This is a genomic window from Nocardia sp. NPDC050378 (assembly GCF_040655675.1).
Taxonomy (GTDB): domain Bacteria; phylum Actinomycetota; class Actinomycetes; order Mycobacteriales; family Mycobacteriaceae; genus Nocardia; species Nocardia coubleae.
The window spans coordinates 1-51,648 of the sequence record NZ_JBFAKI010000027.1; the positions used below are offsets into that span (position 1 = coordinate 1).

Genomic DNA, 51,648 nt, shown 5'->3' on the forward strand with positions numbered 1-51,648 from the left:
GCGTTGCCGCTGAGGTCGGTGTGGTTCACGGATTCATCCTTTCGCACCTTCCCCCTCATTCGGAACAGCCCCAACGGCGGTCAGCGATCCGGTCGTGGCCCGGGTACGAAGAGCGGGCCGCCGCAGAGTGTGAGCGTTACGGAGAGCGACCTGCGACGACCCGTACCAGGAGTTCGCGGCCACCTGAGCCCTGGATGGCCCCGCTGTGGATCGCGTCAGCCCGTCGCCGGGCGTCTACTTCGCTGGCGAAACCGCCGGGGACTGACGAGGATCAGGTCGCCGAGTCGATTGGGTCGGGCTCCCGAACAGGTGAGGGAAGGTCGTGCGCGAAGTCGGGGCTGACGTACTCCGCTCGTTGCAGACTCTGCAGCGCCTTGCTCTTGGCTCGATCGTAGCGGTGCTGCACGGCCTTCGGAGTCACGCCGAGCTCTTTGGCGATCACCGCGTTGGGGTAGCCGATTGCTCCGCCGCCTGGCGGTCGAGGCGGTTGGCCTTGTGTTGTCATAAACCAGCACCATCACCTATGAAACATCGCCCAAGGGTTGGGCACCCCGCGCGGAGCACACCGTTCACCGTTCCAGGCGGGCGCAGTCGCGCGAGGTCCTCGGGCACGAACAGATTCGCGGCCGGGCCGCTGAGGCGCGGTGCGAACTCGGCGAGTACGCGGGCGATCTCACCGCGGGCGTGGCCGCGCAGGATCAGCAGCGCCTCGGTTTCGGCGCGGGTTCGCACGAAATCCGGTGGCATTCCGGTGTCGCGGATCAGGATGTCGCGCTCGCGGTCGAGGTTGGCCGGGCTCGGGTCGGTGGCGAGCAGGAAGGCCAGCTCGCGGTGCGCGGTGTCGGCATCGGTGCGCACGGAGCGGGCGAGTTCGTCGAACAGCTCGCTGTAGTCGGCGCGGCGATACAGAGCTTGGGTGTCGAGGATCCGGGAGCGCGTCGCGGGGCTGTCGGGGGGATGGCGAGGATCGTCGCCGGGATAGACCGGTTCGGCGTGTGGCGGGACAAGCACCGCGGCGAGGGTGCAGCACGGTCGAAGGCGCCTCTGCGCGACCATGTCCCAGCGTGACGGCGGCCGCGGTGAGCAGGTCTTCCTGGCGGTCCAGGGCAGTAGTTCGTAGGGCTGCCAGATGCGTATCCCGGCGCGTGGGGTCAGCTCGGCGGCCTACCACACCTGGGTGAGGATACGCGCTGATGCTCTGCTCAGGCCGGTGGTGGACAGGCTCAGTTCGTCGATCAAGGTGCGCAGCAGCCGGAACCACACCGCAGCGTGCACGCGGCGGCCCGGCAGCCTGACCGCGCCAGTGGTCAGCCCCTGGTGGGTGTAGTTCTCCAGGTGGCAACCGGTTCGGTGATCGGGGCGCCGACGATCTCGGTTCCGGGGGATTCCGGAAGTAGCCAGCGAAAAACAACGAATATGGCGTAGGGGCGGCTGATTTCCGGCGCAGACCCGCGACAGCCTCGCCGCCGCCAGGCCGTAAGGGGGGCGTCGACCGGTGGGACTGGATCTGCACCGAGTCCAACTTCGAGCTGCCGACCTGCCACGCCATCGACGCGGTCCTGGTCGGTGCGGAGCTGCGCCTGGTCGACGAAGAGGACACGCCCGAGCTTTCGAGCTGCGCCGAGCACGCGGCCGACTCAACTGATCACTGCGGGATGTGCAGAAATCGCATCGCGACCGGTTCTCCCGTCTCGGAGGCGAGTTCATCGCAGACTGTGGCCGCGCATTTCCCGCATGTCGGGGTCAGGTCCTCGGCCGCAGGTCGACCAGTGGGCCTCTCGATGCCAGCGCCGAGTGCCCAGTACTGCTTGTGATCACACGGCATCCATACCCCCACGAACTTGGTGCTGCATCAGGCGGTTTCGTGGGTCTGTGCCCGTCGTGCCCGGACCTCGACGGCCCAGTCGTTCCAGTCGGTGATCGTCCTCCAATGGTCCTCGTCCAGCCCGACCTCGGTGCAGGCTTCCACGACCAGCTGCCGGGCGGGCTCGGCCTCGACGAAGTGCACCGCCTGCGCCCACTCGATCAACCGCACCGGGTCGAGCAGGTCGCGAGCGGTCTCCCGAATGACAGGATTTTCGATGACATCGGCGTGGACCTCGACCTCCGGCTCAGGACCGGCGTCGTCGGCACCGGACCTGTAGGTGAACACCACCTGGGCGACCGTCACGTACAGGGTCTCGCCCCGGGGGCCGTCGAAATTGAGGGTGTCTCCTACCCGAGGCAGCCATCGGGTAGTGAGCACCAAATTGATCTCCAGATCGCCATCTCCTCCGGGGTCAGCGGAGATGCTGAGGTGGTACCGGCTCAATGCGTCGTTCGCTGTCAGCGTCACGCGGTAAGTATCAACCGCTCCCCGCACCGGCGAAGACCGAATCCGGGCCTCTTCCCTCGGAACTCCGGGGAAGATGAACGAATGACCGCCGCCGCGAACCCTGTACCGCCCCTGCCGTTTTCGCCCACCGCTCACCTGGCGCTGCGTGAGCTGGCCACCCGCGCGGGCACCGGTGTCACCGTGGTCTGCGGATTCCCTGCCGCGGGCAAGACCACCGCGACCCGGCTGCTGGCCGAGCTCATCGACCCGGTCGTGCTCGACAAGGACACCTTCGCCCCGCAGCTCGAGGAGTCGGTGATGACCGAGCTGACCGGGCACCCACACGACCGCGACAGCGACCTCTACCGCCGCGTCGTCGCCCCGCACCTCTACGCCGCGCTGGTCCAGCAAGCCGTCACCATCGCCCGCCGCTGCCCCGTCGTGGTCGACGCCCCGTTCCTCGGCTACATCAACACCGCCGGCGAGCAAGGGCAGCGGCTCAGCGACTACATCCGCACGATCACCGGCGGCGACGTCGCGATCCGCACAGTCTGGGTCGGCACCGACACCACCCGGATCCGGGAGCGCATGGCCCACCGCAGCGCTGAGCGCGACCGGCCCAAGCTGGCCGAATGGGAGACCTACCGCTCCAGCGTGCTGGACTCGGGCCTGGCCCACACCGGGCCCGCCGTCACCGACCACCTCGTCGTGAACTGACTCAGCTCTAGTGCTTCGCGCACGGGCTGCGGCCGCCGGTCGGGATCGCACACCGCTTCCCGTAGGACTTGACCGCACCGCACTGCAGGTCCGCCGCGTGCACGTGGCACTGGTTGCGGCCGGCGAGGGGCTCGATACTGCATGGTCGACCGGACTTCGTCGGAGCCGTGCAGCGGGTGCTGGTCTGGTCGATGACGTCGATCCGGGTGGCGATACGCCGGTTGGTCTGGGTGGCGACGGCACGGTTGTGCCGAGCCTGTTCCCGGCGGCCACGTTCGGCGTCCTTGAGATCGGCCGGGCTCATCCCGGCATACGGTTCTTCGCTGGTGATCCAACATTTCGCGGCGTAGGCGGCGATCCCGTCGCGGCTCTGCGCGTGCAACCAGACGATCTTGCCGAGCCCCCGAAACGCCAGATCGTAGGGTTCTTGATCCGGCTCTCGATCGGCGTGGTGCGCGATGTACTCAACGGCCGCGCGAGCGAACTGCGCCCGCTCCGGGATGGTGGGTTTACGACGGGCCATAGCCCGAACCGTACTGGGGAGAGTCAGCAAACCCTTTTTGAATCGCTGATCGCGACCTCTGCGATCGGGCCCGCACGTCAGTGATGCCGAAGGCCCCGGTTGTCGGTGCCCTGTGTCACGCTTGTGGGCATCGTGTTTGGAGGTGAGGGGCATGGCCGGAACCGGCGACCGTCCAGAGGTCAGACTCGTCGCGCATTGCCGCCGCTGCAACGGGTGGCTCGTCTCGGCGGAATCGGTGCGAGCAGGCATCGGCCCGCGGTGCGCGATCCGCGAGGCTGACGAGCAGCGCGCCGCGACCGCGCTCCAACCCACCGCGTTGACGCTGTTCGACGTGGCCGCCTAGACCACGGGTGCGGGTGCCGCGCGCAGCCTGAGAACATGACTGGTCCTCACCCGAATTCCGCTCGGGTGAGGGGCCCCAGTCATGTTCTGTGGCTACAGGATGGCGGTCCCAGCTCCTCGATGTAGGTGTCGCCTCGGCGAAGTACCGCACCGCCCCCGAGGCAGTAGCGCGTTTGCGCCACTCCCCAATCCGGGCGTACCCGGCCACGCTAACGCCTGATCCAGTGCGTGCTGTTGCGCCCAGCCGATCGCGCTCGTGTTGTCGTCGGTGGCTGCCGAATCCCACACCAGCCGGATTGGATCGATGTCGCGGCTGTAACGCAGCACCCGCAGATCGGTCGCAACCGCGAACATCGCATCGATCCAGACTGCAGGTGTCCGCTGTTCGGCAGATGCGTCATCGTCGGCGCAGATCTTACGGTTTCCTCACGAGACTCTGGTCGCTGTCACCGTGACGCCGGTTTGGGTCGTCCGGAACCCACCGAAATATGCCCAAAACGTCTGTTAGAGTAGAGCTTTGGTGCAAATCACGGTCTGGTTACTTCCCGTCGGTTCCCGCGTGCGATGACGCCGCTGGTGGATGGTCGCGCACACAGAGGGGGAGGGTTGCTGCGTGAGTTTTCATCGGGCACCTTTTCTGCCCGATCAGTGGCTCTTCCAGTCTCTAGAAACACGAATTTCGCAGAGTTCGCCACCAATTTCTCGCTGTCACGGCGAAATTGATGGTGATTAGCTAGAGTTTTCGGCTCATCGCCTTGGTGGGTCTCACAATGGCCGGCCGACGCGAGCTGGGTAGGTGACCGCTGCGCCGATCGGATGTTGCTGGTGTTCAGTCGCGTACGAGCCCGGAATAGGGCTCTGGTGTGGCCGTGATCAGTTGGATGTGTTTGGAGACGATGCTGTCGGTCAGTGACAGCTGGTAGGAGATTCTGCAGCGGTTGGTGCCATATGCGTGCAACAGGCGCCTCGCGTCGCGGCCGAGGGAGACGGTGACGCTCGCTGCCCACAGTCCTTGAGCTTCACTGTTCGGTGCCAGCGCGGCAATGAGTTCTTTGGCCTGTACTGAGGTTCGATGCCGGCCGAGTGCGGCTTTCAATTTCGCGATCATCCAGGAACGTTCCCCATCGGGATGGACGAGGACGGTCTTGGCGTGCTCGCTGAACATCCACACTGGGACCGATCCTATGTCGTCGATGCCGACCAAGACGTGGGCGAACAAGTCGTTGCGCGACAACACGTTCGACATGGGGTCGATGTATGCGGCCAAGATGCCTCGGGTTTGGAAGCGTTCGAGGTTGACAGCCAATGCGGGCTCGGCCTGGACGTAGGTGCGCAGGTGGTGGGTTGGGGCCAGCGGGATGTCGGCGATGGCGAGGTCGTGCAGGTGTGCCGACATCGCCTGGTCGAGTCGGTAGCCTCGAACGATCCCTTCAAGGGTGTTCAGCGAGGGCTCGCGCTCGCCGCGTTCGATGCGCCCGAGGTGGACCGCGCTGAACCCGACCGCATCAGCCGCCTGCTCGCGAGTAAGACCCAGATCGTCCCGGATCCAGCGGCACGTCGTGCCGAGGTCCGGAGTGGACACAGTGGGTCGGGTCGGATCGCGTCGGCGCCGCCGTCGTGGCTGATCCGGCAACTGCCGAGGAGTACTTTCTCTTCTCATACTCCCCCCCGGGAGCTAGTGGTGAAATTCACAGGCTGAGATGTTTGAAGTGGAAGCTACCTGCTGGTGACGGAACCTTGTCTACCAGAAGGGGTTTCACGCGGCAACTTTGCCCATCGCTTCGTAATTGTAGACAGCGACGTTCGTGATTATGCGGCGGCAGTGGGAGTTTCGACGTGGCCGTCCGCATCACGGGAGTTCAAGACAGCCGCATCGGCAATGGGCAGAACGGGTCCATGTGGATGCCCCGAGCGTGGAGTTTCCTTAACTGATCCTTTTGGATACATCCAAACTGGATCAGTTAATGCTCTAGCGGCTCCGTCGGTTTCATGGCTTGGATGGAAAGAGAAAGAAACTCCTTCTGAGAAAGGAAATCCTGTGGATCCGATTGTGATCGCGAGCTATCTCAATGCCGGGCTGTCGTTGTTGGCCAACGGTGCAGCGTTGGCCAATCAGGTGCTGTACCTCGCGCTGAACTTCCTCTGACGCGCTCGCCGAGCGGCGCCGCCGAGCCGGTTCGAGCACCGGCTCGGCGGGCAAGTGGACACGACTGATCCTACTGCCACGCGCCTCGTGAATCCTGCTGCGGCACAGCAATCCTGCTTCACCCCCTATCGGAAAGGGTCGACCTGTCATGCCCGAATCCCCTTTGACCACTCGCCTGAGAACCGTCCACGATCGCAACGCAATTCCCCGCCGAGGCAACACTGTGCTGCTTGCGGCGGCGATTCCCGTCGCGATAGCTGTCGGGATGGCCGCTCCTGCCACCGCGAACAGTTCGGTGGCCGTGGTGGCCTATCAGGGTGGTGTCCCCAGTCCCGCCCAGCCGGGCACCGAAACACCCGAGCCACCACCGGCTCCCGAACCTGAACCCGAGCCTGAGCCCCAACCTGATGCGCTGGTCTACTACGAGCAGCCCGCCGCCGTGCGTAATGGTCCGACTCGGCCCGCTCCGAGCGTGTCGGAGCCGGTGGAGCCGGTGCGGATCGAGGAACTGCATCTGCCCGAACCTGTTGAGCCGGTAGCGCCGATTGTGCCACCGAAGAACACGATTCGTATCGGAGAGTGGCAGACACCGAGTCCGGACTGGGTGCCGGTCGAGGTCCGCGACGCGATCAATAACAGCGCGGCGGGTGCAGAAGCCCAGGTCGCTACCGCGTTGGACTCGGTTGGTATCCCGGCGGGCCGCTCGGATCGTGTCAGTGGCGCGACCCTGGGTGGTGCCGCGCTCGGCGGTGCCGCGGGCGCGACGGTGCTCGGCACACCCGCTGCTGCGGTGGGCGCCACGGTCGGCGGACTGATCGGCGGCACAGTCGGTGGAATCGCCGGTGCCGCAGTGGGAATCGTGATTCCCGTCCCGATCGTCGGGCAGGTCACCAGCGGCGTCGCGGGCACCGCGCTCGGCGCTGCCGCCGGCGCCGCGGCGGGTGCGGCGATCGCCGGGGTGCCGGTCGGTGCGGTCGGCGCAGCGGTCGGCGGCACGATCGGCGCCGGTTTCGGGACTGGCGTGGGGGTCGGTCAGTGACCACGAGTACGTCAGTGACGACGAGCACCACGAGTCGCGCGGTCGTGGTGACCGCCGCGCTGCTAGGTGCGGCGCTCCTGAGTGCCGCCGCACCGGCCGGACCGGCGGACGCCGTTTCGCTCAACGGATGTCCAGCTTTGTTCATCCTCGGTGTTCAGGGCACGGGTCAGTCGTCACCGACCGCGGACCCGTTGGCTGATACCGGTGTTGTGGGGTCGTTGATCGGACCTGTCGTCTCGACGCTGCCTGGACTGGTGCAGCGCGCCTACATCGGCTACGAGGCCGGCTTCGGTGGCATCGTCCCTGGTGGCGGAGCGAACCCCTATGTGACGTCGGTATCGGGCGCGCGTTTGGGCCTGGACGCCGCAGCCGTTGAGGTTGTCGACTCGTGTCCGGACACCATGCTCGCGGTCGTCGGTTACAGCCAGGGCGCCCAAGCGGTGGCGGGGTTCGCCCGTGACGTCGGCGCCGGAGAAGGACCGGTGCCCGCCGATCGGGTCGCGGGGATCGCGTTGTACGCCAACCCCGATCGTGGCGAGCTCGAACCCGTCTTCCCGGGTCGCCCAGGGCAGATCGTGCCCGATGCCGCGCCCGGGACATCGGGTGCGGCGGTCTCGACGGTGCAGGTTCTCTCGGCCCCGGCCGGCGGTGCGGGCATCGCGACCACCGGTACCGGATTCGGTGATCTCACCGGTCGGGTCGCCGACATTTGCAGCGACGGTGACCTGGCCTGCTCGACGCCGGGCCAGGCAACCGTATTGCGGCTCGGCGCACAAAACTTCGCCCAAGCGGATCTGACCAACCCGCTGGCGCCACTGTCGACGCTCAGCGCCGCGCTGTCGGAGGCCCTCGGACAGGCATGGGACAGCGTGCTGGCCAACGACTTCCAGCTCACCGCTGGCAGTGTCGACCACGTGCCGCTCGCGGACCTCGGGCAGCGGTTGGTCGATGCCGCTGACCCGCGTGTGCCCGCCGCGGATCCGGCAGCCGCCGCTTCCCGGTGGAACGAGATCACCGCGACGGTGACGGCGAACCCGTTGTTGTTGCCGAAATTGCTCGCCCAATTGGGCGGGGCGTGGGGTCAACTCGCGGCCGAGAACGCGGAGTTGGTCAACCCGGGGACGTGGTTGCGGTTCGCCGACACAGGCCGTCACAACGGATACGCCCTGACCGGACAGCTGAACTCGGGTATCGCGTGGATGATCGCGTTGGCGCACGACATCGCGGGAGCCCGCTCATGACCGGCACCGATGAGTTTCGTGCGAACACCGCGATCGGATCGGCAGCACCGGGCCGGATTCTGCGGACCCGCGAGGTGATGGTGCCTCACATCGCCGGCCTCGCGCGGGCCTGGCAGCTGATCTACACCACGCGCACCAGTCGCGGCATCGCGGTCCCTGCTTCGGGCATCGTGCTGCAACCATCTGCGCCGACCGACAATGCGGTCACCGACACCCCGCTGGTGATCTACTGCCCGACATTTCATGGCCTGGGCGGTCGGTGTGCACCCTCGCAGTGGCTGGTCGACGGGAACGAACCCGATGCGAGCAGCATCGCTGCTGCCCTGGTGCAGGGATGGGTTGTCGCGGTACCCGACGGCATCGGCCTAGGCATCACCGGCGCCGAACCGCTGCATTTCCTGGCGGCCAAGGCAGGCGCATACGCGGTACTGGATCTGGCGCGCGCGGTCGTCTCACGGCGCGAGCAGGGTCGATTGCAGGCGCCGGTCGCGGTATGGGGGTATGCCGACGGCGGACGGACGGCCGCCTCCGCGGCAGAGTATCAGCCCTCCTACGCACCGGATCTGGACTTTCGAACGGTCGCGGCGGGCGCGGTGATCGCTGATCCCGGTGCCTTGATCACCAGGATCGATGGTGGCCCGTGGTCGGGGGTGGCGTTCGCCGGGATGGTCGGGTTGTTGCGCGCGGGGGCGCATCTGCCGCTCGATCATCTGCTCACCGACGCTGGCGTGCGGGCGGTTCGGATGGCTTCCGAGCTCGATGTCGCGGCTCTGTTGGTGGAGTTCTTGTCGCCGCTATCGGCGTGGTGCGAGCGACCCGATCCGTGGGATGACCGGTCTGGCGTTACGTCTTGTCCGAGGAAGTCCTCGGCCGCGAAACACCGTTGGTGTCGCACCTGCACCTGTACCACGGCGCGTTCGACGCGCTGGTCCCGATCGAGTCCGGTCGCGCATTGTTCGCCGAGTACACCTCGCGTGGTGTCTCGGTGTCGTGGTCGGAATTCGACACCACTCACCTCAGGGCGGCCGACTTCGGCGTCCCCGGCGTCTTAACCACCCTGCGAACGGGATTCGCCCGTCTGCCCCGCCACCAAGGTCCCAACCCCACCAACTGACAGGTGTGCCCGCGTCGTCCCCCTTCCGGCGACGAACAACCCCCATCCTCCCGCGATAGCGAAAGGAAAGCAAATCCGATGAACCGCAACAGAACTCGGCAACGTGTCATGGCGACCACGGTTGCCTGGCTGACGATGACGGTCATCGGGACAGCCCCCACCCTGGCCGAAACCACCACCACGAACACATCCGACGCTCCGCCCTCGATCTCCCGCGCACCCGAAGAATCGCGGTGCCCGGCCCTGTATGTCCTCGGCGTCCAGAGCAGCGAAGAGGGGGCGGCCACGAGCGTGGACACCGGAGACTCCGGAATGCTCGGTCAGGCGTTGGGGAAGATGATGAGCACCGCCGACGGTGCGATCGACCGGGCCTACGTCGTCTTCGGCTCCGGCACCGACCCCACAAACTATGCCGCCGGAGTAGCTGAGGCCGCCGACCGCATCGAACAGGCGGCGGCGCAGTTGATCGACCGGTGCGCCTCGACCCGCATCGCGGTCGCCGGTTACGCGCAAGGTGCTTCTGCCGCAGCATCTTTCGCCGAGAAGGTGGGTGCCGGGCGATCGCAGGTCCCGGGCGACTCGGTCGCCGGGATCGCGCTGCTGGCCAACCCGACCCGGCGGGCTGCGGCTGGAGCGCTGCCGGGCACCGACAACGCGAGCACCCCGTCCCCGGCGCCGGGGACCGGCGGTGCGAACGTCGCAGCGATCACCCTGTCCAACACCGGCCTGTCCGGGGCGGGGATCGCAGCCAGCGCGGCCCCGATCAGTTTCGGGGCCTTGGCGGGTCGGGTGGCGGGCCTGTGTGTAGCAGGGGACGCGACCTGCGATGTGCAATCCGGTAGCCCCCTGTTGACTGCAGTCGCCAATATCACCGGGCAGGCCGAGGGCAAGGACCCGGTCGCCGCGATCGGCACGGTCGCCCAAGCATTGGCCTCGACTGTGTTCAGTACCGCAGTCGGTGTGGTCAACGACGACTTCTCCGGCACCAGCCTCGACCAGCCCGCCTACGCGCCGACCGAAACACTGGGGGAGCGGATCGCGCGCGCGTCATCTCCGACCGCGGAACCTGTGACCGAGTCCGACGCGCTGTCAGCGTTGTTCAAGATCGGCACGATCGGGCTGAATGCAGTGGTGTCGGTGGCACAGAAGGTGTTCACCGCCACCACGATTGCCGAGCTCGCCGCAGTTGGGTTGTCCAACCCGGCCGCGGCGGTCGCGGTGCTCGGCACCAAGGTCGCCGATGCCGTCGTGGATCTGGTTCCTCCGCAGTCGCTGAGCACGTGGGTCAACGACGCTTTCGATGCGATCACTACGACGATCACCGACACCCAAGATTTGTACACGGCCCAGGCCACCGCCCAATTCAGCGACACCACCGGCCGATCCAGCACCTACAGCACCGTCACCGCGACTGCCACCGGTCACGCCCCGGTGACCGCGACCGCGAACTGGTTCACCGCCCTGGCCCGCGACATCGCCGCCAGCCAACCAATCACGGCACCGACACCTGCGGCCGACGCCACGACCACCGGGACGGTTCCGCCGTCGTCGGCGCCGAGTCTCAGTCCTACGCCCCTTGTCCCGCCCTCGCCGAGGGCACCCACCCCGCCGGTGAGTACATCACCGCACCCCTAGACCCCTTCGGAGCACGAGGCAGTCCACGCCGATCCCCCTGGTCAGTGGCCCTTCCAGCGGCGTGCTCCGAAGGGCCCAACTTCCACCCGAAACCCCTTGCGAGGAGGTGAATCACATGCCCAGCCGCGACCTGCTTCCCGGCCATGGCGCCGGATGGCTCGACCCCATCCAAGACCCTGCCGCCGAACCCGAAGAAGTTTCGACACCACCGCACCGTGGCCGGCGCTGGGCCGACGAGAAGACCAAGCGAGCCGAAAGGCCGAGCCGCGGGAGGGAACTCGTGGCCGCAACAGCCGCTGCGGCGGCCGGGGCGACCATCGGGGCCGGGCTCGTCCTTCTGTCGGACACCGCCGCCCCGCCGGCAACTGCGGCCCGGTAGCGAAAGCCTGTGCCGGGGTCAATGCCCAGATCGTCACCGACGGACCGGGTGACACCACGACCGTCGCCGGGGTGATCGCACGGTTTCAATACGCCTACTACGCCCGCCGTGACCCTGACGCCACGCTCGCGGTGGTGGATGCGCACGCCGGACTCACCCGCGACGCGCTCACCGCCGCGATCACAGCCCTGCCCGCGGGCGTCACCCACTGCGTCGGTATCGACGTTGTCGCCGACAACACCGCCGAGGTGCACCTGGTCGAACTACGCGCCGAGGGCCGCCGCTTGGACTACCTGCAGCTGGTCAACGTCGCCACCACCGGTGCGGGCCTGATGATCACCAACATTCAGAAGCGAGGCACCTGATGGTCGCCCTCGCCGCCCACCACCCCGACCCCCCAACCGGCAGCCGCCGCCTCGAGCCCACCACCGTGCACAACTCCGGTCCCCCCGCCACACACCGGTACGAACCGTTACCCATCACCGGTGCGCATCCACCGCTGGCCGCGATCGTCGGCGCCCACGGCGGCGCGGGCACCTCGACACTGGCCCGCTGGTGGGCACCGGCCGCCGACTGCGGCCGAAGTTGGCCCGCCTCGCCAGAGACCACCCAGCTGGTCGTGGTCGCGGCCCGACTGTGCTTGCCCGGGCTGATCGCCTGCGCCGACCGGCTGCGGGAATGGCACGCCGGAACCACTCCCGACGGTGTCGACATCGTCGAAGTAGTCCTGTCCGCCACCCGTTCAGGCCGTGTCCCGGCCCCGGTGCGCCGCTACCGCGATGTCATCGACGGCCTCACCGAGAGGGTCTGGGAGATCGGGTGGCACGACGAACTCGTCGAACGCGAACTCAGCGAACTCGCCCAGTTCACCCCCGCCGACCCCGCACCACCGCGCAAATCCGCGCTGACCGACGCCGTACCGACCGACGTTCACCACGTCGGAAACGAACTCGTCATCGTTGTCGCACGCTCGGTGAAAAGAGCTGTCCGGCAAGTGATTCGGAGCACACGCCATGACCACACTCGTGGCCAGTACCGACAGCCTGTCGGTACTGGCCCAGCAGATCAACATCAGCCCCACCAGGCCGCCCGGCGGGGACAAACTGACCAACCTGGTCGGCTATTTGTCCTGGCTGGTGATGCTGGCCGGAGTCGCGGCCCTGATCTATGCCGGTGGGAAATTCGGGTGGGAGCGATGGCACGGCGGGGCTGTCGAATCACCGAAAATCGTGTTCGCCGCCCTGGTCGGCGGCATCATCGCTACCTCCGCGGGAGCCATCATGAACGCCGCCGTGAGTGGAGGTTCCTGACTATGACCGCCCCACGAACCGGCTCCGAAACCCGCACCCCTGGTACAAATTCCTTTACGATCCACGCCGCCGACGGCGCACCACTGGCGGCGACCCGCCACGGGCAACCAGCCGCCTCGGCGACCGTGTTGTACTTGCACGCCCCTTTGAGCGACCAGCTCTACTTCGACCCGCTGATCGCCGAACTCCACTCGAGCCAGGGCCGCAGCCTCGCGCATCTGACGTTCGATCAGCGCGGGCACGGCAGTACCCTCCCTTCGTCGCAGGCCAGGCGAGGGTGTCGCAACTGGTCAACGACCTGGACTCGGTGCTCGCTCATACCACCGGTCCTGTTGTGCTGGTGGTGCATTCGCTGGCTGCCGTCGTGGTCCAGGAATGGCTTTATCGCCACCGTCGCGACGAGCACCTCGTCGACGCGATCGTGGCGGTCGCACCGATCCCTGAACTGCCTGACCACATCGGTGCGTTCGACGAGGACCGCAGCACGTTGGCCAGGCAGGCCGGACGCCGATGGATTCACGATCTCGCGAATGCCCTCGGTTCCAGTGACCGTGTTCGTGGTGACGTGGGGGTCGAATCGGCTCGCCGGACGTTGCGGTGCTACCGCCGATGCGGCGCCGATCTCGCGGTTGTCGAGGACCTCCTGCGCGCCACACCGACCTGGATAGTCACCGGTACCGGCGATCAGCTTGCCAATCCGACTCGCGTCGATGAACTGGCGAGCACGGTGTGGGCCGAACTGCATATGGTCACCGACGCCGGACATGGCCTTGTCGGCACGCACCCTCAGGCGGTAGCTCGCGTGGTCACCGACGCGCTCGATGCCGTTTTCGAGTACACCATCTACGGCGGTGACCGATGATCGCCAAACATCTTCCACTGCAAGTGCTTTCACCACTGACCCGGCTGGTGAACTGGCTGGCTTGGTTCGTTTTGCTGGCGTGCATCGCGCGCTTGACCTGGGCCGGTGGCCAGTTGGTGGTCCGGCTCTACCGCGACGAAGCCATCGAACGCGCCATCGGCTCGCTCGCCGCCGCCGCGCTCCTCGGATCGGCCAGCGCGCTGGCGATCGCGCTCCTACCCGCCTGACACCACAGGAAGCCGTTATGTCACATTCGAATTCGCTCACCGACCTCCGCAGCGCCGTGGTTTTGGTAATCCTCGCAGGATTTGTCGTCGGTTGTGGTCGCGGCGCAACCGACCAGGTTGTCGCCAGTACCGCGGCACCGGCACCGCTCATCCCCAGCGGAGTGAGCTGGCGGTCCTGGCAGGGAGTCGAGTTACCCGTCGCCCACCAAGGACCACGCCAGTTCGACGGCGCGGCCGTCGCGGACTTCGACCGGACCCCGGCCGGGGCGGCGCTCGCCGCGATTCACGCGACGATCCGCATGTCGATCGCGCCGGACGGCCAATGGGCGCGCGTCGGGGAACGCATGCTCGCCCCCGGGCCCGGCCGCGACGCCTGGGCGGTCCTGCGTACACAGATCTCGATCACCGAGCCGGCCGGCGCCACCGTACCCACCATCCTCGGTTGCGTCGTGGGCATCTACACCCAGACCGAGGCCCAGATCGATGTCTACGCGCGCCACTCCGACCACTCGATCACACGCAATGCGACCACCGTGGTCTGGGCCGACGACGGTTGGCGTCTGCCCTACTTACGAGCTTCTGTGGGCTGGCCTCCGATGAGTTGTTCGCGCTCCCAGCGCACCCACACGACACCGGTCTTCGGCAGAGCTCGAGGCTCACGTAATGCGAGGTGTTCGTCTCGTGTGGGCTCGGACCACGAGCAATGAAACGCCCGAAAGTGGCTGAGCAACAGCGGAACCGGTTGCTCAGCCACCACATTGCTGCCGGGCGCTCACGGTCTTCGATAAGGCCTTACGGGCCGGATGGGAACAGGAAATCACCTGGCGGCAAAACTGGACTGGTTCGGACAAGGCGGGATACGCGATTCCTACGGTGAGGGCTGGTGCTCCCAGGGACACCCGAAGCGTTATCCAACCCGGCCGAACCACGCAACGATCAGCACCCGGCACAGCTCGCGCACGGCCTTGCATGAGACCTCGACGGTCTGGATCGAAACAGGCGTCTAGCGGTGCGGAATCCGATCGTTACCCGCTAAGTAGATGGGAACGCGCGCGACCTGGGGTTTTGCTCAGGCCAGTTGGTGATCGAAGCGGAATTCGGTCTGGACTGAGCGAGACGGGTCTGCGTTCCCGGGTTGGTGTGCACTCTACTTGCCTGTTCTTACTCGGCAACAGTGGGCACGGGCGCACATGAGATGTTGTGCGCTGGTGTCATGAGGTGCGGGTAGGGTGCCGCCCGTGTGGTCGCGGGCGAACGAAGCTGAAAGGTTACGGCAGTCGTTGGCGGGATGGCTGGCGTTGGTGGACGCAAATGGACTGACCTCGAAGCAGACGACGAAGCTGCTCACCGATTCCATTTCAGAGTGGGCAATGCGTAGGCGTTGGCGGGTCGAGCTTGAGGCTCCTGCCCTGGTGGAGCGGATGTCGGTCAACGGACCCATGCGGGGGCGGCTCGATCTGCTGTGCACCCGCCGGTGGCGCAAGTCGGCGGTGGCGATCGAGATCGACCGCGCCAACAAGCGGTGGTCGTTGGACAAGTTAGTCGCCGAGGCAGACGCCGGAAACATCGCGCTGTGGGTGCGGTGGGGCGGTGCGAGCGTCATTGACGTTCCGCCGAACGTCGGGCTGATTGACATCCGGGCTACGATCGCTGCCGCCCATTCGCCACATACGACGACGTGATTGGCGCTGCTCTGCAATAGCGTTCGTTATGCCAATGAGTTCCGCTGCATCTCGACTGGCGACGAGGGGCTTGGTTGGCGTCATGGACGCGGGCGAGGGCTGGCGATTCGCCGCGACGCGGTTGGGTTGGTCGACTGATGGTGGTGGCAACGCTTGGCGATGTGGCGTCCGCGGAGAGGTGCGTGTCCTCGGATACACTGACCTCGCCCGTGCTCAGGTACACAACGGAGAGCCTTGAAGAGCAAGCCATTTCCGCCCGGCCGCCCCGATTCCCTCGATGACGCTGGTGAGATCCGGCGCAACGATTGGGCGGCGTTCTCATCCCTATCGCGGATGGAAAACCATTGGGAGATAAAGCCGTGGCCGTCCGGCGCGTCGAATCTCTACTGGTACCTGACATTCGGGCACGACGATTTTCTGGCGTCTACCGCTAGAGCGTGTCAGGACGCGCTCGGATCGTTCCCGCTGCGCCCGGTCGCGGTCGAAACCCTGCATATGACGCTGCTGAAGGTGGGAGGCGTCGATGCGGTCGAGGGTGCCGGGCTGGAGCGAGTCGTCGAGAAGGCCGGCATAGCGTTGGAGTCGGTGAGCCGGTTCGAACTCGCGGTTGGACCTCTGGCGGGCTCGGCGGGTGCGATTCGGTTCTCTGTCTCGCCGTGGTCGCCTGTTCTCGAGCTGGTGGAGCGTCTCGGTGCTGCGCAGGAATCCGAGCCTGGTCTCGGCCCGGTCGGGTCGGTCGAGAACATGCGACCGCACGTCGGGATCGCCTACAGCGCGGCCCGGCAACCAGTAGCCCCGATCCTTGACAGGATTACTGACCTTCGGGAATTGGCCCCGGTGACGACGATGGTCAAGGACGTCAAGCTGGTGCGGCTGTGGCGCACGGATTCCGCGTACGAGTGGGAAGAGATGGCCACTATTTCCCTGGTGTGAGCTTGTCCTGTACGGAGGCTACGGTGGCTGTGGACCATGAACGCAATTCGCCCATGTAGTCGGCGACAGCTGGCGTATCGACTGATGACACGGTCTCGGCGAGGTCGTTGGCGCGCTGCCAGACCGAGCGGATCGGCTGGTCTCGGGACGTGGTGAGGGCTTGGACGCCCAGATGCATCGCCTGTTCGATGTCTCGGTTCGATTGGGTGGCCAGGGCTGTTGCGACATCGAGCCGGACCAGGGCCTGACTCCATACCGAATCCGAGGTGTCGACCAGCTCGGAGACGAGCTGCCCGTAGTCGAGCGTGTCCGCGAAGTCACCGGCGGACAGGTGCGCGGTGGTGGCATTGGCCATCACCCGCGCCGCACTATAGGGTTCGAACGACAACGCCGGGGTGAGCCCGGACGGAGCATGATTGACGTCACCGAGTTCGACTGCCTGCTCGACGGCGCGTTTCACCCCTTCGGAGTCGCCGAGCTTTCCCAGCGCCCGTGCGAGCCCGTTCGAATAGAGTCTGATGGCTTGCTGATTTCCTGCCGCCGTGCGAATACCTTCTCGTGCTGCGTCGGCGGCTTGTGGGTATTTGCCTTGATAGTAGTAGGAGAAGCTTTCTGTTCCCCGAATCCAGGCCATCAGTTCGGGGTCGCGTGCGAAGTGGGCGAGTGCGAGAGTTTCTTGAATGTAGATCTCGGAATGCTGGAATCGTCCGAGATTGACCGCCATGTAAGCCAGTGCTCCCGAGATTTGGCCCGCGAGCCGATACAGACGTGCCAAGTGGTGGGGCTGGCGGCAGCCTTCGGTGAGGCTGTCCACTTCACGTCGCAGGGCGAGGGCTTCAGGAACGAGCCGAAGCGGTCCCTCGAGTTCGTACCGGTCGAGGATGTCGCGGAGCGCGATTTCCAGTGCGGTGAGAACTGGCTCCTCAACCGTGTTGCCGTGGAGCTTGCGCATCCGCTGAACGATCTCGGTGGCGTTTTCGAAACCGTGGAGGCGTGTGGGCGCTGTCGAGACGACGGGCTCGGTTGTGGGTGTCGAGCGGCGGTTGCGCGAGGCTCGCCATGCTGCTTCGCCAGCTGCGACGATCGCGTCGAATCGGTCGCGATCATGCTGGTCGGCGTGCATGCGCAGCGTGGTGTCGAGGATCTGCTGTGTCTTGTTCCGCAGCCTGACCGTGCCGAGCCCGGTGCGCCAGTTGTTGATCGTGGTGGTGTCGATGCCGAGCTTTTCGGCGAACTGCCGCACCGAAAGTCGCATGGCCTCCTGCAGGGCGACCGCTTCGAATCCGGTCCACCCCGTGCTTGCACCATTGTGCCCCGCCTCAGCACCGTCCCCGATCAGGGAAACCTAGATAGTCTGCCCACACTACCCTGATGCCGGGCAGTTCCTGGCCGCAACCTGGTTCGGCCGCAGTGGATTTCGAGATGCGAACATGTCGGTGCGAAATCTGCCCGCGAGGCGCTACCAATATGGCTACGGTAGCGCTCGCTGGGTGGTTGATCATTGTGGCCAGGGGCGGACCGCTGGCCACTGGTGTGCGTAGCCGTGGCGGCCGAGGTAGCGGCTGGTGAGGTGGTGGTGGATGTCGGCGTAGAGCTGGAGTCGGCCCAGGTCGCAGTGGGCGTTGGGGATTCGGGTTGTCTCGCTGTTGTAGCGGTCGAGCGCGTTCTCGATGAGGGTGCGTGGCAAGTGCCCGTGGGTCATTGCGGTGACGACGAGTTTGGCGAGGTCGTAGCCGAAGGGTGCCAGGGTCAAGTCATCGAAGTCGATGATGCCGACGTGATCGTCGGTGAGGATGAAGTTGCGGATATTGCTGTCTTTGTAGAGCGCGCACGGTAGGCCATCGATCTCCAAGTCCTGGGGGAGGACGGATGCGCGGGACGAGGTGAAGTCGGCGATCGTCAGCATCGGTGTGGCCTCGAAGGGTTGGTCGAGCCGTCCCGCATGCAGGTATCGGAGGTTCGCGACCGTGTGGAGACCGCCCAGGGCTGCGGCCACCATGGGGAGGTCACCGGGGCGCGGATGGCGTCCCTCCAGATGTTCGAGAGTCATTCGTGTACCGGTGAGGTCGCGTACCTGTGGGACGCGGACCGGGGCGTCGAGGTGAAGCAGCCAATCCTGATGTGCGTGAGCAGTTTCCGCCGGAAGTGGCGATGCGTAGTTCTTGACGTACGCTGTCGTGCTCATGTCCGGCGGCTTCCTGTCAGGTAGGTGACGGTCGAGGTGGCCGTCAGTGCCCGATCACGAGTGCGACGCCGAAGCTCGGCGGCCAGTTCGCGCGGATTGATCGCCAAACGCTGGGGGAGTTGGTATTTGGGGACGGTGATGGCGTAGGCGGCGAGGTGGTCGAAGTCGGTGAACCGGAAGGTGTGTTCGCGGTGGATGACCTCGGTGAGTTGGGTTCCGGTGGAGACGATGTCGGCGGCGTTGGTGCTGTGGAAGGTTCCGTACAGACTCGGCCGGCTGGTCGCGGCGGGGTCTAGGCCGGTGTCGGCCATGAGCTGGTCGATCTCGTGGTAGCTGTCGGCTGATTTGGTGGCCAGTACCACCCGCCCGCCCGGGGTGAGGCACCGGGCGATCTCGGCGACAACATCGGCGGGGCTTGTGGAGTGGTAGAGACAGAACGCCGCCACGAGCACGTCGAACGTGGCATCGGGCAGCGGTAGGTGGTGGAAGTCGCCGTGCACCGTTTCCACGGCGAATCCGGCGGCGGTTGCGCGTTCGTTCACGGTGGTCAGGAATGCCGGGGAGATGTCGACAACGGTGTGGTGGGCGGGTGCGAGTGCTTCGGCGAGAGCGAGGGTGACTGTTCCTCTGCCACAACCGATTTCGCACGCCTTTGGTTGTTTCGGTGCGTGGCCTGTGGCGAGGTCGACGATGGTGGTGGTCGCGTTCTCGCCGCTGATCTTGGCGGCGAGCAGCGCGCTGGTGCGTCGCTGGGTGCGCCCGGCGTCGGCGTAGAGACCCACGACGGTATCGGGGTCGGTGAAGGGGGTGGAGGTCATGGACGGTTCGCCTCCGAACAGTTTCGGTGTCAGCTGGTAGTGGAAGATTGCGCGCGCAGGCGGGCGAGGTAGCGGGTGGCTTGGCGGCGGCTGGTCAGCGTGACCAGCTCGACCTGGTTGCCGTGTTCGGCGATCAGCTCACGCACGCGGGGGCGCATCTGGGCGCGGTAGCCCCAGATGTAGCGCAGGAATCCCCAGGTGATGCGGTCGTAGACGCCGTCGCGGTGTTGACCGCCCCGATAGCGCCAGCGTCGTTGCAGAACGCCGGTGATGCAGGTGATCGCGGGCAGGTCCAGAAATATGACGGTGTCGGCCGCGGCGAGTCGGATCGGCAAGGTGCCCGCGTAGTTGCCTTCGATCAGCCAACGCGGTCCGGCGACGAGGCGCTGTTGGATGGCCTGGAACTCCTCGGCGGGCAGCGGGTTCCAGTCGGCGTCGTAGTAGACGGCGTCGAGGTGGGTCAGTGGAAGCCCGTGCAGGGCGGCGAGCTGGTTGGCGAGGTGAGTCTTGCCGCTGCCGCCGCAACCGATGATCACGATTCGCTGGTCCACGCCCGGCGACGATACCTGCCCCGACTCGGTTGGTTCGGGAGGCCGGTCGCTCATGAGCGCACTCCGATCCGGGAAAGGACTCGATCGAGGGTGTCGAGCTGGCGGGAGAGCCGGAAGATGTCCAGCTTGGCCAGACACTGTGCCACGAGATCGGCATGTGCCGGGGTTCCGGCGATACGTCGCAGGGCGGCCAGCTCGGCGGTGATGTGGGCTGCGCTGGTGATGTGTAGACGGTCGGGCGTGAACTGGGGTGCGCTGCGGATGTAGGCCGGGGTGAGCGGAAGGCATCCGGCGAGGACGGCTTCTGGCAGGCGCTGGGTCATCTGCCCGACTGCGGCGTAGCGGTCGGGCAGCAGCGACACCGTGGCCAGCGCGTCGCCGTGGATTTGGGCGACCTGGGCGAATGGGACTCGGCCGATGAACCTCACGTATGGCCATCGTCGAGTGTCGGGCCATTTGCCCGCCACGAGGCAGTCGCGGCGCCACTCGCCGGGGTGGCGAAGTAGGTGTCGAAGATGTCGTCGCGGTCGTATTGGTTGCCGACGTAGGCCAGGCTCAACGGTCGAGGCCGTCGCGCGAGCGCCTCGGGGTCGGCGCTGTCGAGCGCGGAGTCGGCGACGGGGAACAGCAGGCTGGTCGCGCCGTCGCTGGGGTGCAGCGCCGCCTCGCACACCGTCACCTGGGGTGTGTGCCGGAGCGGATGCCCGGCGGGGAGCTGCAGATCCTTGTCCCACACGATCGTGGGCAGCCCGTGTCGCAGGGTGTAGTGCTCGAGCAGTTGGTGCTGACGGTGCAGGTCGCAGGTGTGACCTCGGGTGCCGCACGGTGTGGTGTTGCGGCCGGGGATCGGCCAGCGCCATTCCAGGAACAACGCGTCGATCTCGGGAAGCCCGCCGTCCCAGATGTAGGTGTGGGTGAGGTCGGTCCCGGCCTCGACCCTATCGCGGTCGGCCTGGAGGAACACGATCTCGTGGCCGAGTGCGCGCAGGCCGTCGATGAGGGTTCGGCGGTGGCTGCGGCCTCCGTCGGGGGTGTCGGTGATGCCGGGGCCGAGGAAACCCCAGAAGCTGTAGCCGATCCTCATTTGCTCACCCACCAGTCTTCGATCATCACCGCGTCCAGACCGCTGGCGAGCAGGCAATCCAACGCCATCTCCGGGGTGCCGCAGATCGGTTTGCCCTTGATGTTGAGCGAGGTGTTGATCAGGACCGGGACGCCGGTGATCTTGGCGTACTCGGTGATGACCTCGGCCAGGAACGGGTTCTGCCCCTCGGTGAGGGTTTGCACGCGGGCGGTGCCGTTGGCGTGCACGATCGCCGGGATCTGTTCGCGCGCCAGTTCGGTCACCGGGGACGCGATCGACATGTACGGGGCGGGTTGGGGCAGCGTGAAGTAGTCCGACGCGGCGGCGGTAAGCGTGACCGGTGCGAACGGCCGGAACGGTTCCCGGAACTTCACCGTGTCGTTGAGTTGCTTGACGACCTCGGGATTAGCGGGGGAGGCCAGGATCGACCGGTTACCCAGAGCACGAGGGCCTGCCTCGAGCGGTCCACGGAAGACTCCGACGACGGCACCGGCGGCCAGGGCCCCGGCCAAATATTGGGCCGGGTGCGTGGGTTTGGTCGCGGTCAACCCGGGGCGAGGATTTTTCGGCAGCGCGACATCGGTGAAGGCGGGCCCGAGGTAGCAGCGGTCCTGGATTCCGGTGGCCAGTTTTCCGGTGTGGTCCAGATACGCTGCCGTTGCGGCACCGATCGCCGTGCCTGAGTCGCCAGGGGCCGGTGGCACGTGCACTTCATCGAACAACCCGGATTCGACGATCTTGCCGATCGCCACGCAGTTGGCCGCGACACCGCCCGAGACACACAGCAACCGTGCGCCGGTCAGCCAGCGAGCCCGCACGGCCAAGTGCACCATGACCTGTTCGGTGCGCTCTTGCAGTGCCGCGGCGAGGTCGCGATGAACCTGGGCGACCGGTCCGTCGCCGCGAGGTGGGCAAGTGCGGGCGATGAACTCGGCACTGACACGGGCGAAGCGCCGCGAGAGGACCCGCAGTGGGAACAGGCAGGGGTTGAGGGTGAATCCGGTGTCGGTGATCGGGATCGCTTCCTTCATCAGCTCGCGGAATCGGTCCGGGTCACCGAGGGCGGCCAAGGCCATGACGGTGCCTTCCTCGTCACCGCGACGCCACCCGAGGTGTTCGGTGACCGCTCCGTAGGCGTAGCCGAGGGAGGCCGGATCATCGATCGCGTCGATGAAGTCGTAGCGGCATCCGCCGCCGGGAGCGCGGCGGGCGTGCGCGATGGTCGTAGTTTGCACCTCGCCGAGAGAATCGATCACCAACACGGCCGCGTCGTCGTAGCCCGAGGATGCGAAGGCGTACAGCCCGTGGGCTCGGTGATGCAGGATCGAGGTGCTCGTAGCGTGTGGGAACAGTCGTCCTAATCGCCTTGTGCGGGCACGTGTTCGGGCCACGACCCGCGCGAAGCTAGCGGCACGCGAAAGCGCCCTTCCTCTCGTCTCCGAGTCGATGAGTTGCTCGCCGGCCTGCCGAGTGGCAGCGAGGTAGCCGGGGGCGCGGAAGTTGTAGGCGACGGTATCGATCAGTTCGGGGACGAGGTCGCTGTCGCTGAGCAGCCAGTCCACGGCGTGGGCGGGGTAGTCCTTGGTGTGTTTGGTGTTGTTGAGGCGTTCTTCTTCGGCGAACCCGACGAGTTCGCCGTCGAGGATCAGCGCTGCGGCGGAATCATGTGTCCAGGAGCAGAACCCGAGGACCGCACGGGGGTTGGAGGTCATGATGCGGGGGCTCCTTGCTTGGCGGGGGCGGGGGCGAGGTGGTCGTACCAGCGCTCCAGGGCGCGCACGAGGTCGCCGTCGGTGTCGGCGAGCAGGGTTCGGGCGTGGTCGCGGTCGCCGGTGCCCCACGCCCGGTAGCTGGCCAGCATCTGCGCGAATCCCGACCAGATACCGGTCAGATCGTGGGTGGGAGGCTCGGTGACCGTGTTACGCAGGACCTGGTCGGCGACGTTCCACGGCAGAGCGACCTCGGGCATGACCGGGGAGGGCTCGGGATCGTGGGCGAGTTGTTCAGCGGCGCTGACGTTTTCGGCGTACAGGTGCAGCGAATCGATGTGGTGGTGATACTCGCCCAGCTCGGCACCGACCCACCCCGCCAGCAGCTCCTGGATCAAGGTGTTGGTGAAGATGTCGTAGGGAAAGCCGAGCCAGATGTCTTGGCTGCGCATGGTGGTGTGCATGTGCAGGCGGCCTCGCCGCAGATAGAACCGGTAGCCCAGCGTGCAGGGGACATCGCGGTGACCGCGAGTATCGCGTTGCGGGTCGTAGAGCTGGATGACCGCTTGGCGGGTGTCGGGGTCGCGTTGGAGCAACTGCCGGACGCGGTCGAGCTGGTCGATGGCGTCGTTCCACCGCCGCATTCGCGGCCCGTACGCGCCTTGCAGGACACCGTCGTCGGCGTAGCGGGTCAACGCCCGGTTGTACTGGAAGATCCAGTCGTCGTCGGAACCGGACAGAATCCACACCGCCTCGGCGACGGCGAAGGCCGGGTTGAGTAGCCGCAGCGGTGGCACGTCGACGAATCGTCGTCGCGGCTGGGTCAGCCGCAGATGCGCGCCGAGGATCTCGGTGGTGGCCATGCCGCGCGGGCTGACCGGCTCGCCGAAATCGGTGAGGGCACGGCACGCGGAGGTGAACAGTATGTTGGCGTTGTCCGCGGTGAGCACGATCATCGCGACACCGCTTCCTCGATAGCGGGCCTGGGCCTCGGTTTCGGGGAGGTCTGTTTGACCATCCAGTCCAGATGCCGGGCGATCCCTTCGCGCAGCTCGACGCTCGGCGCGTAGTCGAGGAGCTGGCGCGCCAAGGTGAGGTCGGCGCGGGTGGCCTCGACATCACCGGCCCGGGGTGCCTCCATCGCGAGCGGTACCTTGCGCCCGGTGATCTGGCCGATGATCGAGATCAGTTCGAGCATCGACACACTGGAACCGCCACCAACGTTGATGACCTCGGCATCGACAGCGTTCGGCATGTCCGCCGCGGCGAGGGTCGCGGTGACGATGTCATCGACGTAGGTGAATTCCCGTGACTGGTGCCCATCGCCGTAGAGCGCAACCGGAACTCCTGACAGCACTGCCGCCAGCACCCGCGAGATCGCCATATCGTCGCGCTGACGAGGCCCGTAGACGGTGAAGTAACGCAACGCGATCACGCTCGTGGTGGTGTCGGACCGCGCCGCGTGCGCCAAGCACAGGTGCTCGGCGGCAAGTTTGGTCGCACCGTAGGGCGACATCGGATACGTCGCGTCGGTTTCGGCGCTCGGACCAGCAGTCTGACCGTAGACACTCGAGGACGAGGCCAGCACCAGCCGCGAAATCCGAGCACGCTCACACGCCGAAAGCAGGCGTTGGGTAGCAACGACATTCGAGGCGGCGTAGTCGGGAAACCGCTCGGCCCACGAGTCCCGCACCCCCGGCACCGCAGCCAGGTGAAACACCGTGTGCGCGCGGGATATCAGCTCGTCGAGTTCGTCGGTGGCCAGATCAGCTTGGTGCAGAATCAGATTGGGATCGGTGAGTGCGGCGGCAAGATTGCGGGCAGCGACCGGTTCGTCTACCGACCGGCGGTCGATTGCGATCACCTCGTGCCCCCGAGCGAGCAACGCGTCGGTCAGGTGTGAGCCGATGAATCCGGCCGCGCCGGTCACGACGACGGGGCCCAGGCCGGGCAATGCGGTTGTCATGTGGTGCCTCAATTTCGATTGCGATTTCTAATGCGCTGATGCGCGGCGAGTCCGTGGTCGGTCGGGGTGCAGACCGCTTCCGCGCGCGGATTGTCTGCATCGACTCCTATCCCGGGAGATGACCCACAGCGGCGTAGCCGCTCAGCTCCCGATCGACGGGGTGAAATCCCCGACCGACGCGGCTGTCGAATTCGGGCCGCCACCGATGGGGTGCGACGAGGCCGGGTGGCAGCAGCAGGTACGGGGCGAGCATGTCGGCCAGGGCGGCGCGGTCGCGTGGCTGGTAGGTGATGGCGTGACCCTCGAGTTCAGTGGCGGACCTGCGGATGTCCTCGCCGAACACGTCATCGGTGATGTGGCTGAAAATGATCCAGCAGCCCGGTGGTAGCGCTGTGGTCAGTTCCGCGAGCATCCTGGGGGCCTCGGCCAGCAGTTCGGCGGTGCCGGACAAGCAGACCGCGAGCGGTGCACCGAGATCGAGAAACCCAGTCATCTGGTCGAGGACGGTGGCGGTGTCGGTGATGTCGACCAGTGCGAAGCGTCGGTCCGGGCTGTTAGCGAGCATGGCCTGGGCATGAGTGGCGGCCAAGATGTCGTGGTCGAGGTAGAGAACGCGAGCTGACTCGCCGCGGTCTGTGGCGGCATCACCGATGTCAGGAGGAAGTGCAATGCCGCATCCGAGCTCGACGTACTGGTGCACAGCGTGTTCGCTGGTGAGGTAGTCCACGGCGCGCAGCAGGAACCGTCGCCCCTCGCGCAGGGCGACGACGAACCGTTTGCTCACCTTCGCTGCGACGAGCCGATCGACCTCGTAGTTGTCCTTGCCGCCGAGCAGCGTGTTGCCGACTCGGGCAGTGCTGGGTATATCGGATCGCAGCGCGACAACGTGATTCGACATGTCGACCAACTCCGGTCTCGAGGGGGCTGCCGGGCCCCGACCGTCCCTTGGCCGTGACGAGGGATACGGCCTAGTGGTGGAGGGTCGGGGCCCGGCAGCGGGTCAGGTGGTTCAGATGCCGGGGCCGGTGTGCTCGGCCAGCGCGCGGTCGAGCAGGGCACGCGCGTGCTCGTCGTAGTGGGCTTGATCGACGAGCAGGTCGAAGGTGCGCAGCGCGAGGGCGATCTCGTCGGCGCCGCTGCTCTCGACCGACCCGGTGACGGTCTCGATCGCGACACCGGATTCGTCGTGGATGACGAAATTGTCGGCCTGGCCGATGAATTCGGCGTCGAGGGGGATGATGCCGATGTCGACGTTGTCGCGGCTGGTGAGGATGTCGCCGAGCTGGCGGATCTGGGCGGCCATGATCGCGTGGCTGCCGACGGCGCGCCGCAGCGCGGCCTCGCCGATGAGCATATGGAAGCGGTGCCCGGGTGCGTCGAGCACGGCCTGGCGCTGCATCCGCGCCTGCGCGGTCGCCTCGCTGTCGTCGGGCAACCCGAGGACAGTCGTGCATGTGGCCAGGATGGTGCGGGCGTAATCGAGGGTCTGGACGAGGCCGGGCAGGATCTCGGGGTTGTGACTGCGCTGGTATTTGGTGTCTGCCTCGATGTCGATCAGGCTGCGCTGCAACGTTTCCAGGCCCGCGTTGTCGGTCGCGTCGTACCAGCTGGAGTAGGGCATGATCTAACCCTTCATATATCATTCGATGGTTGAGGTATTTGGTGTGAGTCCACCGGGCGTTGTCGATGGTTGTGGGGGAGCGCCCCCGGAGGCGCTGAGGTCCGGGGCGGCCTCCGGGGGCGGTTTCCCCACCCTCGGGGCTCACCGGCCAGGTGGCCGAGCCGTTGTGAGAACCCGAGGTATTCGGGTGGTCGAGTCGGGTGTCAGGCGCGGGCGATGGAGCTGATCAGCGTCGCGTCGCCGACGGTGCGGGTGCTCGGGTTCCTTGGTTCGAGTGGGTTCGGGGTGGCCCCGGAGTTACCGGGAAACAACTCCGGGGCCGCCTCGGCACGGGCCACGACCGGGGAGACGTCGCGGATATCTGCCCGGGTCACGCGCGGAGGCCATTCAGTTGGTCAGGGGGCCGTGACGGCGTGAGTCAGGGCTGGAGGTAGAGGCGTTCGTTCGGGAGGCGGGGCAAGCCGGTGCACCGGCCGGGATAGACGGCCACTGTTCCGGGGCGGTGGGCAGCCACGTCGCAGACGAACACCAGCGCGGCGGTTACACAGGCGGCGAAATCCATTCGGACGCTGGATATCAGGACCGAGAGTCGGACGTCGGGTTCATCGGGACGCGGCGACGGTTTGCTGTCGGGCGTCATGGCCGAGCCTTGGGTAGGAGTGCTCGGGCGCATTCGATCACCACTTCGCCGGAAGGCCGGAAGGTGCCGGTTGCCGGCGAGATCCATGTGCGGATTACTTGTGAGTCCGGGACCGGCGAGGGCAAGGCGATATGTCCGTCACGGATAACCACCACCCGGGCGTGCCACAACTGGGCGACGACACCGGGGTCGTCGATGGGCTGCATGTCGGCTCGCACCAGGAACGTCCACATCCCTGCGCGGGGGTGGCCGATGATCGACAGCGGCGTGACCCCGCGCGTTTCGAGGCTGTTCTTGACCTGCTGCGCCAGTCCGGTCGGCATCATCACCGCCGCGACAAGAGATCCGGCCGTCATCGTGATCCGCCCTGTCTGCGGGTCGACCACGGTCGGCAACGAACAGATGCGGCGGTAGAACTCGGACCGGCTGCGGGGAGACTCGGTGAATGGCTGCACCCTCGTGTTGGTCGGTGTCATCGGAACTCCCCGAACGGTTCGGTCACGCCGGTCAACCATCCGGCAGCTGTCATCGCGTCGAGCTGCCGGGTAAGGGTCGGCAGTGAGCGGTCGAATCCGCGAGGGACCGCGGTCCCGGCAAGGGCGCCGGCCGACTCGCGCAGCTCGGCCTGCCTCGCCGCGGACTGGGGTGAGTTCGGCTCGTTGCTATCGTTCATGCGCGGCCTCCCTGATGGTTGTCTTCAACGGTGAGGGAAGTCAGATCGGGCGGTGGTGCTTCGACTTCCCTGGGAACGGGCTCCTGGTGAAAATCGTGGCCCGCCAGCGGTGTTGGGAGGAACCGCACAGTGTTGGCGTAGTGTTGGCGTACCGTAGGCATTTCCCAGTTCAGGAGCGGGAAAATAGGGGGCCGCATGATACGAGCGCGGGCATGGACCGGCTTCGAAGCTGCCGTGTTGCAAGAGGCGATGCGACAACCGATCCGGCAGTTCGCCACAATGCTCGGCGTCGAAACCACCACGGTCAGCAATTGGAAGTCGGGACTTAGCGCAGTCAAGCTCCGTGCGCAGACCCAAGCGATCCTGGACACCACCTACGCCCAACGCGCCACGCCGGAAGACCGGGAACGGTTCGAGCAGACCGTGGCCGAAGGCGAAGCCGCCTGGCGAGCACGTCACCCGAAAGCTGCACGTAGAAGCCAGAATGATTCGAACACCGGTGTGTCCATCGCTGACCCGGGCACGCCCCTCGAATCAGCATTGGTGAGATCGGAACTCCCGCCAGCCGCGGAAAAGGACTATTCCACGCCGATAATCGACTTCACACCGACCAGCAGCTCAGTGCTGAGCGGGACCGATCACCCAGCAATCGATGCGTTCGACGCGGACGAGTCTTCAGCACTGATGCGAACGCGGGCTGCACCGGGTTGTCTCAGCAGTTTCGCGACCGTGACCGATCTGCTGGCCGGTCAGCGCCAAAGTTTGGCACCCGATGCGCTCATCGGCCCGATCGAGGCTCACCGAGATGCCGTCGCATCGTTGTTTCGAGCTGCGACTGACGATGTGATCAAACGGCGAGCGGGGGCGCTGCTGGGCGAGACATCCGTTGTAGCGAGCCGGGTCTGGAGCGCCATCGGAGACCGGTCGATGGCCCTCACACATGCCGCGTTCGCCCGCAAGCTCGCCGACCAGCTCCAAGACAAGACGTTGGGCGGGATCGCGCGAATCTTCGAGAGCAACCTCCGTTCGGATGCCGCGACGCTGATCAGTTCGGACGGCGACGTGGTCATCGGCCTCCGGGTACTCAATGAGGCAGCCGGCCTCGCCGCCTTCCTGCCACCTGCGGCGCGAGCACGAATCGGAGCCGAGCAGGCGCAGGCATACGCGGTGCTCGACCTGCGGGATGAATGCGAGGAAGCGTTGGTTCGCGCGCAGCGCGCCGCGGAAAGCATCGATGAAGACAACCGCTCCGGCCTGTTCAGCGACTGGAACAGCACCCGAATTCAGGTCTACGTCGGCACCTGCCAGCTCCTCCTCGGCCAACCGAAACGCGCTGTCACCGCTCTTGCCGCCGCGCTGGAATCGCCCGAGATGGACAGCCCCAACGTTGCCCTGGCAGCACGCGTCGACCTCGCTAGCGCGTACGCGCTAGCAGGAGAATTGGACGAGGGATGCCGGGTACTCGGCGATACCTACGAGGACCTGGCCACGATGGGCAATCGCCGTGGACTCGAACGTGCACAACGCGCACTCGAGAGGATGGCTCCCTGGCAGAACGAGAAGCCGGTCCTCGCGTTGATGGAGCGCGTGGGCGAGGTTTCCGCCTAACGATCGAGCTTTGCAACTGATCGGATCGTCTGTGCCGAACGGATAGCCTCGAGAACCTCGTCGGGATCCAGCCGGTCCACGACCGCGTCCGGCGAGTGCTCCCGCAGCTCCTCGGAGGTAATCCGGTGGGCCACCGCGACAACTCCGAATCCGGCGTGCCGCGCGGTAGCGATGTCATTCGGCGCGTCGCCGATGATGACAGTTCGCGCAGGCTCGATGGGTTGTCGGTACTTCGCCTGATAGCGGTCGGAGACGAACCCTGGCAAATCGAACCGGTCGCGCGCGTCGGAACCGAAGGCGCCGACATCGAGGTCGAGGTGCGAGTCCAGGCCCGCCACAGTCAGTTTGAACTCAGCCGAAACACGCAGGTTCCCGGTGAGCGCAGTCTGGATGTACCCGTGCTCGGCCAACGCAGCGATCGTTTCCACGGCACCTGGATACGCTGCCTGGTCTCGGGCGAGCTCAGCCTCTCCCTGCCTCATCACCTGCATCAGCACCTCGGCGTACCGGCTGAATCCTTCTTCGGCGGTCTCACTAGCAACGCCCGAAGCGACGGCCGTGTCTACGACGATGGATTCGTCGGTGTAGCCGTGGATCCGCGCCCCAGGGAATACGACGGCCGACTCTTCGATGTCGTAGGTGCGAGCTACTGCTCGCCGCAGCCAGCGCAGATCGGCCGGAATCAGCGTGCCGTCCACATCCCAGATGATCAGCCCTGCCCGTGTCTCAGCCATGTTCACCGATTCTGGCAGACGGTAGCGGACCCTGCAGCGGCCAGCGGTTCACCCAGCATGCTCAGCGCATTCGTCCAGGGAAACGGGCCGGTTTCACCATCGCCGGAAATGCGGACGAATCGCACACCCCAGCTCGCCAGTCGCTCGTGCGCCTCACGCACTGCCGGGTAGTTCATCAGCGCCTGTTTTGCGTGTGGGATCGCTACGACGGGCAGCCCTCCTCCGACGGCTTCTACCAACAGAGTCAGCGGCAGCGTGTCACCGATACCGGCTGCCCATTTCGCCATCGAATTCGCCGTCAGCGGTGCTGCGATGATCGCGTCAGCAGGAGGCAGCACGTCCTCGGTTCCCGGCTGTTTGAATTCCCAGCGCACCGGATGACCGGTCTGCGCCTCCAAGGCGTCGGTATCGAGGAAGCGGACACCGTTAGGCGAGGCGACGACGCGTACGTCCCAGCCGTCAGCCTGGGCAAGGCTGACCAGCTCATTTACCGTGCCAGCTGGCGGTGCGCCGGTCACGATGGCATACAGCACCTGAGTTCGGTCAGTCATGGAGCCCATCATGGCAGTCCCCGGAGCACACTGCTGGCCTACACCATCACTACGCCTACATCTCCGGGCGGCGTCGCCAAAGTCGCCCGGAGTGGACCATGCGGCAGTAGAAACCCGACCGGGAGCTAGCGTGAATGCCGTTCGAAGCGACGTCCGGGTGGTCGCCGGTTAGGGCTGCATTTCGTCCCTGCAGCCCAGCCGCTGCCCACAGCGACTGAGAACTCCATCTGCGCGGTTCGCGCGACCAACGGCTGTAATCGACGCACATGGAGATCGAAGCCAGATCGCATGAAATACTGCGCGATATGACGACCATCGGCCATCCCGTGCCTGCCAACGACGCCGATGACATCGAGTTCATCACGTTTGCCCTCACGGTCACCTCCTGCCCTGCGTTCAACGAAGACCACGGCGAGCGCAGCGAAATCCGCGACCGAATGTGGCTTCGGTGGGAACAGGCCGACGTGTTGACCAGCGACCTGCACGAGCTGCGCACCTGCCTATTCGTGGAGGCTCGGCGCCACTATCACGGCAGCAACGGCGAACTCTTCAAGGACGAGAAAATAGTCCGTGCGCTCGTCGACAAGATCAGAGATATCGCAGGTGGCACCGTGTCATCTCCTGCGGCTGGTTCCGAGATCGTGTGCGATTGTTGGAGGATCACGAGCGCCCCACGGTGACTCGGCCCTGTAAGTTCGGGCCAAGGCGCATATTGCCGGGCCAGGATGCGCGGTTGCGGGTCATGCGTCTGGCGGGGGTGAGCAAGGAGTAGCTGGCGTTCGTATGGATATAGCCGACATTCGGATCCCACGTTGCGTGGTCAGCGGCCGAGGCCAGTTTCTGGACTCGGCTTGTTCCCGTCGGGGTAGGTGTACTCGTCTGGGGTGAAATCCTCCGCTGTTGTGTTCAGTTCGGCCCGTGCGCGTTCCTCGTGTTGTCGTTGTGGGTGTGGCAGTCGTTGTCGTCTCTGTTGTTCTGCCCGGTGGTCGGCGAGTTCGGCGCCCAGGCCGTTCTGTAGTGCCGCGGTTGCTTGTTCTCGTTCGTTGGCGGCGGTGTCGGCTGCGTGGTTTTGGTCTGCGAGCCGGCGGCTTTCGTCCTCGGCGGCGGTGCGTTCGGCGCGGGCGAGTAGTTCGTTGGCGTGACGGTTTGCTGCCCGCGCGGCGTTTCGGATCTGCTCGTGCGTTTCGCTGTGCTCGCGGTGTTCGCGGACCAAGGTGTTGATGTGTTCCTGCAGGGTCTTGCGCTGGCGGCGGCGCGTCATTGGCAGGGCGTCGAGTTCTTCTCGCGCGCTGCCGAGTGCGCCCGCGGTGGCGTGGAGCGCTCGGATAGCGGTGTCGAGCTCATGGGCGTGCTTGCGTGCGGCCAGTTGCGCGTTCTCGGCGGTTTGCCGGTGTTCGGCCACGGCGGGGTCGGGCATAGTGGCGAAGTCGTCATGCCGAATCGGGGCGAAGAATTCGGCTTCGGTCGCGATGTTGGTGAGCCGTTGGGTAAGTCCGTCGATCGCCTCGGCGAGCTCGCGATCGGAGAGACGTTGCAGCGGGGCGAGGACCGGGATCGGTTGTTGAGTGAGCGGGTTGTCGGTGAGCCATTGCTCGATGAGGCTGCGCCCGGCTGGATCGAGTGTGCGCCAGTCGCGGCGCAGCATCGCCATTGCCGCTGGGGCGGGGTGGGTTTGGGTGATGTGGGTGCATCGTGCGGTGAGGTGTTCTGCGGGGTTGTGTTCGGGGATGCCGGGGCGTTCGTTGTCGCGGCAGTTGTGGCACAGGCCGTCGTCGGAGATTCTTGGGTGCACGGGAGCGGTCGCGTTGCCGGGACGTTCGATGCTGCAATCGACACACGGGAGGCCAACGATGGCGGGTATGGCGGCCAGGTCGTAGTCGATCGAATATTCACCCGCTGCTGCTCGGGTGCTGCTCGTCGGCGTCGGATCGCGGCTGTCGAGTGTTTCGGGGTCGGCTAGGTAGGTGTCGACGATGTCGTTGCCTGCGGCGTGGATCGGGTCGAAATCAGTCGGTGTGATGGTGGGGTCGAAGCGTTCGCGGTGGTTGTAGACGGGTTGGGGTCGGTCGTGGTCGGGTTCGGTGTCACGGCGGAAGGTTCGTGGATCTGTCGTGGGTGTGCAGGCCTGGATCAGCGCCTGGTGTTGTGGGAACTGTTGGGCGGCCCAGCGGAGTCGGGCTCGCGCGACGGGGAAGCTGTACTGGTAGAGGGTTTCCGAGACGGCGGTGAGAATTGCCCGTTCATCGTCGGACAGCCCGGTGTTGAAGGTTCGGAACGCAGCGACAGCGTCGGCGACCCGCCCGTTCGCGAACAATGTGGCGATGCGGTCGATATCGGTGGGGAGCTTGTCCGTGCGGGGTTCGCTGATAGCGGCGGTGCCGAAAGCGGCTTCGGCTTCGGGCTTGGGCGGCGCGATGGTTGGGGCGCTGGTAGGGGGCTCGCTGTCGAGATCCGGTGTGATCGGTTCAGCCGCTGTCGTTTCTGGGCGCCGGTCCGGTGGTGTCGGTGTCGGGGTCGGGGTGTGGAGGTGCAGTGCGTCAATGCGCCAGGCCAGTGCGGCGGCGAGTTGATCGGGGCGCAGCGGTGCGGCGTCGTCGGGTTGGGCGCCTTGAAGTAGTTCGTGAGCGGTGAAGAGTAGATCGCGGGGGGACCAGGTACGGGTGGCGCGTTCGACGGCGGCGACGACCCGGGGCCATGCGGGTTCGGTGGTGAGTTGTTCGGCCATGTCGGTGCCCAGGACGGCTTCGAGGTCGGGCAGCCAGTCGGGTCGCAGGGGGTCGGTGCCGGCGGTGTCGAGGGCTGAGGGTTCCAGTTCCAGGCGCGCCCACAGTGCCGCGGCGGGCATCTCATCGGGCAAGGGTCGCTGTGCGGCGGCGTCGGTGAGCAGGGTGGTGACGTCGAGTCCGGCGCGGTCGGCGAGGTCGATTTTGTCGGCAACGACCGGCCACAAGGTGTCGGTGCTGATTCGGGAGTCGATGGTGTCGACGACGTCGGCCCACCGGTTGTGTGGCTGCGCGGGGTCACCGTAGGCGGCGATGACGCGTTGTTGCAGACGCTTCTGGTGCAGGCGTTCGAGGGCGGTGTAGCGGTCCGCTCCGGTGGGCCGGATGTCGGTGTCGGGGACACCGAGCCCGGCCCGCCACACCGCGAGCTCACCCAACAACGCGGGATCGGTTCCCAGCAGGGGACGCGCCCACGCGGGTGCGGTGCCCGGCGTCCAACCTCGTACGGTGTCACGGATTTGGTCGGCAAGCGCGGCCACGATCCGTTCACGGGCCCGAACAGGTTCGGCGAGGCCCTGATCGGTGACACCGTCGGGTAGTCCAGGCGTCCAGGCCAATGGTCCGGTGCCGGCGGAATGGGCACCGGACGGGTCCAGTCGCCAGTCCAGCACCGCGGCCGGGTCATCGGCGGTGTCGAGTTCCCGTTCGCTCGCGGCGGCGCGGAGCGCGGCGACGGGGTCGGCGCCGGTGAGGGCGATCAGGGCCAGGTGTTGACGCAGGACCGGGTAGGCGGGGCTGTCGGTCAGGTCGGGGTGGATGGTGTCGGCGGCGTGGTCTAGTTCGGTGAGACGGTCGCTGCCGAGGGCGTGTTCGGCGGCCAGGCCGAGGGTGTCGAGGTAGATATCGACCGCCCGCCCGATGCGCAACGCGGGGTCGAGGGCGTCACGAAGTTGTGTGTGCGCGGATTTCTGTGCCCCGTCGCGCGCCAGGACGCGTTGCAGAACTTCCACCGCGGTGCGTGGGTAGACGGCGGGTTCGGTGTAGATCGAGCCTTCGGCGCCATCGAGCGCGGTGACGACGTAGGCGTGGTTGGCGTGGATCCCGCGGGTCATCGCGACGTAGAACTGTTGGCGGGATTCGCGCCCGGACAACGCGACATGGCAGGCATCGGCGGTGATTCCCTGCGCGGAATCGATCGTCGCGGCGTACCCGAGATGCACGTGGACGCGCACGTACTCGGCCGGAAGCCGGACAGTTGTGTGGGTGTCGGTGCCGCCGCGTCGATGCGACACCGTCAGCGAACCGTCCTCGTGGACGCCGGTGATGGTCCAGGAGTAGCCGTTGCGAACCCAATCCGTCTGGCCGAAACGGAGCTTCGGGTTGTTGCGTCGGGTGCGCACGGTGTCACCGACCGAGCCGCAAAGACCGTCGGCGAGGACCACTTCCGCCTCCGGTTTCGTGCCGCTCCTGCGGAGTCTGTCGGCGCGGGCGCGTGCGTTGAGCGCGGTCACGACCTCGTGGGTCGGTGCCAACATGACCGCGTCGCGACCGGCGAGGTTGTCAGCGGCCCACGCGGTGTAGGTGTCCTCGTAGACCGATCCGGTGTGCCCGGCGTGGATACGGCCGTTGTCCAGATACCACGCCAACGCGGCCGGGTCGCCCTCACGCAGCCCGATCGACGCCGTTGCTTCCCCGGTGGAGGCGAACCGGACGACGTGCGACAGCGTCACGGTTTGTTCGGGGGAGGCGGCGCTCATGTCGACGTCGGCGCCACCGGCATCGATCGCGGGCAATTGCCGGTCGTCGCCGATGCAGCGCACGGTGGCCCCGCGTCGGGACAGGAACCGCAGCAGCTGCAGGCGTTTGGTGTTGCCGAGTTTGACGTGTTCGTCGACGATCACCAACGTCGCGTCGTCGATATCGAGGACCCATTGCGGCAACGACGGCGGATGATCCCGCACGATCGTGGGCGAATCCGGGTGGACGGTGTGGCGGTTGATGACGTCGAGGAGCTTGTCGACGGTCTCGGCGCGGGTGCCGATCGACTCCCCGAGCACCGCGGCCGCCGCGGCGGTGGGCGCCATCCCGAGGACGGTGCCGCCGCTGGAATGCCATGCGCTGGTGAGGACTTGCATCGCGGTGGTCTTGCCGGTCCCGGCCGGAGCGTTGGCCGTATGCACCCGCAACCCGGACGTGGCGAAGGACGAGATGACACCGACTTGGCCGGCGTTGAGCGGCCGATCGGGATGGGTGGTGTTGTAGTCGGTGACCGCGCGGCCCAGCAACTCGGGGTCCAGGGTGCGGGCGCCGGGCTCGATCGAGAGTTCGATGAGCGCGGCTTCGACGTCGAGAGTGGTTTCGGTGGTGTAGATCTGGGAGTTCGGACGAACGTGAACCGGGGTGCCGTCACGGCGGCGCAACCAGGCCGGCACCGCCCGCAGCACCGGTTCCTCGGTGAGGTCGGGATCACCACGCGCGACCGTAGACCGCGGCGAGAGCGCGGCGACGACGACGTCGTCGGGAACCCAGCCCCAGTCGACCGGGCTGATCCGCCCGCGAAGCTGGCGTTCGACCTCGGCCCGCAGATTGAACGGCCGCCACGTCGAACGCCTCTCCGATACAGCGGCCAGCGCCCGCTCGGCTGTCGCGGCGATAAATGCCGTGTCCGGGTCCGGGCGCGGTATCGGCGGCACCGACACCGCGTGCATCACCACCGTCTCCACCGGCTCACGGCCACCGAGCACCGCGGTGGCCTGGGCCAGCCAGTTTTTCCGTTGCTGGGTATGCGATTGCGGAAGGTGTTTGGCCGGACGGGTATCCAAGGTCGCCCGATCGGCCAGACCGTAGACCTCTTCCGGGGTGGGTTCGCGGCCGAAGATCGCCTGGAAATCGGCGGTGAGTTGGTCCAGGCGCGCAGTGATCGCGGTACCTCGCTGCGACCAGGCATGGATCAGTTCCACCGGGACACCGATGACTTCGCGGATCGGGACATGATGGACCTCGCGATCGGGACGGGTTTCGAACTGCAGACCGAGGGCGAGTTCGAGGTAGTGCTCGAGGCGGGAGTCATAGATCTCTGAGACCGTGACGGCCGCTTCATGCAACAGCCGGGAGTCGATCGTGCGCCATTTCCCGTCCACGGTGCGGACCTTGTTGGCGACCAGGACGTGAGTGTGCAGGTCGGGATCGCCTGCGCGGCTGTCACGATGGGTAAAGCAAGCGGCGACGATCCCCTCGACCTCGACGTGGCGGACGCCGTTGCGGCCGAGTCGGGTGAACACGGCGTTGCGCTCCAACCACGCCAACGCATCACGGATCGCGCGCTGGTGGGCAGCCTCTAACCGCCGCGCCATATCCGGTGGTGCCAACGCCCACAGCACCGACACACTCTTCACCGGGGAGAAAGTGATCTCGAGACCTGCTAGCGCGGCCTGGTTGACGCGCGAGTTCTTGGCGACCCACCCCGACAACTCTCGTGCGTTCAAAGGTGCACGACCGTACTCGTCGGTGAACATTTCGGTCGCCACGTGTGTGCGAATGCGTGCACGTTCGTCGTCGGGAATCGCGGCAGTGGGCTCGATATTCCGTTCTGTATTGTGCGCACGGTAGGCTGAGGAACAGCGCGTTCGATACTCCGAACGAACCTTGTAAACGGAGAATTTGTTGCCTAATTTGGTTGCTTTCTCGGCCGCGCGGGTGGCGTCGCGGTCGTTGGCGCCCAGCGCGATCTGGCGTGCGTAGACCTCGGTCTTGATCTGCTCGGCGTTCGGATGAACGCCCTGCCCGAACAGCGACTTCATCTGCTCTTCGGTCACTTCCGCACCAGCGACGAGGCCGAGGGCGGTCAGTCCGGTGCCGTGCCAACGTCCGGGTGCTTCACCATGATCGGAGTAGTACTGCGACAGCGACGACCGCCCGCGAGCAGTTCTGTCGTTGGCGGCGGTTTGACGCAGATAATATTGGTAGCCGTTTCCTGCGGCGACTCGATGAATAGTCGCAACCATGCCTCAATGAAGCACCGACGAATTCCCCTGCCGCAAGCGGTAATTAAATCGGTTCGACAACTGAAGGCAACGATGGACAACTATCGACAACTTGTCGGCACGGGCGTTATCGGATCGGTATCCGAGATGCCAGATGTCTGCTCGTTCAAAAGCGGAGAAAGGGAGGTAAAGGGGAGGGAAGGTGGAAAGTAGCTGCTTGGGGTGTGAGTTGCACGTAGGGGTGGCCACATGGGCGGTGGGTGAGGCGGAAAGCGAGCATTGAAGCGATGTGGCGGTCGCGCACAGTGCGACATAGATCGCCACTCTGCGCGACCGCTGCAATCCCGCGCGCAGCACGCACACCGACGTGCCAGGAGCGGGACCGGTCCACGGGCGGCAGCGGTTGTTGCTCGAGCGCGGCTGGCGGATGCTCTTGGGTGTGTTCAGCATGGTGCCAGTACTCAGCGTGGTGGGGGACACGACGCCACCCGATCGCGGCACAGGCGTAGTCGCGATCTTCGACGGCGACGACGTCGCCGACTGATAACGACCGGTTGCCTCGTCGATACCAGCGGCGGCTGTGCTGGGCATCGGCGGGGTGGGGATGATCGTTGAGCGCGTCGAAGATCCGCTCGAGAAGCGCGTCGTCGCCAGCGCGGGGCTCGGATTTGTGGAGCAAAAACCGGTCGGCCAGGACCATGGTGTCGCCGGGGCGGTAGCCATGGAGCATCGAGTGGGGGTGGGTGGACAGGTAGACCGTGACCGTCACCGGCGCGGCACGATGGCGTGAGAGATGTCGGATGAACGAGCAACGCACCCAGGCGTGGCGGGAACGATGGAACATCGGTGAGCTCCTCGATTCGGTGAGGACCGGTTGGGAGCACCGGAATGACCAATGCCCCAACCGGTTGCGGAAGCCGCAGGATTCGTCAGGCGGGGACGAGGTGACGCTTGTCGGGTTGGTGCAGGCCGAGGTGGACTCGGCATTCGGTGCAGAATCCGTCGTCGTGGACGGGCACGTACCGTGTGCACGCCTCGCACCGGCCGGGGTGTTGCCCGGGCGGCAGCTTGGGACGAGTCCGTCGGCGCGGGGAATCGACGGAGGTCGCCGCGGCAGTGGGCTCGTTGGTCACGAGGTTGCCGTCGTCGTCGTAGGCGGGGGCACCCGGCAGGTCGGGATGCGACATCAAGAACTGGTCGAGGACCCGGACGAGCCATTCCGGTGCGCGGCGGCGGACCTCGAGGATGAGTGCCGATGCCGCGGAACGGTAGTGGGTGACGAAGTAGTCGCAGTAGGTGCGGGCGAGGCCTTCGACGGTGAACTCGTCGGCGAGTGCGGGCAGGCCGGTGGCGTTGTCGGCACGGCAGTGAGCGCACAGCCCGTCATCGGAGCGCAGGACTCCGTCGCGGGCGTGGATGGGACGTTGGTCGGTGTGGCAGCGTTCGATGAAGCAGGACACACACCGCCACCCGCGCACGTTCTCCATCGCGGTCTCGAAGTCGTCGAGTCCGTTGCCCTGGAACAGGAAACCCTCGCGTCGGTCTGAGCGGGCACCCAATCGGGTGCGTCGCTCGGCCCATACCAGCGAGTCGTCGTGCGACTTGACCCGTTCACCGGCCAGAGCGCGGTCGTAGTCGTGTTGGGCGGCGACGAAGGCGCAGTAGTCGTGGTCCCACATCGCCTTGGCGAGTTCAGCAGATTTGGAGGTACCGGCGTGGCGACGCCGCGCGGGGGACGCGTCTGCGGTGGTGCCGGTGAACTGGACGCCGCGGGCGACGAGTTCGGCGATGCGCCGAGCGTGGCGTGTGTGTGGGTCGATCTCGGTGTCGACGAACAACGCTTCGGTGATGTAGTCGGTGACCACGTCGGGTTCCGGTTGCGCGTGGCGGCGCTTACCGCGCGCGGCGACGCGCGCCCGGATCTGGTGCGGGGTGAGACGGGAGGCGTCGACACGGCGTGAGGCGGGTATCGTCAAGCGCGGCAGCGGGTTACGCCAGACCCGGATCGACTGACGCGGCATCTCTGCTGCGGCGAGCTGGGCGTGGAGCTTGGCGAATTCGTCACCGACCGAGGTCTGGTTGGCTTTGGCGCGGGTCTCGAGGAGGTGGGCCATGGCGTCGTCGGCGTGCGAATGCAAGCACGGGTCGGTGTCGGGCACGAGCCGAACCAGGCGTTCGCGCTCGAGGTCGTCACCGGCGGACCATCGTGCCCGCAACCGCAGCAGCGCGGACTCGCGCGGGTAGAGGGTGAAGCATTCGACCATGAAGTCGAGCAGGTCCCAGTCGGCGTCGGTCGCCAGCTCGAGTGCGGGCCGGAACGCGGCGGTCGCGGCGCGCCGGTCGGTGGTGAACAGGACCTCGACTGCGGCAATCGCATCGAGGAACGCGCGGGTGCCTGGGACGGGGACGTCCACCGTCGCTTCGGTGGCGGTGTCGGAGCCCGATCCGAACTCCGGTACGGCAATGCGGTGGGAGGACGGGGCGAGCTCGTGGAACTCGAGTCCCGGTACACAGGTACGGATGGTTTCGGTGATTTCGGTCCTGGGGGAGGAGTCTGTGACGGGAACGGACATGACGGAGCTCCTGACTAGGGGTGAGAAGGGGACGGCCCCCGGGCGCGCTGGAACAGCAACGCCTTTCGCGAAATAGGGGTGCCGGGCCGGGGTGGGCCCAGCCGAGGGCGTCCCACCAGGACAGCGGGCGACGCGGCAGCGGGAACACACCGGGGCGTGCGCGGGCGAATTTTCCGCGCGCACCTGCCAAACCGGTGGGGCCGGCTGGGAAGGGCGCGGGGAATTCGTTTGCGCCGGGCGTGGGCACGTTGCCGCGGCGAACGCTGGCCTGGTAGCCCTCGAGCGGCTGGGTCCGCCCCGGACTGGGGCCCCGACCTACCAACTCCTCGCCTCGACATGAAGCTCGCGATCGCGGTCCGTCAGAGCGGCGGTGCCTGGAAGCCACCCGCGTCGACACCCGCACCGGCCAGCGCCGGTTCGCTCCACCCCCCGCTGTCACGCGCTGGCGTAGCCGAAGCCCACGGGTCGGACCCCTCCGTGGTCGCGGCAGCGACAGCATCGGTGGAGGTGGTTCGGGCAGCGGTATCTCGGTGCCCGAACCCGTTATCCGCGCCGCCGTCGGCGCGCCGCCCGGTGCGAACGACTGTCGCCGTGGCATAACGCAACGACGGCCCGACCTCGTCCACCTCGAGTTCGACCACCTGACGCTTCTCACCCTCGCGTGTGGTGTACGAATGCTGCTTGAGTCGCCCGCTGACGATCACGCGGGACCCTCTGGTCAGGCTCTCGGTCGTGTTCTCGGCGAGGTCACGCCAGGCGACGCAGCGCAGGAACAGCGCTTCGCCGTCCTTCCATTCGTTGACGTTCGGGTCGAACTTCCGCGGTGTGGAGGCTACGGTGAAGTTCGCGACGGGCGTTCCGGCAGGGGTGTACCGCAATTCCGGTGGCGCGGTGAGGTTTCCGATAACAGTGAGAGTTGTGTCTGCGGCCATGGTTGATCTCCTCGGGTGCTGAGCTCGGCCCCGGCTGGGCCATGAGACTGTTTGCGGGCAAGTGGGCAGTTGCAGGCGAGGGTGGATCGGCGCCGGACGATGGTTACGAGAGCTTGGTGTCGAGTCCGAGTTCTGTGGCGATTTCGCAACCAAGAACGGCGAGCTCGCGGATTCGGTCCGGGGGGATTCCGTTGCGTACTGCGGTGTCCAGCAGCACTGCCATCGGATGTGACGCGTCGGCGTTGAGGGCGGCGTCGAGGAAGATCGCGGCGGTGACGGTGTCGCCGCGGTAGTAGGCGCTGTAGCCGCACAAGACAGCCGTGTTGGCGCGATCGCTGCCGCGGCTCGCGCGGGCCACCCGCACCCACAACCGTTCCGCGGCAGCGGCGTACGGGGTCGCCGCGAGTCCGAACGCGATGTCGCGGACGAACACGTCACGCAGAACTACCACCAGGGATGCCAAATCGGCTGCAGCCAGAATGCTTTCGGTGGACCGGTCGATCTGGGTGAGCACCCAGTTGACCAGGGTTCGGCGATGGGCCAGAACATCGTCGGTCCGGACCGCGTCATCGAGGCACTGTCGATAGAACTCGGCCGCAGCGCTGAGGCGCGCACCCACGTGGTCGGCCAGGTCGGAATCGGGAGAGATCAGTCCTGCCAGTTCCTCGCGGGAGCCGTAGATCTGAGTTCCGTGTAGGACCTGCGCGAAAGTCACAGGCGATGTGCGTGGATCGGGCACCGCTCCCCGTCTGGTCATGTTCAGCAGGTCGCGGTATCGGGCCTCGGCGGTGATCGAAGGAACCAGCCACGCATGCGTCAGGTCGATAGCAGCTGCGCGAAGCAACCGCACCGCGTGCTGCGCGGTTTCGGTCGCGGTCGACCGGTCGTCGACGACCACGATCATCGTGGAGGTGATGTCTTCGCTCTGGTGCACCGATTTCAGAAGTTCTACCGACTCCTGAACGGACGCGGATTCGGTGATCGCATCGATGTCGAATCGCACGACCGCTCGAATCATCCGCTGGACCTCGCCGCCGGGCGAGTTCTCGTTCGAGACCAGTGCCGCTACGAGGGAACGGTGCGGCACGAAGCCGAGCAACGCCGGTAGCGCCGCGATCAAACTTCCGGCGCTGTCGACCCGCACACCGACAGGGTCGCGGCCGATATCCTCCACACCGGTGACGGCGTCGTCGGGCGGTGGATCGGTTCCCATGGTGAATTTCCTTTCGACGGTTCACGAGACGATGCGGTGGGCAGGCAGCGCGGTAGCCTCGCGGAGGATGGGTTCGTGGTGATGGTTGGGCCGATGCCGCACGGTGCACCGCGCCATGACGCACGCCGTCGAGCAAGGGGCGAGGATGGGTTCGCACGGCACGGTGCTGCTGATGATCGATATGCAGAACGCGTATTTGCGCAACGATGTCCGCGATGTGCTGGGCTGGCCGCCGATCTGGCGACTCTCTCAGGTGGTCGAGGAATGCGCGCAGTTGCTCGCGGCCGCACGAACAGTCGGGATTCCGGTGATCTACTCACGGTCGGTGCCCAGCTCGGCGGGACTGCTGGCGGCGAACCCACGTGCCGGCGAACATTTCCGACGCCGTGCGATTAATCTGCCCGAGCTCGCTGCTGAGGACAGCAGGTGGCGAACCGAGATCATGGACGAAGTCGCTCCGCAGGCGGGGGATCTGGTGCTGGACAAAACCCGCCCCAGCTTCTTCACCTACACCGAACTCGCCCCGCTGTTACGAAATATGCGGGCCGAGCGGCTGATCGTGGCGGGGTTGCAGACCAACGTGTGCGTGGAAGCCACCGTTCGGTCTGCCCTCGAACACAACTTCGCCGTGGCGGTCGCAGAGGACGCGGTCAGCACTGACGGTCCGGCGCTCCACCACGGTTCGCTGAACTCGATGAGGGTGATGTATGTGGAGGTCGACACCTGGCGGGAGTTGATCGCACCGGATGCAGTGTGGGAGAAAGCGTTCACCACACCGAACTACGGACGTGACACCGGCTACTGGTCCGAACCGCCGCTCTGATTCGGGCTCTCACGCGGCCTCGGATTCGGTGTTGGGAGTGTCGATGTCGATGTGTTCGGAGTCGAGTTCGCCGATGGTGGCGAGTTCGACGGGAACGAGTTCGTGGCCGACCTGCTGGAGGAAACGCAAGTAGCGTCCCAGGCTGGGGTCGGTGTGGCGCCAGGAGTCCTTACCGACTCGCTTCTCGTGGGCGCCGAGGACGAGCCCCAGCACGATGACCTGGCAGCGGGCCGGTTTGGCAGCCTCGACCACCTGCAGCAGGTCACGCCGCCAGGTCCCCTTGCCGCCGAGCAGCTCAGCCGCGGTTTCGAAGGCGTTGTATTCATCGAGCAGAGTCGGCTCGGCGACCAGCGCTTCGGCGACGAACTTGGCCGCTTCTGGCGGTGGGGTCTTTCGGGCGAGCAGGCGGGTGAGGAACTCGCGACGGACTTCCATCGCGGCCACACCTTGTTTGTTCAGTTCGCGCACCCGGCGGGTCGCCTGGCGTTCCTGCTCGCGACGCACAGCAGCGTCGGCCTCTGCTTCGGCTCGTCGCGCCGCGAGTTCCTCGCGGGCTGCGACGTCGTCGGTCTCTTGATCTGCTCCGTCGTAGAGGGGATCGCTGTCGACGGGGAGGTGGCTGCGCAGACGCAGACCGGCGTCGTCGAGCCTGTCCGTCGGCAGGAAGTAGTCGGCCTCCCAACCGCTGTGGCGGGTGACCTCGCGTGCATGGCGCAAACCCGGAGCGGGTTCGCGGTCGGGATCGTTTTCGGTGTCCCAATCGACGGTGGTCTCGTCGACGACGGCGCCGGTGTCATGTTCGACGATCACCGGTGCGCTCGTGGGCTCGATCCACACGATCCAGCCGTGCTCGGCGCCAAGTCGATCGACGTCGACCTGATCGCCATTCGCGTCGACCAGGTCGTTCACATGGACGAGGAGGGACTCGGGCCCGGTGTCGTCGGGGTAGTCGACGAGCACCTCGAACCCGGCTTCGGCCCATGGTAGAGCGGCTTCGAAGTAGGCGCGGCGGTCGGCGCGGTCGTTGGCGATCAAATGTGCTTGATAGGTGAACTGTCCGCGGCGCGTTTCGAGCAATTGATTCACCGCCTCGGTGTCGCCGAGGTTCTCGTACTCGGCCAGGACGGCGGCTTGCTCGATGTCGAGTTGGCCGTCGTCGAGGACTTTGCGGGCGGTGGCCGAGGAACCGACCTTCCCGGCCTGCTTGATCTGCTCGCGTTTGGTCTGCAACGCTTTTCCTACCCTGGTGACCGAGGCGCCGAGGTCCAGGGCCAGCGCGATCCCCGCAGCACGGTCGCCGTCGGTGAGCGCGATCCGCCGGTCGTTGACGGTGATCTGTTCCAGGATCCGCGAGATCTCGACATCCTTGTCGCCGACGTTGTCATCGGGTGGGATCAACCAGACCGGGACCTGCGCGATACCGAGCTCGATCGCGGTGAGCGTTCGCAACTGCCCGTCACGGACCTGGACCGTCGGCGAATCCGGGTAGCCGTAGGCGATGATCGGCGTGAGCACACCGTGTTCGGCGATCGAGTCGGCCAGCTCGGGGAAGTCATCGAGCTTGAATGTCTCTCGCACGTTTTTGTCGATGACGAGGTCGTGCGGATCCCTGAACACAGCCACGGCACCGCCCGGAATACCACCGTTGGGTGCGGGCGCGGCGACGTCGATGACGCCCTGCTCCACACCGGCGGGTGACCCGTCAGCGGGAGTGGCATCGGTTGGAGCATCGTCGGAGTGGAGGGGTTCGACATCAGTCGTCATAGAAGTGTCACCTGTCCTCGGGAAAGGGCGGCACCTGACAAGCTCGAGCCATCGGTGCCGGCGTGTGATGGGTGTAGGGGAGTGGCCGTCAATCGGTGGATTTGGTGCGAGGGGAGATGTTGATCGGGTGCAGTCGGTGGGCGCCCCGGTCGTCCGGCTCGGTGTAAGCCCAGTGCTTGCCCTTCCAGCTCGGGTCGTTCGCACGCCAAGCCTCGATGGTCGAGGATTTCAGCGCGCCCACAGACCCGGCGGTCCCGAGATGAACCGCCAGGTCGAACTCGGAACGGGTCAACGAATCGGCCATGTGGATGGTCCTCCTGAGAATTGTTGCGGGCATGGGCAACTGACGGACCGTGCCCGCGTGCGGGTACGAAAGGTTCGTCGATCTGTCGCTAGACGAGGGTCATCGCCTGCAGAGCGAGGTCGTCGAGAGTGTCGGCTCGGTCGGCGTCGGGGATCGTCTGCGAGAAACTGGTGACCGCGTTGGCGATGCCTGCGGCGGTGAGCTGACCGGCGGCGACGAAATGCGCCAAGATCCCCGCCCGTTCACCCTCACTGAATCCCAAGCGCTTCGCGACGACCTCGATGGTCTTGTCCGGTTGACGCACCGGCGTGGCCGCGTGGTTTTCGAGCTCGTCGACCCGTGCGGCGAGGAACTCCGGAGACAACCACTCGGCGACCTTGTCGCGAGTTTCGGCGGTGATGACCGCCAACCGTTTGCGGTAGGTGTCCTGTGACCACGCACCCACGGTCCCGATGTCGAGCTTGTCGCCCAGATGGCGCTTGGTGTAGGAGAACAGTGGAAGTGTGAGCCCGTTCCCGCACACCTGCACCACGATCTCGGGCTTCAATGTCACCGCGTGGTGGCCGATCTCGGAATTGGAGAACCGGAAACCGGCGAACACCACTGGCTCCGCACCGCGTCGGTAACCTTGCCCCGTCCGCGCCGCGACGCCTCGCCACCGATCCAGATTGCCTGCGACCCGGCGACGTTCGGTCTCGAGTTCGGGGTTGGCGAACGGGTTGCGGTAGTTGGCCAGAAAGGTCGGCGCGATCGCGGAGACTTTCGGCGAGAACACCTTGCAGTGCATCGACGACTCCGTCAGATCACACGAACGCACCTCGACATCGGAGTCCGCGGCGGTGATGCCGTCGAGCACCGCGGTCAGCACGTCGAGGTTGTCGATGATCCCGTACCGATCCGACAGGAACGCCCGCAACACCCCTGGTTCGCCTGCGGCGCCCGAGGAGAACAACCGCAACAGAAACGACCGGTCCTCGAGCTGGTCGGGCGAGGCCGGTTCCTCGGGCTCGTGGAGCAGGCCGTTGACGTTGTGATCGTAGAGGTCGGTGCGCTGCTGCTCACGCAACCATTTGAGATACCCGACCGGGATTTTCAGCTTCGTCGCCAACTGAGAATCCGCGGCCGCCGTCGGACGATAGGTACCGTCGACGAGCGTCACACCGTGCTCATCGACCACCGGCCCCGCACCGGCGATCTCCAACAATCCATCGGACGCCCGCAATACCGAGGCGGGCACGACCAAATCCACCTTGGCGGCTTGTTGCCGGCGCAACAGCGCGACCAAGTCGCCCAGTTCTGCATGACGAACACAAGACATCGAAGACACAAAATTCTCCTTCATTAAGAGGCAGTCACTGCAGCCGTGGCGGCGTAGTGGAATGCCTTGGCGTGCAACGGAAGGACCCCTCGTATCGAGGGCGGCTATGGTGCTGTCGGCGGCTCGCCGATCAGCCACCGCGGGTCGTGAGCCAGCGTGCGAGAGTGCGGAGTTGCTGCATGATGTAGCTCGGCGAGCCGCCGTCGGACTCCTCGTACTCGGTGCTCCAGAGGTAACTCACGACGATTTGCGCAGCACTCACAACATCGTCCTCAGCGAACGGGTTGTCCTGTTGGCCGGCGGACTCCGCCGGGAGCAATACGGCGGAATCCGCTGCAGTCGTGATCTCGTTGGGTGGCAAAGCTATTCGCGGTTGCGACTCTGCAGATGACACGTTGGCTCATCTCTGTTCGAGGCATGGATGCGCGGGCTGCGCGCACATGGATCGATGAGTCAGCGACCATGCGGCTCTTCGGCAACGTTCGCTCGGATCAGCGGTGCGACCACCCACCACCGACCGACTTCAACCGGCGACGATTCGTACGCATCCAGGCGGTCGAATTCGGATCTTCGGCGAAGCGATGACCCTCGGGGTAGACCGTGACGGCGAGCTGGTGAGCGCGAATCAGCGCTTTGCTCGCGCTGTCGAGACCGGCCCGGTCGAGGATGTGGAAGGTGATGGGCCGGACGGTGAGCGCCACGTAGCTGATGGTCCGTCGCATGCCAAGGTGGTACATCCGTTCCACCGACGCCGCCCCGGACGGGGTATATGTCCACGTGATCGCCGCGAGCACGGCCACATCCGACACTGGTTCCTCCACGACCGGCAAAGGCACTCGCTCGCACACGCCGACCATCGCCTGACGCGCCAAACCGAACAAACCCAGCATCCGCTGCACCTGCTCGGCAGAAGTGAACGTCATCGCGGTCCGCCCCCACCGCGCGACGACCCTCGCCTCACCGGTTCCCGCCCCGACCACATCGATGGCGATCTTTTGCTCCCCGGCCAACACTGAGGTGACCGTAGTTACAACCCCTGTCTGACGATCCAGCGGAGCGCGTCGAACCTGCTGGGGGAGTGAGGCAACGGGTGAATTCGTAGTCGTCATGAGCGGGACCTTTCGGGAGGCGGGTAGGTCGGAGCGCGTCAGTAGCTCGGGGTCAGTCATCGCCGGGGCTCCTCGATCTACTGGGGCGAGGGTCTGCACATGCTCCGGATGAGTGGAGCCCAGTGGCCGGTTGAGGTCGACGGCCCTCGCCGGTCACACGGAATGGTCGCGAGATTGAATCGGTGACTATGGTTTCGGTCATGAGCGGCTCCTTGCCGCCGAACTCCCGCAGGGGCCCGCTGGAAAGTGGTGAGCCGCAAAGCTATTCCGTTGGCTCAGCTCGGAATGTCAATGTGGTTGGACGCGAATGCGTGACGGAGCGAGCGCTTCGGGGCTGATCATGCAACCGGTCCTCAGCGGGCGTAGCCTGAAAATGGAAGAGCCGCTGATCGGGGCCGATCTCAGGAGCCTGAGATGCCCACAAGCAAGCCACGTCGTTCCAGGCGGGCCCCCGAGGTGCGTCAACACTTGGACCGAGTCCGTGACCTGATGAAGGTCCGTCGCGACCAAGCGCAACGTCGCGAGGTCGATATCATCGAAGCAACCACGGCCTATCTCGTGGCCGCAGGATCAATCGATGATTGCCTTGCGGCACGCGATCACCGGATCAACGAATTGCGCAGGCAGATCGAACAGATCGAGGCCGAGCACGAGATAGAAGTCAGTCAGTGGCGTGATCAGCAGGCTCGAGCCGTCGCAGCGATCAGAGACCTGGGCGAGACCGAAGATCAGATCGCCGATCTGCTCGGCGTGACCAACAAACACGTGCGGCATCTTCTGGCGATCACACGGGCGGCGCGTCGCACCATCCCCGAATCCGTTCGGCGGGCTCAACCCTCGTCTTCGAAACCCGGCGAGATTGCAGATCCAAACGGCGCAACGGGGTCCAGTTCAGCGAACAATGTCGGTTCCGCGCCCGGTTTCCGCGGTCAGAGCTTGGCGTAGCCGCCCGCGTTCCATACGTACCACCGGAAATTTCCTGGCGCGAGAGGAGTCCTGTACGGCACCTCGGGGAGCGTTGGCTGGGCCCAGAAGGCGGTGCCGCAGCGATGGCAGTAGTAGGCCCGCTGCCAGATAGCAAGGGCGTGGGCTTCCCGCAGCAACTTTCGCCGCTCGCCGGCCTCGTTTGATCGCCGCGGACATCATGGCGAACAACGGAATGGACAGCAGGATGGGAATGATAAAGAGCCCGAACAGCGAAACCGCAATCTGGATCGGGCCCCCGTCGAGAGGTTCCATCGAGATCGCGATGCTGCCCGGGGCGAACGACAGAACGAAGAACAACGAGAGGACACAGGCGAGCAGGGGGTGTCCGCCACTTGTCGGCAGTGCCGGCCGCCACGCCAGACTGCGGGCGAGCGAGGACGTTTGGCTGAACTCGAGGACGGACGTTCCGATAACAGGGACGAGACCAGACGCCCCGATTCCCAGACCGGAGTGGACGCCTGTGCTGTAGCCACAGTGGGTCCCCTCCGATATCGCGGCGGGCACGCTCTGGACCATGTCGATGCGCCCACACTGGGGGCAGTCGAGATCGAGGTTCACTGGTCCCCCAATGGACGTGGGTTTCGCTGGAGTAGTACATGAGAGGCGATGCCTGGCAACGAACCGTGCATCGATCCAACACCGGCCGACCGCTGATGTCGATGTGGCGCGAAACACTTCGGGCATTGTTCGGTCAGTGACCGCGGAAGCCGAAATTTTGCCAGGCTCTGCCGTGCGGTGAGGCCCTGTGAGTCCGCGAGAGGCCCCCGCCAGCAACGATTGCGCGGAATGGTGCGGCAAGAAGGGGCGCGCACCGGGTCGGCCGCCGATCCGGCCAGTTGTTGTTAACTGACAGAGCCGCCGGTCGTGTCCGAGCCGCCGACGTGCCCCTCGCGAACCCTTCCGCTCGGGCGGAAATCCTTGTTGAAATATAGATATGCGCATCTAACGCTATATACTGAGAAAGGCCTACCTGCACCCTTGGTCGGCGGAGTAAGGACTGCCGCATCTCATGGTCTACATCTGTGATTCGATTGCTCGGCCCTTTCCCGGACCTCACCGCGCATCAGCCAAGTCGACAACCTGACGCTCGTCAGGAACGTAGTGCCGCGCCGTGATAGGAGAATCCACCTCATGCCCGAGGATCAGCCGAGCAGCGGGGAGGCCGTACTTTTCCGCGACGCGGGTCGCGCGCGTGGAGCGCAGTGTTCGCGGGGTGGACCATTGCAGGCCGGTTCCCTTCACGATTTTGCTCCACGTCAACGACATCTGCTCCGACCTCACCACTTTCCCGGTTCGCGACGGGATGACCAGTCGGTGGCCCGGCGACGCTCCGATCCTTCGGCGCCGCAACATCGCCATGCATTCCGGCCCGACTTTGATCGTCCTCATCGACTTCGCTGTCTTGGTGAACGGCTGCCGATACGCGATGCACACCACATCCTCGTCCGCATGGTCTGGCCAGCCACGGGGGTAGACGATCTCGTCGTCCATGAGGCTGTATCGGTCGACGACGCTCTTCACCTGATGCACGCGGAGCTCGGAATCGATGATGGTTCCCGCGACCGTGACCTCGCACCGGTCGTAGTCGACGTCCTCATCGAGCCGCACAGCAAGCGCTTCGCTGGGACGCGCAGCGAGTTCATATGCCAGGAGCGTGAAATCCATGTACCGCTGTTCGAACCAACGGCTAGCGTTGGGGCGAGGGAAGTAATCACGCTCCGCCTCCCAATACGAATTCATCTCGCTAGTAGTGAATGGCCGGGGTTCGTCCGAAAAGTACGGGTGGGAAGTGGTACCTCCGCGCGCGCTCTTGTTGGTCCCCTTCGTGCGGGTGCCCTTGTTTCCTGCCACGCTGGTCACCGGATTGTCGTCGCGGAGCCCATCGTCGACCAATAGCTGAAAAGCGTTGCGGAGGATCGACTTCTGCCTGCTCTGCTTGTACGAGGTCCCGTTCATCTGCTCGAGGTGAATCCGGACATGGAATGGCCTGGTCTCCAACGCCTTCATCTTCCCCAGCACCGAACCCGAGATCGTAATCTTGTCCTTGTCGCCGTGTCCCTTTGTCGCGGGATAGATCTCCCGTCGGTAGTGTTTGGCGTTCTGGGGGCGCTTCGTAGGGTCGCGTTCATAGCGGTGAAGCCACACCTGGCACAATTCTTCGACGGTGACATCCGAGCTGTACGCACCGAGCGATTCGGCCCTTGGCTTCCATTCGGCGATGCGAAGTTTGAGATTTGCGCGGGCCTTCGGCTTGGTTTCTCCGGAGGCGTGGAGTTTTGACGGTTCGCCGTACGGTTCGCCTATCAGGCAGTGGACCTGGAAACGTCGGCGCGCGGCATTCCACTTCGGCTCGCTGAACTTCCCGGGGACTCCAGCAGCCAGCTCTATTTGCGACACGCTCTATCGGCTCCCTTCATCGCTCGTCGACTTCAGTCCGATAGGGCTCGGCTTTCGGCTATCGGGCTATGACATCCGGCGAAGAGTGTTGGAAATCCAGACACGCACTACAGCCGGAATGTGATTGCTGAATGGTTGCTGAGTAGCCTGTAAGTGGCGGCTACTGCCCGCCTATCGTGCGCTCTTTTATGAAGGCCCGTAAGGAGTCCCACGGATACAGGACTCGACGGCCATACTTTACGTAGGGAGGCCCAACGCCGACGCACCGGTCATTGGCGAGCTTTCCGACGGTGGTTCGCAGGTATCTCGCAACCTCGTTCGGAGTTGCCAATTCACTTGCGGCGCAACCTGACAGCGCATCGCCTGTCGTGATCGAAGCTGGAGCGTCGACCGCGGTCGCCTCGTGGCGATTCAATTCCTCGCAGCGGGGACATCTCGGTTCACGAACATGGCTCTGCAGCCGGCTGGCATCGCTGCCGCGTTTCGGTCGGCGGGGTTTGGTGGTGGCCATCTCGAATCTCTCAGATCGGCCCCTGCCCAGTGGCTCTGCGCACTCACTTTACCCGCCGGATAGCGGCTCGTGCCAGCACGCGTATGAGCGGATCTGCCGGCTCACGGCACTGTCCGCGGCTGAACGGAGCTGTCAAGACTGACAGGAAATCCCGTTGATCCGCTCACAACCTCCTCTATAGAACGGTCACGGGCCGACGTCACTTCGGCAGTAGATCGGTGGGCTTCCGGCTGGATACGTTCCCGCGACGACGGGTCAGTGTCCGATCACGGCCTTCACACTGACGATCGCCGCGGCGACGGCGGCGATGAGGAGTCCGGCGACGAGTACGCGCAAGCCGGGACGGTTTCCGCGTAGTCGCTCGGCGATGAGCGGGATGGTGGCGATGCGGGCGACTACGACGACGC

General features: G+C 65.8%; 50 protein-coding genes and 1 pseudogene. 19 read left to right on the plus strand and 32 right to left on the minus strand.

The annotated features are described in order from the left end of the window. Nucleotides 1-271: 271 nt before the first annotated feature. The 3 genes from AB0I35_RS31265 to AB0I35_RS31275 form a co-directional block, all read right to left on the minus strand. Nucleotides 272-442 (minus strand): hypothetical protein, encoded by a 171-nt coding sequence (locus tag AB0I35_RS31265; RefSeq protein ID WP_357399919.1) that lies wholly within the window; start codon nucleotides 440-442, stop codon nucleotides 272-274. Nucleotides 443-501: 59 nt separating this feature from the next. Next, on the minus strand, nucleotides 502-1,011 hold the full coding sequence (locus AB0I35_RS31270; RefSeq protein WP_357399920.1) for a hypothetical protein: 510 nt from the start codon (nucleotides 1,009-1,011) through the stop codon (nucleotides 502-504). Between the two features lie 841 nt (nucleotides 1,012-1,852). Next, entirely contained in the window at nucleotides 1,853-2,335 is a 483-nt protein-coding gene (locus tag AB0I35_RS31275; protein WP_357399921.1) for a hypothetical protein, read from the minus strand. 81 nt (nucleotides 2,336-2,416) lie between these two features. Here AB0I35_RS31275 and AB0I35_RS31280 point away from each other — a divergent pair, with 81 nt between their 5' ends. Continuing rightward, entirely contained in the window at nucleotides 2,417-3,031 is a 615-nt protein-coding gene (locus AB0I35_RS31280; protein ID WP_357399922.1) for an AAA family ATPase, read from the plus strand. 7 nt (nucleotides 3,032-3,038) lie between these two features. On the opposite strand, the gene AB0I35_RS31285 is transcribed toward AB0I35_RS31280, so the two are convergent. Beyond that, complete coding sequence (locus AB0I35_RS31285; protein ID WP_357399923.1) at nucleotides 3,039-3,554, minus strand: hypothetical protein; 516 nt, start codon at nucleotides 3,552-3,554, stop codon at nucleotides 3,039-3,041. Between the two features lie 151 nt (nucleotides 3,555-3,705). Between AB0I35_RS31285 and AB0I35_RS31290 the strand changes: the two genes are divergently transcribed. Continuing rightward, nucleotides 3,706-3,897, plus strand: coding sequence for a DUF6011 domain-containing protein (locus AB0I35_RS31290; protein ID WP_357399924.1), 192 nt, complete (start codon nucleotides 3,706-3,708; stop codon nucleotides 3,895-3,897). A gap of 828 nt (nucleotides 3,898-4,725) precedes the next feature. On the opposite strand, the gene AB0I35_RS31295 is transcribed toward AB0I35_RS31290, so the two are convergent. Continuing rightward, nucleotides 4,726-5,478, minus strand: coding sequence for a helix-turn-helix domain-containing protein (locus tag AB0I35_RS31295; protein WP_357399925.1), 753 nt, complete (start codon nucleotides 5,476-5,478; stop codon nucleotides 4,726-4,728). Nucleotides 5,479-6,307: 829 nt separating this feature from the next. On the opposite strand from AB0I35_RS31295, the gene AB0I35_RS31300 reads away from it, so the two are divergent. From AB0I35_RS31300 to AB0I35_RS31360, 13 genes and pseudogenes are all read left to right on the plus strand, one after another. Beyond that, the gene (locus AB0I35_RS31300) at nucleotides 6,308-7,081 is read left to right on the plus strand and encodes a hypothetical protein (protein ID WP_357399926.1); all 774 of its coding nucleotides are present in this window, start codon (nucleotides 6,308-6,310) and stop codon (nucleotides 7,079-7,081) included. Nucleotides 7,082-7,095: 14 nt separating this feature from the next. Continuing rightward, nucleotides 7,096-8,322: a cutinase family protein gene (locus AB0I35_RS31305; protein WP_357399927.1), complete on the plus strand. Its 1,227-nt coding sequence runs from the start codon at nucleotides 7,096-7,098 to the stop codon at nucleotides 8,320-8,322. Between the two features lie 77 nt (nucleotides 8,323-8,399). Next, a pseudogene (locus AB0I35_RS31310) lies at nucleotides 8,400-9,008 on the plus strand (lipase family protein); the annotation flags it as partial. Between the two features lie 164 nt (nucleotides 9,009-9,172). Next, nucleotides 9,173-9,436, plus strand: coding sequence for a hypothetical protein (locus tag AB0I35_RS31315; RefSeq protein ID WP_357399968.1), 264 nt, complete (start codon nucleotides 9,173-9,175; stop codon nucleotides 9,434-9,436). Between the two features lie 108 nt (nucleotides 9,437-9,544). Continuing rightward, nucleotides 9,545-11,071: a cutinase family protein gene (locus AB0I35_RS31320; protein WP_357399928.1), complete on the plus strand. Its 1,527-nt coding sequence runs from the start codon at nucleotides 9,545-9,547 to the stop codon at nucleotides 11,069-11,071. Between the two features lie 115 nt (nucleotides 11,072-11,186). After that, nucleotides 11,187-11,450, plus strand: coding sequence for a hypothetical protein (locus AB0I35_RS31325; protein ID WP_357399929.1), 264 nt, complete (start codon nucleotides 11,187-11,189; stop codon nucleotides 11,448-11,450). Nucleotides 11,451-11,521: 71 nt separating this feature from the next. Further along, a complete protein-coding gene (locus tag AB0I35_RS31330) occupies nucleotides 11,522-11,815 on the plus strand; it encodes a hypothetical protein (protein WP_357399930.1) in 294 nt (97 codons plus the stop codon). 648 nt (nucleotides 11,816-12,463) lie between these two features. Beyond that, nucleotides 12,464-12,760, plus strand: coding sequence for a hypothetical protein (locus AB0I35_RS31335; protein ID WP_357399931.1), 297 nt, complete (start codon nucleotides 12,464-12,466; stop codon nucleotides 12,758-12,760). 277 nt (nucleotides 12,761-13,037) lie between these two features. Further along, entirely contained in the window at nucleotides 13,038-13,622 is a 585-nt protein-coding gene (locus tag AB0I35_RS31340; protein WP_357399932.1) for an alpha/beta hydrolase, read from the plus strand. After that, on the plus strand, nucleotides 13,619-13,849 hold the full coding sequence (locus AB0I35_RS31345; protein WP_357399933.1) for a hypothetical protein: 231 nt from the start codon (nucleotides 13,619-13,621) through the stop codon (nucleotides 13,847-13,849). Before AB0I35_RS31340 ends, AB0I35_RS31345 begins: the two co-directional genes overlap by 4 nt. A gap of 17 nt (nucleotides 13,850-13,866) precedes the next feature. After that, entirely contained in the window at nucleotides 13,867-14,556 is a 690-nt protein-coding gene (locus AB0I35_RS31350) for a hypothetical protein (protein WP_357399934.1), read from the plus strand. Between the two features lie 573 nt (nucleotides 14,557-15,129). Further along, nucleotides 15,130-15,531, plus strand: coding sequence for a hypothetical protein (locus tag AB0I35_RS31355; protein ID WP_357399935.1), 402 nt, complete (start codon nucleotides 15,130-15,132; stop codon nucleotides 15,529-15,531). A 234-nt stretch (nucleotides 15,532-15,765) separates the two neighbouring features. Next, a complete protein-coding gene (locus AB0I35_RS31360; protein WP_357399936.1) occupies nucleotides 15,766-16,464 on the plus strand; it encodes a 2'-5' RNA ligase family protein in 699 nt (232 codons plus the stop codon). Here the strand turns inward: AB0I35_RS31360 and AB0I35_RS31365 are convergent. The 14 genes from AB0I35_RS31365 to AB0I35_RS31430 form a co-directional block, all read right to left on the minus strand. Then, complete coding sequence (locus AB0I35_RS31365) at nucleotides 16,448-17,719, minus strand: hypothetical protein (RefSeq protein ID WP_357399937.1); 1,272 nt, start codon at nucleotides 17,717-17,719, stop codon at nucleotides 16,448-16,450. The genes AB0I35_RS31360 and AB0I35_RS31365 overlap by 17 nt on opposite strands. Nucleotides 17,720-17,962: 243 nt before the next feature. Continuing rightward, entirely contained in the window at nucleotides 17,963-18,649 is a 687-nt protein-coding gene (locus AB0I35_RS31370) for a phosphotransferase (RefSeq protein WP_357399938.1), read from the minus strand. Further along, nucleotides 18,646-19,467 (minus strand): class I SAM-dependent methyltransferase, encoded by an 822-nt coding sequence (locus AB0I35_RS31375; protein ID WP_357399939.1) that lies wholly within the window; start codon nucleotides 19,465-19,467, stop codon nucleotides 18,646-18,648. Before AB0I35_RS31375 ends, AB0I35_RS31370 begins: the two co-directional genes overlap by 4 nt. A gap of 29 nt (nucleotides 19,468-19,496) precedes the next feature. Continuing rightward, complete coding sequence (locus AB0I35_RS31380) at nucleotides 19,497-20,018, minus strand: hypothetical protein (RefSeq protein ID WP_357399940.1); 522 nt, start codon at nucleotides 20,016-20,018, stop codon at nucleotides 19,497-19,499. A gap of 50 nt (nucleotides 20,019-20,068) precedes the next feature. Beyond that, the gene (locus AB0I35_RS31385) at nucleotides 20,069-20,446 is read right to left on the minus strand and encodes a hypothetical protein (protein ID WP_357399941.1); all 378 of its coding nucleotides are present in this window, start codon (nucleotides 20,444-20,446) and stop codon (nucleotides 20,069-20,071) included. Next, a complete protein-coding gene (locus tag AB0I35_RS31390) occupies nucleotides 20,443-21,102 on the minus strand; it encodes a hypothetical protein (protein WP_357399942.1) in 660 nt (219 codons plus the stop codon). Before AB0I35_RS31390 ends, AB0I35_RS31385 begins: the two co-directional genes overlap by 4 nt. Further along, nucleotides 21,099-22,814: a carbamoyltransferase C-terminal domain-containing protein gene (locus AB0I35_RS31395; protein WP_357399943.1), complete on the minus strand. Its 1,716-nt coding sequence runs from the start codon at nucleotides 22,812-22,814 to the stop codon at nucleotides 21,099-21,101. The genes AB0I35_RS31390 and AB0I35_RS31395 overlap by 4 nt, the downstream gene beginning before the upstream one ends. Further along, a complete protein-coding gene (locus AB0I35_RS31400; RefSeq protein WP_357399944.1) occupies nucleotides 22,811-23,767 on the minus strand; it encodes a thymidylate synthase in 957 nt (318 codons plus the stop codon). The genes AB0I35_RS31395 and AB0I35_RS31400 overlap by 4 nt, the downstream gene beginning before the upstream one ends. Further along, nucleotides 23,764-24,777: an NAD-dependent epimerase/dehydratase family protein gene (locus tag AB0I35_RS31405; protein WP_357399945.1), complete on the minus strand. Its 1,014-nt coding sequence runs from the start codon at nucleotides 24,775-24,777 to the stop codon at nucleotides 23,764-23,766. Before AB0I35_RS31405 ends, AB0I35_RS31400 begins: the two co-directional genes overlap by 4 nt. A 106-nt stretch (nucleotides 24,778-24,883) precedes the next feature. After that, entirely contained in the window at nucleotides 24,884-25,675 is a 792-nt protein-coding gene (locus AB0I35_RS31410; RefSeq protein ID WP_357399946.1) for an SAM-dependent methyltransferase, read from the minus strand. A 111-nt stretch (nucleotides 25,676-25,786) separates the two neighbouring features. Continuing rightward, a complete protein-coding gene (locus AB0I35_RS31415) occupies nucleotides 25,787-26,398 on the minus strand; it encodes a DUF5753 domain-containing protein (RefSeq protein ID WP_357399947.1) in 612 nt (203 codons plus the stop codon). A 203-nt stretch (nucleotides 26,399-26,601) separates the two neighbouring features. Further along, nucleotides 26,602-26,772 (minus strand): hypothetical protein, encoded by a 171-nt coding sequence (locus AB0I35_RS31420; RefSeq protein WP_357399948.1) that lies wholly within the window; start codon nucleotides 26,770-26,772, stop codon nucleotides 26,602-26,604. Nucleotides 26,773-27,034: 262 nt separating this feature from the next. Next, nucleotides 27,035-27,514, minus strand: a complete 480-nt coding sequence (locus tag AB0I35_RS31425; RefSeq protein WP_357399949.1) for a DNA-directed RNA polymerase subunit beta — start codon at nucleotides 27,512-27,514, stop codon at nucleotides 27,035-27,037. Beyond that, nucleotides 27,511-27,711 (minus strand): hypothetical protein, encoded by a 201-nt coding sequence (locus AB0I35_RS31430; RefSeq protein ID WP_357399950.1) that lies wholly within the window; start codon nucleotides 27,709-27,711, stop codon nucleotides 27,511-27,513. Before AB0I35_RS31430 ends, AB0I35_RS31425 begins: the two co-directional genes overlap by 4 nt. Nucleotides 27,712-27,960: 249 nt before the next feature. Between AB0I35_RS31430 and AB0I35_RS31435 the strand changes: the two genes are divergently transcribed. After that, nucleotides 27,961-29,319, plus strand: coding sequence for a hypothetical protein (locus AB0I35_RS31435; RefSeq protein ID WP_357399951.1), 1,359 nt, complete (start codon nucleotides 27,961-27,963; stop codon nucleotides 29,317-29,319). On the opposite strand, the gene AB0I35_RS31440 is transcribed toward AB0I35_RS31435, so the two are convergent. Further along, entirely contained in the window at nucleotides 29,316-30,053 is a 738-nt protein-coding gene (locus tag AB0I35_RS31440; RefSeq protein ID WP_357399966.1) for an HAD family hydrolase, read from the minus strand. The two genes, AB0I35_RS31435 and AB0I35_RS31440, sit on opposite strands and share 4 nt — an antisense overlap. Before the next feature lie 2 nt (nucleotides 30,054-30,055). Further along, the gene (locus AB0I35_RS31445) at nucleotides 30,056-30,604 is read right to left on the minus strand and encodes a flavoprotein (protein ID WP_357399952.1); all 549 of its coding nucleotides are present in this window, start codon (nucleotides 30,602-30,604) and stop codon (nucleotides 30,056-30,058) included. A gap of 266 nt (nucleotides 30,605-30,870) precedes the next feature. Here AB0I35_RS31445 and AB0I35_RS31450 point away from each other — a divergent pair, with 266 nt between their 5' ends. Then, a complete protein-coding gene (locus AB0I35_RS31450) occupies nucleotides 30,871-31,284 on the plus strand; it encodes a hypothetical protein (RefSeq protein ID WP_357399953.1) in 414 nt (137 codons plus the stop codon). Nucleotides 31,285-31,424: 140 nt separating this feature from the next. On the opposite strand, the gene mobF is transcribed toward AB0I35_RS31450, so the two are convergent. The 5 genes from mobF to AB0I35_RS31475 form a co-directional block, all read right to left on the minus strand. Continuing rightward, complete coding sequence (gene mobF / locus AB0I35_RS31455) at nucleotides 31,425-37,331, minus strand: MobF family relaxase (protein ID WP_357399954.1); 5,907 nt, start codon at nucleotides 37,329-37,331, stop codon at nucleotides 31,425-31,427. 145 nt (nucleotides 37,332-37,476) lie between these two features. Next, nucleotides 37,477-38,154 carry a hypothetical protein gene (locus AB0I35_RS31460; protein ID WP_357399955.1) on the minus strand — a complete coding sequence of 226 codons (678 nt, stop codon included), beginning with the start codon at nucleotides 38,152-38,154 and terminating at the stop codon, nucleotides 37,477-37,479. Nucleotides 38,155-38,239: 85 nt separating this feature from the next. After that, nucleotides 38,240-39,883, minus strand: a complete 1,644-nt coding sequence (locus AB0I35_RS31465) for a hypothetical protein (RefSeq protein ID WP_357399956.1) — start codon at nucleotides 39,881-39,883, stop codon at nucleotides 38,240-38,242. Between the two features lie 359 nt (nucleotides 39,884-40,242). Continuing rightward, nucleotides 40,243-40,815: a single-stranded DNA-binding protein gene (locus AB0I35_RS31470; RefSeq protein ID WP_357399957.1), complete on the minus strand. Its 573-nt coding sequence runs from the start codon at nucleotides 40,813-40,815 to the stop codon at nucleotides 40,243-40,245. 103 nt (nucleotides 40,816-40,918) lie between these two features. Next, on the minus strand, nucleotides 40,919-42,028 hold the full coding sequence (locus tag AB0I35_RS31475; RefSeq protein WP_357399958.1) for a DUF4192 domain-containing protein: 1,110 nt from the start codon (nucleotides 42,026-42,028) through the stop codon (nucleotides 40,919-40,921). Between the two features lie 115 nt (nucleotides 42,029-42,143). Between AB0I35_RS31475 and AB0I35_RS31480 the strand changes: the two genes are divergently transcribed. Further along, the gene (locus AB0I35_RS31480; protein WP_357399959.1) at nucleotides 42,144-42,851 is read left to right on the plus strand and encodes an isochorismatase family cysteine hydrolase; all 708 of its coding nucleotides are present in this window, start codon (nucleotides 42,144-42,146) and stop codon (nucleotides 42,849-42,851) included. Between the two features lie 9 nt (nucleotides 42,852-42,860). On the opposite strand, the gene AB0I35_RS31485 is transcribed toward AB0I35_RS31480, so the two are convergent. The 5 genes from AB0I35_RS31485 to AB0I35_RS31505 form a co-directional block, all read right to left on the minus strand. Further along, entirely contained in the window at nucleotides 42,861-44,615 is a 1,755-nt protein-coding gene (locus tag AB0I35_RS31485) for a ParB/RepB/Spo0J family partition protein (RefSeq protein ID WP_357399960.1), read from the minus strand. A gap of 88 nt (nucleotides 44,616-44,703) precedes the next feature. After that, entirely contained in the window at nucleotides 44,704-44,919 is a 216-nt protein-coding gene (locus tag AB0I35_RS31490; RefSeq protein ID WP_357399961.1) for a hypothetical protein, read from the minus strand. An 88-nt stretch (nucleotides 44,920-45,007) separates the two neighbouring features. Then, a complete protein-coding gene (locus tag AB0I35_RS31495; RefSeq protein ID WP_357399967.1) occupies nucleotides 45,008-46,237 on the minus strand; it encodes a hypothetical protein in 1,230 nt (409 codons plus the stop codon). A 130-nt stretch (nucleotides 46,238-46,367) separates the two neighbouring features. Continuing rightward, on the minus strand, nucleotides 46,368-46,499 hold the full coding sequence (locus AB0I35_RS31500; protein ID WP_357399962.1) for a hypothetical protein: 132 nt from the start codon (nucleotides 46,497-46,499) through the stop codon (nucleotides 46,368-46,370). A gap of 229 nt (nucleotides 46,500-46,728) precedes the next feature. Then, complete coding sequence (locus AB0I35_RS31505; RefSeq protein WP_357399963.1) at nucleotides 46,729-47,250, minus strand: hypothetical protein; 522 nt, start codon at nucleotides 47,248-47,250, stop codon at nucleotides 46,729-46,731. A gap of 585 nt (nucleotides 47,251-47,835) precedes the next feature. Here AB0I35_RS31505 and AB0I35_RS31510 point away from each other — a divergent pair. Then, nucleotides 47,836-48,291, plus strand: a complete 456-nt coding sequence (locus AB0I35_RS31510) for a hypothetical protein (protein ID WP_357399964.1) — start codon at nucleotides 47,836-47,838, stop codon at nucleotides 48,289-48,291. Between the two features lie 1,095 nt (nucleotides 48,292-49,386). Here the strand turns inward: AB0I35_RS31510 and AB0I35_RS31515 are convergent. Beyond that, a complete protein-coding gene (locus AB0I35_RS31515) occupies nucleotides 49,387-50,730 on the minus strand; it encodes a hypothetical protein (protein WP_357399965.1) in 1,344 nt (447 codons plus the stop codon). Nucleotides 50,731-51,648 lie beyond the last annotated feature (918 nt).

Excerpts from the sequence above, each read along its gene's own strand:
- AB0I35_RS31395 (WP_357399943.1), bottom strand. The coding sequence starts at position 22,814 with ATGACCTCCAACCCCCGTGCGGTCCTCGGGTTCTGCTCCTGGACACAT.
- AB0I35_RS31285 (WP_357399923.1), bottom strand. The coding sequence starts at position 3,554 with ATGGCCCGTCGTAAACCCACCATCCCGGAGCGGGCGCAGTTCGCTCGC.
- mobF (WP_357399954.1), bottom strand. The coding sequence starts at position 37,331 with ATGGTTGCGACTATTCATCGAGTCGCCGCAGGAAACGGCTACCAATAT.
- AB0I35_RS31475 (WP_357399958.1), bottom strand. The coding sequence starts at position 42,028 with ATGGGAACCGATCCACCGCCCGACGACGCCGTCACCGGTGTGGAGGAT.
- AB0I35_RS31445 (WP_357399952.1), bottom strand. The coding sequence starts at position 30,604 with ATGACTGACCGAACTCAGGTGCTGTATGCCATCGTGACCGGCGCACCG.
- AB0I35_RS31335 (WP_357399931.1), top strand. The coding sequence starts at position 12,464 with ATGACCACACTCGTGGCCAGTACCGACAGCCTGTCGGTACTGGCCCAG.
- AB0I35_RS31365 (WP_357399937.1), bottom strand. The coding sequence starts at position 17,719 with ATGCGACTTTCGGTGCGGCAGTTCGCCGAAAAGCTCGGCATCGACACC.
- AB0I35_RS31405 (WP_357399945.1), bottom strand. The coding sequence starts at position 24,777 with ATGACAACCGCATTGCCCGGCCTGGGCCCCGTCGTCGTGACCGGCGCG.
- AB0I35_RS31465 (WP_357399956.1), bottom strand. The coding sequence starts at position 39,883 with ATGTCCGTTCCCGTCACAGACTCCTCCCCCAGGACCGAAATCACCGAA.
- AB0I35_RS31480 (WP_357399959.1), top strand. The coding sequence starts at position 42,144 with ATGACGCACGCCGTCGAGCAAGGGGCGAGGATGGGTTCGCACGGCACG.
- AB0I35_RS31435 (WP_357399951.1), top strand. The coding sequence starts at position 27,961 with ATGCGACAACCGATCCGGCAGTTCGCCACAATGCTCGGCGTCGAAACC.
- AB0I35_RS31400 (WP_357399944.1), bottom strand. The coding sequence starts at position 23,767 with ATGATCGTGCTCACCGCGGACAACGCCAACATACTGTTCACCTCCGCG.
- AB0I35_RS31495 (WP_357399967.1), bottom strand. The coding sequence starts at position 46,237 with ATGTCTTGTGTTCGTCATGCAGAACTGGGCGACTTGGTCGCGCTGTTG.
- AB0I35_RS31300 (WP_357399926.1), top strand. The coding sequence starts at position 6,308 with ATGGCCGCTCCTGCCACCGCGAACAGTTCGGTGGCCGTGGTGGCCTAT.
- AB0I35_RS31470 (WP_357399957.1), bottom strand. The coding sequence starts at position 40,815 with ATGGCCGCAGACACAACTCTCACTGTTATCGGAAACCTCACCGCGCCA.
- AB0I35_RS31290 (WP_357399924.1), top strand. The coding sequence starts at position 3,706 with ATGGCCGGAACCGGCGACCGTCCAGAGGTCAGACTCGTCGCGCATTGC.
- AB0I35_RS31425 (WP_357399949.1), bottom strand. The coding sequence starts at position 27,514 with ATGACACCGACCAACACGAGGGTGCAGCCATTCACCGAGTCTCCCCGC.
- AB0I35_RS31440 (WP_357399966.1), bottom strand. The coding sequence starts at position 30,053 with ATGGCTGAGACACGGGCAGGGCTGATCATCTGGGATGTGGACGGCACG.
- AB0I35_RS31430 (WP_357399950.1), bottom strand. The coding sequence starts at position 27,711 with ATGAACGATAGCAACGAGCCGAACTCACCCCAGTCCGCGGCGAGGCAG.
- AB0I35_RS31490 (WP_357399961.1), bottom strand. The coding sequence starts at position 44,919 with ATGGCCGATTCGTTGACCCGTTCCGAGTTCGACCTGGCGGTTCATCTC.
- AB0I35_RS31410 (WP_357399946.1), bottom strand. The coding sequence starts at position 25,675 with ATGTCGAATCACGTTGTCGCGCTGCGATCCGATATACCCAGCACTGCC.
- AB0I35_RS31325 (WP_357399929.1), top strand. The coding sequence starts at position 11,187 with ATGCCCAGCCGCGACCTGCTTCCCGGCCATGGCGCCGGATGGCTCGAC.
- AB0I35_RS31510 (WP_357399964.1), top strand. The coding sequence starts at position 47,836 with ATGAAGGTCCGTCGCGACCAAGCGCAACGTCGCGAGGTCGATATCATC.
- AB0I35_RS31450 (WP_357399953.1), top strand. The coding sequence starts at position 30,871 with ATGGAGATCGAAGCCAGATCGCATGAAATACTGCGCGATATGACGACC.
- AB0I35_RS31460 (WP_357399955.1), bottom strand. The coding sequence starts at position 38,154 with ATGTTCCATCGTTCCCGCCACGCCTGGGTGCGTTGCTCGTTCATCCGA.
- AB0I35_RS31415 (WP_357399947.1), bottom strand. The coding sequence starts at position 26,398 with ATGCCCTACTCCAGCTGGTACGACGCGACCGACAACGCGGGCCTGGAA.
- AB0I35_RS31280 (WP_357399922.1), top strand. The coding sequence starts at position 2,417 with ATGACCGCCGCCGCGAACCCTGTACCGCCCCTGCCGTTTTCGCCCACC.
- AB0I35_RS31375 (WP_357399939.1), bottom strand. The coding sequence starts at position 19,467 with ATGACCTCCACCCCCTTCACCGACCCCGATACCGTCGTGGGTCTCTAC.
- AB0I35_RS31370 (WP_357399938.1), bottom strand. The coding sequence starts at position 18,649 with ATGAGCACGACAGCGTACGTCAAGAACTACGCATCGCCACTTCCGGCG.
- AB0I35_RS31350 (WP_357399934.1), top strand. The coding sequence starts at position 13,867 with ATGTCACATTCGAATTCGCTCACCGACCTCCGCAGCGCCGTGGTTTTG.
- AB0I35_RS31485 (WP_357399960.1), bottom strand. The coding sequence starts at position 44,615 with ATGACGACTGATGTCGAACCCCTCCACTCCGACGATGCTCCAACCGAT.
- AB0I35_RS31390 (WP_357399942.1), bottom strand. The coding sequence starts at position 21,102 with ATGAGGATCGGCTACAGCTTCTGGGGTTTCCTCGGCCCCGGCATCACC.
- AB0I35_RS31345 (WP_357399933.1), top strand. The coding sequence starts at position 13,619 with ATGATCGCCAAACATCTTCCACTGCAAGTGCTTTCACCACTGACCCGG.
- AB0I35_RS31320 (WP_357399928.1), top strand. The coding sequence starts at position 9,545 with ATGGCGACCACGGTTGCCTGGCTGACGATGACGGTCATCGGGACAGCC.